Origin of the sequence: Mangrovimonas sp. DI 80, assembly GCF_001975575.1 — a bacterium.
GTDB classification, from domain to species: Bacteria; Bacteroidota; Bacteroidia; order Flavobacteriales; family Flavobacteriaceae; genus Mangrovimonas_A; species Mangrovimonas_A xylaniphaga.
The window spans coordinates 115343-173013 of sequence record NZ_MSDT01000008.1 but is presented as its reverse complement, the minus strand read 5'-3'; the positions used below and the strand labels follow the sequence as shown (position 1 = coordinate 173013).

Below are 57671 nucleotides of genomic sequence, written 5' to 3'. Positions count from 1 at the left end.
CAAATTTTGTGACTTTAAATATTTTTCCTGTTCAGCACTATCTGGGTAAGGAAGTAATTCAAACCTGTCTGTTTTTGTTGAATCTGAATTATTTTCAGGCGTATCTTTACAACTACTGCTAACCAATATTAATATAATTAAAAATCCGATTTTCATTGTGAGGTTAAATGTTGTACAACAGTGTTATAAATATAACTAATTGAAATGAAAATAATTTGTACTTATTTGTCCCTTAGTATTGTAGTTTGAATGGCGCTGTGCTTAATTTTATCAGGGAAAAGCAAACTACCCATTACCAGGCTTACGCAACTTATGGCCGTTCCGTAGATGGTAGCGTCTATTCTGGTTTCATACATAAAACAGAAGAACCATGTAAGACCTCCAATGATTATGGCAGCCCAGGCTCCTGACACAGAGGCTTTCTTCCAAAATAAACCAAAGGTAAAAGGCGCAAAAAGACAGACCAAAATAAGACTTAGAGAGGCTGCTACCAAACCGACAATATCGGAGTCATCAAACGCAAAATAGCAAGATATGACTGCCACTAAAACAACGCTGAGCCTAGTGTATAGCAGTAACTGTTTGTCTGAAAGCTTTTTTATGTAAGGTTTGATCAAGTTTTCTCCTATCACTGTTGCCGGTGCTAACATTGCCCCACTTGAAGTACTTAAAATGGCCGATATCATCGCTCCATAAAAGAGGACCTGTACAGGAACACTTGTCATTATTTTTACCAAGGAGGGGATGATGTCTTGGCTATTGCCATTGTTCGTTAATTCGGGATATAAGTAAACACCTCCTAAACCAATGATCAGTGGAATGCTGGGGATGACCACCATTAGTACGGCGCCTAAGAAGAGTCCCTTACGTGCCGCATTTTCATTTTTAGCAGAAAACACGCGTTGATAGATTTCTTGAACAGGAATGGCTCCGGCAATAAATGCCAACAGAAGTGCAATATATTCAGACCATGCATCTAGGCCTCCTTTCGGAGTTAATTTAAAGAAATCGCTTGGCTGGTTTTCGAAAATTGGTGCAATACCTCCTGTGTTGTGTAATATTTGAAATAGCAGTATAAACAAGCCTAAAAGAATCATGATACTTTGGACCATGTCTGTATAGGCTACGGCCCACATGCCGCCTATGTATGTGTAAAACACAACAATTGAAGCGCCTATCAAAATTCCATAATTAAATGGGATATCCATGACCGCATTGAACAAATAGGCCAAGGCAACAAATTGTGCCGCGATCCAGTGAGGGTAGGAGAACACCATTAAAAGAGAAGAGGCGGCTTCAAGATGTTTGTTATACCTTCTTCCGAAGAAATCATTTATGGTAACAATATTCATTCGGTACAGTTTTCGGGCGTAGAACTGTCCAACAATAAACAAACAAATCCCACCTGATAGGGTTAGCGTGATGTATGAAGAAAAGCCATCTACAATGAAATAACCGGGATTTCCCATAATTTGACTACTCCCAAACCATGTCGCAAATAAGGTGACGCCAACAAGTGAGGTGGAAAGGCTTTTCCCAGCAAGGGCAAAATCTCCAGAAGTTTTTATTTTTCGGGAAGCCCAAAATCCAATTCCAAGCGTGATTAATAAGTACCCTATTATGAACAAACTTACCATTGGTGGATTTTGGATTGGTTAGAATTGATTTATGCCATTGAAGCAGTTTGTGTAATACGGCGGTTGGGGACTTATGTTGCTTAAAGATAGGGAAATCCAAAGAAATGAACTATTCCTTTTGCTGTGAGTAGTTATTTTTTAGTTTATAATATTGAGAGTATTTAAGAACTTTCTGTTTTTATGAGCCCGCACGAATAGGCAATTCCGTTTTGGAATTATCAAAATCTGCTAAATCAGAAGTGAATTCTGGCTTGTTTTAGAATCTGTCTATGGAAATATGGAATATTTTCTACTTTAATTTTTTGATGACTATTGTTTACAAAAGTTCCGATTATTAATGGTATGTTAAAAGCTATGATAATTATGTGATAAAAAAATATCACATAAAAATAACTTGCTGGTACTTTCTTGAAAAATAAACACAAATAGCCAGTATTTAAAGAGCTTTTAGGTATAAAAGTAAAGTAGTAAGTATTGTTGTAGTGTTATTAAAACTATTAATACGGTGTTTATTGTTACCTCAAGTAACGACCATTTTATTTGTAGTGAGGCATCTTCTGTTATTGCAGGAAAGAACGATACAAAACAATGGAAAGCCCTGCCATAAAAATAGCGGTGAATATGTACTTGTTATATTTTGCAAGCCAGTTTGGGAGGAAAATGTCAAAATTGTCCTTGGTAGAGTCTGAATACTTTCTGGCTAGCAAGGTAAGGGGACAGAACATTCTGAAGATTAAAAGCGTTAATCCTTCAACTAGAACCAAAGCAATACAGGTCCAGGTGTAAAAATTAATATTATTGGTTATTCCACAATACAGAATATAGAAAATTATTGTAGCAAAAAACACCCAGATTATGGTATGGAATAGCTTGATGGTTAAGAGTTTTTCTTCGGGTGTCAAATTTATAGTGTTACTAGGCCTTTTTACCTCCCTTAAATTTATAAAAGCGAATGTTTAAAGGTTATTTTTTCTCAAATTAATTATTATAAAAGCTTGCTGGTTGACTATGGATTCTAGGTCATAATTTTACAAATACAACGGAGCCGTAGCTTTTATTATTAAATGATTTATTCTAACATTAAAAAATCTTTAAAATAGCCTATTCCAGTCTAAGTAATAAATTAATTTAATGGCCAATTGATTTGTTTGGTTGCTTTTCCAAGTATTGTTTAAGTTCCCAAAATAATTATGATCAATCTCGTTTGAATAATTACTAATTCCATTTTTCCAAATTAAACTGAGATAACTTCCAGGGGCAAATTGCCAGTTAAATACGAAATCTATATTAAAGACATTATAATTTATATCATTGTAAGCGATATCGTTTGGGATATCATTATTCATGGTTCCATCCTCGTTAAGTAGATAAAATTGTTTGTAATTAATTGGAGCCCAATAGTGTCGAGAGCGTAGAGAAAGCGAAATGTATTCGTTGAATAGATGGCTGAATTCTAGTGTGTTGGTGATATATTTGGCATCATATCTTCCGAAATAAATATCAGAATCACTTGTATTGCCAACGTATGTGTAGCCATTTTTCAAAAAGGTAACAGCTGAGGTTAGTTCAAGTTTCATTTTGCTGTTAATTCTAAATAAAGGACTTAACGATAGGTTAGACGCCATTTTATTCTGTTCAAACGTTCCCCAATAATCTGCAGCTACAGAAATGGATAGGGCTCTTCTTTGATCTGTTTGTATATTGAATCCGGTATAGGCAGCAGTTGGTTCCATGAATTTTTTACCTTCGACCCTAGGTTCGTTATAATCGTATTTATTTACGGGAGTTCCTCCAATGTAAAGACTTGTTTTCCAGTTGCTTTTAAATAATATTGTACTTTGAGCGTCAATCTCAAACGAAGCAAATTTTGTTGGATTGTATAAATAATTATTAGAAAAAGTAATATTGTTATACATGCTCAATATATGCCCGAAGGGCTCATAAATGTTATATTCAAACACAAAACTATTCACAATTTTGTTGTTATTATCCAAGTATCCTAAGTAGTTTGGATTGTACTCATCGTCAATGATTTTATGGGTAAGCGCATATCTGAAATTCCCTTTTATCTTATTGAATGATAGATTGTAATAGTATCCTAAAGAGATTTCACCCTCATCGACATAGCTCATTGCAGCTTTTCCGAAAATGGCATGAGAATTAGGTTTATTTGTGAAAGTAAAATCGGTTCCAAAAACATCCGAAACTATGTCAGAGTCGGTCTCATAATAATTCGTATTGATGAAACTTATTGTATTGGTGTTTTTTAACGACTTATCAATGACCATAACATTGTAATTTGTTAAACCTTGCGTTTTGAATTTTCTTGAATCGCCACTAATTGTATCTTTTATGCTTGCATTGGTATTTGCAGTAATTGCATTTAGAAAACCAATGGCCAATCCTTTTTTGTTTCGCCCCGATATTTTTGTTGCATTCATAATTTGAGTTTCATCAGGGTTTTCTGAGACAATTTCATTTTCATCCAAATTCGAATAGACATCACTGTATTTAATTGGAGTGGTTCCAATTCGCCTTGAATAAAAAACATTTGCTTTTCCAAAAAGCTCTGATCCTTCAGTAAAGAATGCTCGTTTTTCGTCGTAATAAGTTTCTACACTCGAAAGGTTTAAGATTTCATCATCAGATTGAACTTGTCCAAAATCGGGCACTAATATCATATCCAAAGTATGGCTTTTACTTAAACCTAATTTTAAATCCATGCCGCCTTTAAATTCTGAATCCCAATTATTTGTATTTCCATTATGCGTTTCGGAAAAAGAAACATAAGGCATAAATGAAAGCCTGAGCGGCGGATTTATATCCGAAATTCCCGAAAGCAACCCTGCTTGGTGAACGGTGCTTTCTTCTTTTTGGTTAACATAATTCCAAGAAACCCACTCTTCGTTTCGTTTTATACAGCGATACAAATGCATACCCCACACTTGATTTTCTGCTTTTGGAATTCGCAAAGACGAAAATGGAATTTTTATCTCTGCCGACCAACCATTCTCCGAAATAGTTACATTGCTATACCAAATAGCATCCCAAGTTTTGTCCCAATTAGAGTAGGTTACCTTTTCGTCGATTTGCACATTTGAAGCCGAAAGTTTAAAGGCGTAAAGCAATTGGTTGTCGTTGTGCGGATTCAGTTCAATGATAAATAAATCCGAATTTATGTCATCATCTTCAGAGTCTCGTTCCCCTAAATCGTGTTTAATCCCGCTAGGGTTGTCATCAAAAAGCATTGCTCCAACATAAATAGCGTCATCGTCATAACAAATTTTCACTTCCGTTTTTTGACTTGCCTTTCTTCCATTGTGCGGAATGGTTTGCGTGAAATTGGTCGCAATCATATTGGTTTGCCATGCGTCGTCGTCTAGAATTCCATCAATTTTCGGAGGGTTACTTATTCTATAAGAGGTGTAATTCTTTTTTTGTGGAACAATGCTCTGTTGTGCATATAAAAAACTATGCAACAATATAAAGAATGAGACCAGAATCGGGGTTTTCATTTTGAATTTTACCCAAATGAACTCCAGAAAATTCAGTTAAAAAAATAAGTTTCCTAAATGGAATTTTAATTGCATAGAAAACATATTGGCTTGTGTTTATGCTATTTGTGCACAATATATGTTGTTGGTGAAAATCATATTCATATTTAGATATTTTGTATTAAACTTGTGGAATATGCTAAATACATATTCAATATCGGATAGAATTAAGCAAAAAACCGGGATTCCGAAGTGGTTGCAACACGTGATTTATTGGTTTTTATGGTGCGCATTTTGGGCTTTAATGTGGGGGACTTACGATAATGATTATATTAAAACATCCTATAATCAGATAATTGAATTGCCGTTTAAACTCGCTTTGGTTTACCCTGTTATTTATTGGTTAATGCCGAAATATTTTGCTAAGTCTCAATATATTTTGTTTACAATCAGTTATTTAGTTTTATTGGTTGTGGTTGGAGTAGTAACCAAATATGTTACTTATATTACTGTAGATCCGTTTTATTTTAAAGAACATTTGCAAAACGGCCCGTTTAAGTTTACAGATTTGTTGAATATGATACTTACGCTCAACACTTCCGTAATCATTCCATTTAGTGTTAAAGTGGTTGAATATTGGTTGCAACAGCAGCAAAAAAGCTCGGAGCTTGAACGCGAAAAATTGCAAGCGGAACTCAAATTTTTAAGAACTCAGATAAATCCACATTTTTTGTTCAATGCTTTAAATGGATTGTATGCCATGTCGCTAAAAAACTTAGCGCAGACTTCTGATGGTATAGTTCAGCTGGCTGATATAATGAGGTATATAATTTATGAGGCAAATGAGTCTAAAATAATTATCGATAAGGAATTACAATTTTTATCGAATTACATTGCTTTTGAAAAATCTAGAGGTTTGAGTGAGGTAGACATAAGTTTTACGGTAAATAACCAACGTTCGGGTTATATCCCACCATTGCTTTTCATTCCTTTGGTTGAGAATTCGTTTAAACATGTGAAAGCTTTTGGGAGTGATAATCCTTGGATTTCTATTCAGTTTTTTGCGGATTCAGAAGAGATTAAATTGTTGGTAGAGAATAGTATTGGAACAGAAAAAATTAATGAGCAAAAAGGAATTGGAATCGAGAATTTAAAACGGCGATTAGAAATATTATTTCCCGATAAACATCGGCTAGATATAACCCAAACAGACTATTCATTTTTAACTATATTGAAAATATTTGATAGGAATGAGTGAACTAAAAAAAATATCATGTTTAATCGTGGATGACGAACCATTGGCTCGCGAGATTATTGATGATTATTGTTCTAAAATTGATTTTTTACATATAGTTGGAACCTGTAGAAACGCGATTGAAGCTCAGAAATTCATGCTGAACAATCAAATTGATTTGCTGTTTTTAGATATAAATATGCCACATATTTCTGGTATAGAATATCTGAAGCAGTTGAATCCAAAACCAATGGTAATTTTTACAACGGCATATTCTGAGTACGCTCTAGAAAGTTATGATTTGGATGCGATTGATTATTTGGTAAAACCAATAACATTCCAACGATTTTTTAAATCTGTACATAAGGCGGCCAAATGGTTTGGTGTGTTAGAAGAAACTTCACAAATCATGGCAAAAGAAGAAAATCAAAATGATTTTCAAGAAGCGTTTATGTATTGTAAAACGAACGATAAGGTTGTTAAAATCATGATGAACGATATTTATGTTGTTGAAAGTTATGGGCATTACGTGAAAATTCATACAGATGAAAAACGATTTGTAATCCATCAAAGTATAAGTCAGACAGAGGAACGATTATCGAAAAATTTTATTAGGGTTCATCGTTCATTTATTGTGAATTCAGATAAGATTCTGGCATACAATCACAGTGAGATTGAAACTGAAATAATGAGAATCCCGATAGGTAGAAGTTATAAAAAGCTTTTTTATCAGAAATTAAATAATTAACTTAATTTTCAAGGTTCTGTCTCATCTATTTAGTGAATTAATTGAAACAAAGACAATGTTTTAAAGGCTACAATTTTCGGTTCTATCGCATCTAATTTAATAAAAAAAGGAATGTTGTATTTTTTAAACAAAACAATGTTCAAATAAAAATACCCAAGTGATATAAGAATTATTCCGAGCACTCTACCTCAATGGTCTTTAGGTTCGAAATGGCCAAAGAGGTTTAGTGTTTTACGAATTAAGAAACAAAAATAGCACTCCCAATGCCATACCTATTGTTAATAATGCCACACCGACCATAACTGCAAATCGTTTTCTTTTTTGTTCTGTTGCTGTTAACGGGCGTATTTTTCCCTCTTGCTTATATTTGTTTTCTATGGATTGTCCAACGGCTAAACCAACAGCTACACCCAATCCAGGCCATATTCCGATAAAAGATGTGTTTGAAGTAGCGATACTTAGGGGGATTCCTGCTCCTGTAAAGATTGCAATAAATATTCCCATCCACAGTCCAACAAAGTGCCCTTCGGGATATTTATCTTCTTTAGTTTCCATAATTTTTTTGAATTAAACTAAGAGCTTATAAAATTTTCTGATAGCGTACATTTTACTACTAACACTATCATTATGACCTTGTAGGTTTAAAGATAGCCAAAGAAAATTGACTTGCATGTTTTGCGAGGTATTTTTAAAGCAAAATCAAAATAATGTGTATACTGAGGAATTGTCATTGGTTTGGACTAGAGAGGGAAGGTATTGCCCTTAATGTTTCAAACTTATTTATTCTAATTTCATCTAATTTAGATGCTTCTGAACAAGATGTCAAGACCATTAGCGAAAAAATAAAGGAGTATATGTTTAAACTCATTCTTGTTTTTTTATTTACAATCTAGGTTATTTAAGATTTAGAATAAATTACGGGCATTTGCCCTTTCCATGTATTCCAAAGCGCATCGTTATTGATCAATTCGGACATAAAATGCCCTACATTTATTCGGCTTATGGTTCCTGCATCAAAGATGGCACTTCTTATTGGTGAAGGAAAGGCCTCATATGCTGAAACCTCCTCTTCATTTATTAAGCCATCCGGTCTAACAGTAACCCATTCAATGTACTTATTTTTCTGAGCAATTTGTGTTCTTAAATAATCGGCTGCTTTCTCGTTATCCACATGGGGCGGCAATAACAATCTAAGAAGTGCAATAACACATTGTTGAGCAAATGAAATGGGTTCGTCCAAATCCCGATTACTGTTTCCAGAACTATTCATTAAAACAAACTTGACAGGGCTTTGAGGCTGATTGGAGTTGATAGCATTACAAAGTCGTTCCGTGGTGTCTCTTACAAGTTGCCTCGGTTGGCCATACATCCCTTTGAAAGTCATGTTGTGTCCTAGGCAAGATGCAACGGCATTGCAATCTTTGGTGTACTCACTCATTTCATGGTCACTTAATTCTAAGATGCTTGCAGTAATCATCTCCAAATTTTCATTGTCGTGCCAGGATTTAGGTAAACCCTCTTTGGAGCGCACAACAACTTTAACTTTATTTCCCTGTAATAAAAGCTGATTTACCAGCTGTCTTCCTGTGGCACCACTTGCACCGACTACCAATACTGTCATTTTATTTCTGTTTCTTTAAAATTTTATAAATTCTATTATTAATGATTTCTGATAAGTTCCAATTGTACAGTTTGGAGTCGGTTGTGTTGTAGAATTCAACAATAACAGCATCAATATCTTTATGGTATTTTGCAAAACTCTGGTAACCTGGGACCCAACCGGAATGTTCAAATTTATAAATGGAAGCATATATTTCCTGTTCTCCCGGTTTAAATAATGATCCATCATTCAATGCTCTTAGGAAAGTACCTACGTCTTCTGCGGTGGCTAGCATACCATGTTCGTCTGCCTTTAAATCATGGGGATGGTCCACATGGTAACCACTCATTACGTTGTCTATATTTACTTCACTCAAGGAACCAAAAGTGCTGTTTAGATGCAAGGGGGATAAAATTTCTTCCTGTATGAACTGAAAGTTGCTATAGCCAAGTGCATCATCCATAATCTTATTGATTAAAAGATAATTTGTGTTGCAATATTCATAGTCTTCACCAGGTTCAAAATTTGCAGGTTTGTCTAGAATCAGTGCAAGGCTTTCTTCATAGGATTGAGTGGGGGCTGCCCAGAAATTTGGAGCGTCTGTAAAATTTGGGATGCCACTTCTATGCTGTATCATTAGTTTAAGAGTAATGTTCTCGGCATTTTCAATTCTTCCTACAAGTTCAGGTAAATAATCAGCGATGGTTTTATCCAAAGAAAGACGTCCATCTTTAACCAGTTTGGTGACTGCCACAGCATCATAAAGCTTACTGATGCTGGCAATTTTAAAGAGCGCTTGAGGTTTGGCAGGTATCTTGGAGTCCCGATTATGCCAGCCTGCAGTATAATATTGGGGTGGTTTGCCCGCTTGGTCTATATAGACAATCATTCCGTCAAACCCATGATCGATGACTTCCTCTGCTTGTTCTTGAATTGTATCGGGTAGCGGCAGTATCCATGCTTTTACTAATAGCCATGGAACAAAATAAAGTGAAATTAAGGTTCCAACTAGCAGCAAAGTACGCACAGTCCATTTGGCTTTTTTGTTTTTTATCATTTTTCTTATTTAGAAGCTTTAATTACTTTCATTATAGTATTCAATTGGACTTTGAATAGTATTTTTTTTCGATTGAGAGAAAGCCTCAGGGGATACCATAAGAGTTGAAATGAAAATACCAATAATGAATATTGAGTAAGTTTTTATTTTGAACATTTTTATATCTTTTTTTAATGTCCCATTTAACAGTTAGTTGCGGTTATATAGTGTTGGCACTTGTTTTATTTCTTCTCACAAATTTAATTCCAAGTATAATTAGTATTGTTATTAGTGCAATAAAGAAAACACTTGTCAAAATACTTTTTATTAGAGAGAAGGAACTAGTTGTTTTTACGGCAACCTCTGTTAATTCTGGATAGTTTTTAAGCATTGCAATAATTCCGAAATTTTCAAAATAATCTGCTATTCCAGCAATTATCGGTATATAGCATATATAAAAAAGTGAGGTGTTGAGTTTGTTTAATTTTTTTAGGAAAAATGCTAAAAGCAAACAATAGGTAAGTCCGAAAAGTAGAGGGTAAATCATATCCACAGGTATCTGATTGGTTAGATAAACCTTCTGTCCATTTTCCCCGAGCGATTTGAATAATTCACTAACATAATTCAAATCATATCCCATTGGCATCATATCCAATAATTTCATTCCATTTGAGAATTCCATTGTTTTAGGTATCGTAACAGTGAGCATAAAAACGTATACCGCATTGGTTAATATGAAAAGTCCTAAAACTTTTTTGCCCGAATTTTTTCCGTTTATGAATTTAGTTAAGCTGTTCATTTTTTTTCTAATACTTAAATCCCCATATAAGCTCTATAAATGTAGTCTATAAAATTTATACAATGTTGGATCAGTTTTTAATTACTAGCGTATTTGATAGTCTATCATGAAGTCCCTTTTTTGAAAATAGATAGTAAAAAATGTCGATTGGGATTAATCTTGATATTGTTCTTTTAAAGATTGTTAAGAATGTAATCTCGCCGCCATCTCTATCAACAACTTTGGTTCTACTTAAATACTTTCCTAAGGTTCTATGAAAATAAAACTCTAGTGTGCCATAGTAGACCAAATAGAGAATTAAGCCTAAAGAAATACTGTAGATATAATTGACTACATATGAGTTAAATCTAACAAAATAACGGTCAAAAATATAAGCGATCGAAAAGTATAGAATTAACCAGACAATGGTGTCAACAATATAATTAATTAGTCGAATAATTGAATGCACTGAACTTTCTGATAAATCATTTTCATTCTGTAGATTAGTGATGTGTTTGTTCATTTTATATCATTTTTTTTACAAATTTTCTTTAATTGCTTTTCTCCAAAAGTAAATGCCAAAAGCACAGGTAACCATTGCGAACATAATCCCGTTTTCGCCAAGCCAATGTTCCGTTCCTTCTATTTTCATTGTGAGAGGAGGCAATATTTTTTGAATATACACATTGCTTACTGCGTGAAAAATTACCGCGGGCCATAAACTTTTAGACTTAAAAGTATAGTAGGTCATCATAAATGACATTGAAATAATTACAACATAAAATGTTATCAATTCCAGGATTACATTGTTGCCATAATATACTATCACAGGCCAATGCCAAGTTGCCCAGATCATGCCACTGAACAGTGACACTCCAGTGAATGAAAGGACTTTTCTTAATTCATAAATGAAAAAACCTCGCCATCCAATCTCTTCTCCTAAAGTTGTTGCTGCAGACCTGATGACTTCAACAGTTCCCAATAAGATGATAGCTATAAATATTATGGGTGTTGGACTCAATGTTCCTATGCCAACCAAGCCAAGTTGGTTTGCCCAATCTAGAATAGCTTCTGTATTCACTAAGGTTCCAAAACCTAAAACCCAGATGAGTGCGTAAGTAATGATGCTATATAAGGCAGGAATAAAATAGGAAAGTCGAATATATTTCCAATCGCCCCAATTCCAATTTAGGGAAGAAATGGGACGTTTCTTTATTTTTAATGTAATGATTGCAGCTATAGCAGGACACCACATTATAGCTCCAACATATATCCGAGAAGGATATAAATTTACTAGAGCATAATGGAAAGGTGAAGTAAGTGCAACAACAAGAACAAGAAATAGAAAGATTGTTTTCCAAGCTTCTCTGCGTTCCGATAAATTTTTAAGCATTTGGTTTTTGAGGTTGGTCTCTGTTATTAAGACGAAGTGGTATGTGTTTTGTTACATTGCTTTAGGTTGACGGTACAATTCTTAGGGAATTTCGGAGCTTCTTTGTCATAAAAGTGTAATACTTTTTGATAAGAGAACCAAGGCTAAAGGTGCTTTGATACAGGTGTTTTATAATTAGTTTTTGGGATATGTTCTCTTAAAATGAGCGTCTCGCTTTTTCCCGAGGGAGTCCAGTAGTTGAATGAAAATCTCATTTCCGGGATTATAATTCACGTAATCACAAAAGCCATTCCCATTTTCAAAGTCTAGACTATCAATTTTTAAAACCTTCATATTGGGTCTTACACCATGTTTATAGGCATTTGATTCTTCTATTACAGACAATATATAAATCCCCGTTTCCTCTGAAGTACCTAATCTAAACCCTAGTAAACCATTTCTTTCTATCTCTTTTTCAGGTTTCGTCAAGTACAGATTTTTATTGGTCCAATCAATGGTAACTTTAAATCTTGACAAGAATTGATTCCCAGTAGAGGTTGTTTCTCCAGTATTGATCAACACATTTTTAAGTTCCAGTTCATTTATTTTAACAGCATCCGAATAGGTTAGCTCTCTTCTGAGGTCAACAGGGCTTCCTAGCATTCCACTTTGTTTGATGCCTGTTTCCAAAAATTTAGTTTCAAAAACATTTCTGTTTTTCAGTGTTGTAAATATGTCATTGCTCAGAGCGACAGAACCATTGGAGCCGTAATCTACCAAGATATTCTTCACTCTAGATGGGCCAAAATCTATATCAACGAACATATTGTATTGGTAATCAGTTTTAAATGGAACAGTGATGCACTCTTCAAAATCTTCTTTTTTTATGGAGCTGAACAAGGATAAAGTCCTTTGTTCTTGATCAATTGTCCAATTACTATGCCTTATTAAATTGGAACCTATAATACCGTCAATGTCCAAACATGTAATGATAGGGTTGGCAGCAAAGTCGCCAACAAAAGCAGTTTGCCCTTGAAAGGTAACGTTGCCAATAAGAATGGAATCCACTTGAGCCCAATTAACTTTTGTTCTGTTATGATCGCTATCGACAATATTTCCCTTGCTGATAATTTTGAAATTATGTTCCCTAAGAAGTTTATGGGATATACTGAAGGGTGCCCCCGTATCGAATAAGAAACGATATTCTTTTCCATCTATAGTAACCGGGACGATGATAAGTTTGCTATGAATTTCGATATCGACACTTTCCTTGAATTCTTTAGTAACAACATTTCCATAGCTTATGGCATCAGTCCATTTAATGGAGCAACCAAAGGTGACCGAAATTAAAATGCCCGCAAGAAGTAATGATTTAAAATTGGTTCTCATTCATAGAAATAATTAACTCCAAGGAATTGTGGTGTACCATGTTTGCGGGAAATCGTCCTGGATCTGGTAGTCTGAATTGTAACAGATTAAAGATAATATTTTGAAATAGGGCAGAGTGATGAAATGGGCTATAGTTCTTATTTTCCAGTCTTTTCAATAATTTATTTAATACGTTGTAGTCATATCGCTATCCACACAAATAATGAAATCAGCTTTACCATAATTTGTTTTAAGTAATTTATCTACTTCATCCTGTGAAACAGTGGAGATGGTTACATATTTAAAATCCTCTTTTTCTTTTTTGAGGTACCACAAAATTCCCTCATAGTAATCAGAATGATAAGCACCGTTGTAATGTAAAAACAAGGAGCCTTTTTTGTAATTGTTCAAAATAAAATGTGCCATTGTTGCATCTTTCATGGCTTGTGCCTTAACTAATTCAGGACTACCATGATCTCCCATTTCTTCTAGTATTTTCTTATAAGTTGGTAATTCACTATCAAAAGAAATTGGTAAAGGAGCTATCCATTCTTTATCTTTTGTAGAAAGAGAATCAAGTGAGTTAAAGCCCTTTTTGTAAACCAAGTTGGCATATCTTCTGGGAATATTAGTCGCTATAAATTGAAGTTGATGTGCTTTTGCAAAATCAACCAAAGGGGCATAATCTGTTTTGTAATTAGACCATAACCTTGCCAATGAATCTAATTCTGGATAGGAAATATTTTTAGTTACGTAATCATTTAAAAATTCTTGATTGTCGGCCTCAAACATTTCGGCTCCCAAAATAAGCTTACGGGTTTTATGTAAATCTGAGGTAACTTCATATTGAAGCCAATGGGAAATAGGATTGTTATGAAGTTCACCAAATAAGATTATGTCTTGTTTTTGAAGTGTTTTCTTCATTTTTTGATAACTGACCTTTTTACCTTTTGAGTTATAAATTACGTATGGTTTTTTTTGACTGAAGGTTGAATTAGCTATTATTAAAAGACTTAAAAGTAAAATTATTTTTTTCATCTATTCTTTTTATTATGTAAACTCTGTAATTGTGGTGTGGCTTAAAGATAGGCAAAGAAAATCGACTTTTATGTTTGCACGTGATTTTCCGTGAGGAAAGGCGGAAGCAACGTGTGTTACACGTCGTTGTACAACATTTTTTATTCATCACAACGCATTTTTCTTGGTCTTTCTTCAAAATGCTTTATAACAATTCCGCTAACTGGATTTATATTTAATATCCCTTCGTTCGAAAAGCACTTTCTATTTAAAGTGTGTTGAATACAATTCAGTAATATCCGCTAGTTCAAGTATTATATTTCAAACGTTTTGAGATTGGCTCAACTGTTTTTTGTAAATTCTGTAATTTAATAATACTATCTAACTTGCTTTCAGCTAGCCAGTCAGATTTATATGTTGTTTAAATGGCATCCGATTGTTTTTATAATCAAGCTATTTGGAGATAAAAAAGAAGATCCTTAGTCGGTAATTAAATGTTTGTACTCGTTTGTACATGGTTTTTGCGTGATAGAACAGGTGTGCCTGTCCAAAAAAACTCGCAATCTATGTATCGGGATTCCTGTTTAGAGACAAATCGTATGCAGTTTCGTATTCACTTTGGTTTGAAAGCTTCATGCCATGTTATTAAGTAACATAAAAAAAAGCGGTTTGATAAAGTCTAAATCGCTCGTTTGTGGATGATTGATTGTTGTGGTGAGACCGATATTTGAACTCGGGACATCTGGGTTATGAAGGAATTTTTATATTCCCGAAACGCCCGTTTTACGGGGTTTTCAGCCCATTGTATGAGAAATCGTGTTCCAAAAACGTGTTCAGTTTCTGTTCACTTTTTTGTTAATAGTTTACTGATATAAAACTAGTTAAAAAAGTGAAAAATCCAAGCCTTATCCATAAAAAAAATGAACACGTTGAAGTAGGTGTAAAATGAAAAGAAAATGGGTTTTCATAAGCAATAAAAAAGTGCCTTATGAGGCACTTTTTTATGAATAGATTTCTAACTGCTTATATCTTGTTTCGAGCAAAGTTTTATAGGCTTCTTTCATTGTTTCTGATAGGAATGAGTTTTCTATCCATTTAAAAGCTTTTGGTTTGTTTTTGTGCATGCGTTTGAAGGAACCGCTAATTTGTTTTTCGGTTAATCCCAACCCTTTGCCTAACAAATCAAAATGTTCCCGTTTTAGCTTCTTTTTCTTTCCAGAAAGGGTGAGTGCCAATTCTTCGGTATCTTCAGGAAACAGGATGGTTACATTCAAAAGGTCGTAAGCGGGAGCCAATACCCATCCAGAAGGGCTTTCCATCATTGAAAAATTCTTTAAGTGCATATCATTGTTTCCTGTTAGGAAAACAAACAAAGCCAGTTCAAAATAAAAGATTTTGTCAAGCAGTGTGTTTTCTGAATAGGAGTCAAGGGCCTTTCCAACTCTTTCCATGGAGCTTTTATATTTGTCGAAAGCCTCGGTGATCTGGAACATATCGATCATGTGGAGTTTGTCGCCTGTTTCGGTTCTGTCAATTCGTTTGGTGATATAGGATAGTTCCCCTGAAGCCAATCGAATTAATGAGGACGGAACCACACGAATTCCAAAAGCTTCCGCAATACGCATGGTGACATGTTCATTTTCGGGCATTTCAGGAAACTTATCGGAAGGAGGCTTAAAAATGTATTGCCCACCCAAAGCTCCAACAACCGTTAGCCGTGTATCGGTATGGTCTTGGGCTTCTTTTATCAGGGACATGGATAATTTCGCCTGAACACCTGGGACAGCAACACTTCGTTCCACAATGTTTTTTGCCAGTTGATCCATTTGATCAAGTGAAAAATCAATTTTTGGAGGTGTAGGACTGGCAAAAAATTCCAAGGAACATTTTTTATGGAAGTCCGTATTGGGGTCTGTTGGCTTATAGCAGTATAAACATTTGTTTTCCATGTAGCTATTCTTTAGGTAAAACACTTACGGCTCCAATGCAATTGGCACAACAGGCCAATAGAAGTCCCATGCGGTCATTTCGGTTGATCTTCCAATTTTTGGAGGCAATATCCAGTAACCAACCTTCAGGAATGAGGCCTTCAAAAAAAGGGAAAAGGCGTTTTTCCGTATAAGGCTTTGAGCTTACGGGCATGGTAAAAGTGATGAATTTGTCTGGATAGTCTTTGACGTATTCTGGAACATATTGAAATACGTATTCGCCATCGTCGGTTTCAGTTAATACACCGGCGAGAATCTCCTTGTAATATACGTTTCCCTGTCTCATTTATTCAGTTCTTTACTGTTAACAGGAGCCAATTCATGACCAAACATGGCAAGGACCAAATTCACTTTGTCCATGTTTAGATTGGTTTTGCCCTGTTCTATTTTTCGTATCACCGTTAAAGCCACGCCTGTACGGTCAGCAAATTCTTCCTGTGTAAGGTTGACTTCTTTTCTACGTTCCTTAACAAATTCAGATAATCTTTTCATTATATGCAATTGAATATAATATAGTGTAAATATAGTAAATTATATGTAATTGAATATAATTTAAGGTGTTTTTAGTGTTTTATATGTAAAAGCATATAGGTTTAGGATGTGGAAATAAAAAACGGTTTAGTATTTTGCTAAACCGTTTTTTATGTGATATAGGAAATAGAAAGTCCCCTATTACGTTTATTAGCTTTTTACTTGATTGGCTTTGAATTCAATCAAATTTGATAATAAACTAGTATTAAAGACATCAACAACACTTCTCATGGTAAGGCCAATACCATTAATGGATTTTAAATATTCTGTAAGAAGTTCTGCGTTGTTAAAAGGTAGGCAGAGATATTCACTTCTATCGCTTTTTAATTTTGTAACAATAATGGATAAGGCTTTTTTCTCTTGACTTTCAGTATGAATAAGGTATTGATACTTTAACTTAAAGCCATTGTATTCAAAATCTTTAATCGTTTTGAATTCATAGCCTTCTTTTATACCAAGTCCTAATTCTATTGCTTGAGGATACCCTTTAGTTAGATAATTATATTCCTCTTGAGAGGTAATCACTCCTTTATTTGCAGTTTCTTGAGGTTCTTGTGTGGCCTCTTGTGAAAAGGTGGAAAAGGACATTGTGAAAAGCATTAAGCAAAAAGCAATTTTTTTCATGTGTAATTTTTGTTGGTTCTTAATTTGTTTTGATGTTTTTCGTTATTGACGGAATTCATTAGAATGAATAACCAATTCTAAGTGCTCCACGGTGTTGCCAGTTGTCAACGTATTTATTGTCAATAAATCCTTGACCTTTAATCTCAATATTCCACGCTGTACCAATAATTGGCTCAACAATGAAGTTTCCAAACTTAAATTTGTAACCTAACTCAGGGCTAAAAAGTGATACGTAACTAAAGCGTCCGTCTACACCGTTTTCATCAAACCATACGGCTCCAAAGTTGAAATTATTGCCAATATAGAATCCTTTGGCGTTTTCTTTGTTGAAATATGTTTTACTTCCAAGCCAAAACGTGTATCCATTACCTGTAGCAGATCCAACAGGAGTAGAGTAGTCCATCATGCTGTAACCTAAAAATGCAGTTGCAGTTTTAATTGGTTTGTCCGAATCTTCATTGTTGGGAATGATTTCGAGTTCTACACCTACATTTTGAAAATCTTGTGTAAACATAAATTCTCCCGATAGATCAAATTGAAATTTCTTGTCTTTGTCTCCTTCTTCTTGGGAAAAACCTAGAGTAGAAACCAAAAGGGCAATTGCTAATGTCTTGAATGTTTTTTTCATAAAATTTGGGTTTATTGGTTAGTAAACAATTGGTTGATTTAATCCAGAAACTAGGATTAAAGGACGACGAAAATAGGTAAAATGATCTATAAAATTAACAAGAAATTACATGTTAACTTTAACTTGCATGATACTAGATTCTTAGAAGGTATAATGTTTTTTGTAAGAAAATAAAGAGAAATTGAATTCGTTATTCACTAATAATTTGGGCAGATATATTTACGTATCATATACTTTGTAATAGGCTTGAGTGTTTTGCCTGTTTTTGGATGTTTGCCTAGAGCTGTATAAAGCTCTAGATTCCCTTCTGAAGTTTTCCAATACCATACTTTTGCGCTACCGTCATTATTAAAAAAGGAAGTATTGCAATTTGCAGAATCTAATTTTTTAAAGTTTTCAATACGTTCCTCTTTATATAGCTTTAGTATGCCGTCTGTTAAAAGTTTGGTGTCAAAAGAGGCCTCAATGTAATGATCATTATCCCAAACCATCCAACGTTGTTTGTTAGAGGAAAGAGATTCGTAAGAATAGAAACCTATAATAAACAAGATTCCAATAATACTAGTTGTTAACAGTTTTTTCTGTTGAAGGAACTTGAAGTTATCGTTAGTGACTTTTGGTTTGGTTTCGCAAAGGGAATTATTAAATTCCGAATAATCACTATACCCGATATAGGAACATAGGCCGTTAATGACAGCAAGTTGGTTGATGGAAATATCGGCTTCTGAATTCTCTAGTTCCTGAGCTTCATTATAGTAATTCCTTAAGCTTTTTTCTCCAAAGGGGAATTGGCATTCATCTTCTAAATACAAGGATAATTCTTTTGAAATAGCAACCTTGGAAGGGCTTTTTGTGCCATTTACAATCATTTGCTCCTTAGCTTTTTCAAATGCCTGTACGATGAGTGTTTTATGCATTCTGGTTGGTTTTGGTGGCTTAAAATTAAGGAATATTGGTGGAAATTCAAGGGAAATGGATTTCCATAAATCTTCTAAGTAATTTCCTGAATCTTTCCAATACTTCCAATTTTCCAATCCTTCATTTGTATCAAAATTGATTAGTGCCTTATCGCAGAGGCTTGCGAAAATCAATTTTAGGGAAAGGGCAGCGCGATATGATATGAGAAGTAATCATAGAACGCTGTCTACATCCCATACTTCTCAATAGGGAAAAGACGTCTTCCCGAACGCTTAAATGATCCAAGATCAGGTCTTCTCAATAGGGTAGGCCTGGAATGAGATTCCTATTGTCAAATTTCAAAATTTAATACAAATGAAAAAAGCATACTTCATACTGTTTTTGGTAGTGTTGAACATTACAATGTCATGCACTCCGCAAAGTTTATCTGATCAGACTAATGTGCCTCAAGCTTGTTGTGATGAGGATGGGGAAATCTTACCTCAGTTGCCTCCTCCAGGTGGTGGTGATTAAATTAAGGGAAGGGGGCAGTAGCTCCCTTTTTTATTTTACAGGTTACGGATTTCCGTAAAATTCATTTAGCCATTCTTAATATGTTTATTGGCAATTAACCAATAACTAATCAATTATGATTTCAACTGAACTTAAAGGACATTTTTTGCGACTTTATCAAATGGCATTTTCAGATGATGACTTTAACATCTTGGAAATGCAGATGCTTTATAAGTTTGCCGAAGAAAGAGGTGTTACAAAAGAGCAGCTTAATGAAGTGCTTTTAAATCCTTCTCATGATACTCGGATTCCTGAAAGCCTTGAAGAAAAAGTAGAATATCTATATGACTTAGCCCTTATGATTTGGGTGGATGATGTAGTGACTATTGATGAAAAAAATGCACTCAAAAAATACTGTAAAAAGTTTGGGTTTATGGAGGAAAATATAGAAGAATTATCCGAGTTTCTCTTGGATAAAGCTAAAGTTAAACTGCCTAAAAAGGAATTAATTGATCAAATCTTAAGTTAATATGAGTGCATTGAAAAAATTATTTGCTTTAAAGCCGGAGAGCAGGGAAGTAAATTTAAAACCAATAGAGGATTCGGAAAATAAAAAGGATATTAAGTTAACTTTTTTTGAAAGTGGGTATGGTGCTTCAAAGCAATGTGAGGGGAATCATCTTGTGTTCAAAGCTTGTTTGGAAGATGTTTACATGGATTATAAAGGGAAATGTAGAGAGAATGAAAAGCTTCAGAAGGAATTAAAAGGGCCCTATTTAGATGAGAAGGGTAAACAGGAAATTGAACTTAAAAAAAGAAAAACGGCGCAAGCTTTAATAGAGGAGTCAATGCTTCAAAACGAAGCTAAAATAGAAGAGTATAAAGACGACATTGTAGAGGTAAGAAGGAATCCTGAAAAATATGGACTGGATGTAGACAAAAGACCCAAAGCTCAGTTTTATTTGGGACTAATAGTATTAATTCCTATAACTTTCTATTTGTTGGTTTTTTATATGTCGGCTTCTTTCTCGGCCTTTTTTAAAAATTTTGAAACGGCTGAACTATCAACTGCCATTTTTGATGGAAAAGCTTTGTCGAAAGCTATGGAAGGAGGTTGGTTGGAAGGAGTGTTTATTGCTACTATTCCTTTTGCTTTTATGGGGTTAGGATATTTGATACATATGTTTCAAAAGGATAAAAACTGGTTGTCATATCTCAAGATAACAACTCTATTCATTGTGACATTTATTTTCGACGCCATTTTAGCGTATCAAATAGAGAAGAAGATTTATGAAATAATGAAGACTCCTGATTCTCCTCCCTTTAATCTTAAAATTGCGTTTTCTTCAGCTGAATTTTGGGGTATCATATTTGCTGGTTTTGTGGTTTACATTATTTGGGGGCTGGTGTTTGACTTTATAATGAAAGAATATGAGAACTTTGATAAGATAAAGGTCTTCATACAAACCAAAAAGGATGACATTAAGAACTGTCTGCAAAATTTGCAAGAATTACAGGAAAAGTTAAATCCTATAAAGGAAGAAATAAGTTCGATTAATGCCAAAATTGAAGAGTTGCAGCGTACAATTGACGGCTTTATTTTCTCAAATAAGCACTATCTCACTTATCACGCAGAATATGTGAAAGGTTGGTTCCTTTCAATTACAGATAACTTTGATGGACTTAAACGCAGAGAAGAGCTGTTGACTAATTGCCTGGAAATTGAGAAGGCTCATTTAATCGCTCATGAAATTTCAGATGAGGATTTTGAAAGAAGATTGTATAAATTAACTAGATAACTATCATGATAAAAAAGATATTCTTAATTTCTCTTATTTTTCCCGTAATGCTATCCTGTAAGGAAGATAATTCTAAAGAGATTAGTGATGAAATGGCGGAAGTTGAAGTTTCAAATGAGTCTGTAACGCATAATATTTCAGCAGATAGACCTGATTTGAATATTAGTATTTTGATGGATTTATCCGATAGGATAGATCCTAAATTGCACCCAAATAGTACAATGGAGTATTATCAAAGGGATGTTGGTTATATTAAGTCTATTGTGGACAATTTTGAAAATCACTTGAGAAATAAGAGGAGCATCAAAATGAACGATTTCATTCAGCTTTATATTGATCCAGAACCTTCGGACAAAGAATTAAACTCGAAACTGAATGAACTCAAATTGGAGTTTGATAGACATAATGCGACCAAGGACTATATTTTAAGTGCTTCAGATTTATATGGTTCTATTAGCAATGATATTTATTTGAAGGCAATTGAGGATGATAATTACGTAGGTTCCGACATTTGGAGGTTTTTTAAAGGAAAGGTACATGACTATTGTATAAAACCCGATTTTAAAAATGTCCTAGTTATTTTAACGGATGGCTATATTTATCATGAAGACACGAAGATAAAGGATGGGAATTTATCTACTTACCTGACTCCAAAAGTTGTAAATGCTTCAAAATTAAACACCATTAAATGGAAGGAAATAATGGAAAAGGAACATTATGGGTATATTCCAGCAACAGATGGACTTCAGAATTTAAATGTCTTGGTTTTGGGTATAAATGCTAATAAACAAAATCCTTTTGAAGAAGATATAGTTAAGAAATATTGGTCGGACTGGTTAGGATCCATGGGAGTGGAAAATTATGAAATTAAAACAGCTGAATTACCCTCGAATATGGAATCTATTATTGAAAAATTTATTTTAAATTAGCAAATAGTTGTAAAAAAAGAGAGCTTTTTTAAAGCTCTCTTTTTTTAATAGAAAATATGCAGAAATACATTTTTTATACCAGTTTATTCATTTTTTTTATTTGTCCTAAACTTTTCTCCCAGAACATTACTGGACATGTTGTTGGAATTACGGATGGAGACACATTTAAACTCCTGACAAAGGATTCCTTATTGATTAAAGTTCGTTTGGCGAATGTAGATTGCCCAGAACGGAAACAACCTTTTTCTCAAAAAGCCAAACAATTTACATCCGATGCTGTTTTTGATCAATATATTACAATAGTAGAGCTTAAAAAGGACCGATATGGAAGATCTATTGCCAATGTATTCTATGGAGACTCATTGAACCTTGGTCATGAGTTGGTTAGAAATGGTTTGGCTTGGCATTATATAAAATACTCAAATGATCCTGTTCTTCAAGAATTGGAAGATAAGGCTAAGAATGATAAATTAGGGTTATGGCAGGATCCTACTTCAATTGCGCCCTGGGAATGGAGGAAGCGTAAAAGGGAATAAATTAATAGTATGACCTATCTAATTTTGGATAAATGTTTTCAGTGTATAATTTTCGGAGAAACTTTATAGGAAAAAGTTGTTGGATGAGAGAAATTACTACATATTGCGCCAAAAAATAAGTGTTAAGCTTTCCGAGGTAAATTTATTTTAATGTTCAAATTAAAATTGGATGGACATATCCTTGTTATAAACTATGATTACAAATAAATACTGGTATTCAATAATTATTTTTTGTTTAGTCCTAGGCACTACAATAGCTTACAATAATACCTCCAATTTGGAAAAATGGACGAGTCCAAATTTTATTAACCCAACGATTGATTTTTCATTTGACAAAAATGAAGTTTGCTCAGGTACATCAATATCTTTTGCATCTGATGTTAGTGGGAATGGGCCATTTGAGTATTTGTGGGATTTTGGAGATGGCCAAACTTCTATTCAAGCAAATCCAAAACATTCATTTCAAGCTTTGGGCTGTGACACTGCTACCTTAAAAGTTAAGCTAACCGTTACCGATTCAAAAGGTGATGTAAGTACTGTTTCTCATGATATAAAAGTAAAGCAAAAACCCAATATTAATTTTTCAGATTTAAACCAAAGTTATTCAGATCCTTTCGATAATTGTAATTCTGCAAGTCAGTCATATACAGTTAATGTGGGTAATGAATCACCATCCGCTAATTGTGTGTTGTCCTATGATATCAATTGGGGAGATGGTACTTCTGAAACTAATATTTCTTTTCCTCTGTCCCATACTTATACTCAATTAGGGGCTTTCGATATGGTGATTACGGCTTTTGGAGAAAATGGTTGTAATAATTCAAAGAAATATTTAGTGAAAAATTCTACAAACCCAATTGGAGCTATTGAAATTCCAGGAAATACGGTTAATTTATGTCTTCCTGTTGACCCGATTAATTTTGCGATTGGTTCTTGGGGAACCAATCCTCCTGATACAGTATATAATGTTGATTATGGTGATGGGGTAGTTGAGCAATATACACAGGATGATTTAGAGGCCTCATCTTATTATAATTCATCTAATCCAAGTGCATCCCAAAATTTTCCAATTCCTCATATTTACACTGAATCTAATTGTCCTAATAATGATTTTACAGTTTACTTGACGATTACAACATCTTGCGATCAATCTTTATTGACTGCAGGGCCAATAAAAATATTGAAAAAGCCTGAGGTTGATTTTGAGGTTGATGACATTGCTTGTGTGAATACACCTGTTCAATTTACTAATACCACAATTGATGGTTATAATCCAAATTGTACTACAAACGCTAACTTTTTTTGGGATTTTGGAGATGGTAGCACTTCAACAAGTCAAAGTCCATCACATATTTATACTGCTCCTGGGAATTATACTATTAGTCTATATGCTGAAAATTATTGTGGCACCACAGATCCCGTAACTCAAACTATATGTATAGAATCAGAAATAGAGCCGAGCTTTAGTTTAGACACAAATAATGGCTGTTCAGACCTAAATGTTGTAATATCCAATACAACTGATACCTCCCAAAGTTGCTCTACTATAGGGTATTTATGGACTGTAACTTACTCACCCGATTTTTGTGGAACGACTTCGGAATGGAGTTTTGTTAATGGGACTGACGAAACATCGATGAATCCTTCTATAACCTTTGAGGTAGCAGGTAGCTATAATCTTTCCCTTTCGGTTACTAACTCATGTGGGACAAATACGATTTCCGAAATTATTAGTGTGAAGCAACCGCCTACAGTATCTATCGAATCCATTCCAGATTATTGTGGTAGTGTTTTATTAGAGCCAACTGCAATAGTGAGTACTTGTACTCCTTTATCTGATACAGTAAGCTACAGTTGGAGTTTTCCAGGAGGAATACCTTCTAGTTCTGACCAATTGGATCCAGGAATAATTAATTATGAAGTAAATGGAGATTACGAAATTCAGTTTAGTGCTACTAACAGTTGTGGTACAGTTACAGTAACAGAGAATTTCTCTATCAATGAAACACCAACAATAACAAATTCCGAAACAACTCAAACGTTATGTTCTGGTACTGAATCTGAAATGATTAACCTAACATCGGAGAATATCAATACCATATATACTTGGACGTCTAACAGTCCAACAGGGTTAACGGGGTATCAGGCATCTGGAACTTCAGATGTCATCCCATCCCAGACATTAATAAATACGACAAATGCAGCAGTAACTTTGGTTTATACAGTGATTCCTCAGATAGGGGATTGTACTGGGGCTCCAGTAAATTTTGAAATTGTTGTGGAGCCAGCTCCTGTTATTGTAAATCAACCATTGTCAAATGCTGTCTGTCTTAGCGGAGAGGTTGATGATTTGTATGTGGATATTCAGGGAACTGGAACTGTAAGTTATCAATGGTTTGAAAATACAGTCAATGATACTTCCTCAGGAACCGCAATTGCGGGGGAGGCCTCTTCTACGTTTAGCCCTCCTACAAATGAAATTGGTTCTACATATTATTATGTTGTGATTTCTTTTTCGTCTGGAGGCTGCAGTGAGATAATTTCAGACACAGCATTAATAGAAGTCACAAATTCATCTGCTATAGATGCCCAGCCTTTAAGTACACAATCAATTTGTGTTGGAGGGCAATCGGAAGAGCTTGCTGTAAATGTTGTTGGGGGAACAGGCACCATTTCTTATCAATGGTATAACAGTATAACGAATAGCTCAACAGGGGGGACATTGATTGCAGGAGCCAACTCAGCCAACTATACACCTCCAACTTTCGTAAACACAGGAACATTTTATTATTATGTAGAGATTAGTGCTAGTGGCAGTGGATGTTCGGCATTGACAAGTGAAGTTGCGGAGATTGTTGTTGTAGATGATCCTGTGATAATTCAACAGCCCTTGGTTTTCCAAAGCTTATGTCAAAATGTTGAGCCAGAAGATTTAGAAGTTGCCATTTCTGATGGTTTAGGGAATGTATCATACCAATGGTATGTTAATACCGTAAATGATAATAGTGGAGGAACATTGATTGCTGGAGCAAACATGACAACATATACTCCAAGCGCAGATACGGTAGGAACATTTTATTATTATTGTGTGATTTCTCAAGACGTATCGGGTTGTGAGGTTACTAGTGATATTGCGGAAGTTGAGGTAAGTGCAGGTGCTCAATTTGAAATTCAACCTGTTTCTAGCGAGTTGTGTTTAGGGGAAACCACAAATGCACTGTCGGTGTCGTATACTAATGGTTCAGATATTGCAAACTACCAATGGTTTCAGAGCTCTGTAAATGAACCATATGACTGGGTTGAAATTTTAGGGGAGACTTCGGCTTCTTATATGCCAGATGTAAGTGTTGTAGGGACTTCATATTATTACTGTATCATTACATTTAATACAGGAGGATGTTCGGAAATCGCTTCTGACGTAGCTGAAATCGTAGTCAATGAAACACCAAATGTTAGCGATGAGAGTTTAATTATTTGTAGTGGTAATAGCTTCGAATATATTCCAAATAATCTTAGTGGAGACATTGTTCCCTTAAATACAATGTATTCTTGGGGTACACCTCAAGTTAACCCGATAGGGAGTATCACAGGAGCGACCTCCCAGTTAACACCGATAGCATCTATTTCGCAGTTTTTGGAAAATACTACTACTAATCCTGCTATTGTCACTTATGTAGTGACTCCAATTTCAGGGGATTGTATGGGAGAAAATTTTGAGGTTATTGTAACTGTGAATCCATCAATATCAATTGTTTCCAATTTAACTGATAATAGCTGTTATCAATCTAACGATGGATCAATTGAAATCACAGTGGTAGGTGGTGTTCCTTTTCAAACAGGAGCTCCATATCAGATTACTTGGTCAGGACCAAATGGATTTTTCAGTAATGATGAAGATATTTTTGGCTTAGAACAAGGGACCTATCTTTTAACTATAGAGGATAATGGAGGCTGTCCGTTTACAGAATCATTTATAATTACTGAACCAGAAGAATTAGACTTTAATGGTTTTGATTTTGATCCAAATACAATTTCATGTTACCAAGCCAATGATGGTGAGATTGGAGTAAATGTAGTTGGAGGAACCCAACCTTATACTATTAATTGGACAAAGGATGGTGTGCCATTTTCATCAGATGAGGATTTAATGGATCTGGGACCAGGAAATTATGAGGTGTCCGTTACAGATGCCAATAGTTGTGGTCCTATTGAACAAAGTTTTATGGTTGAGGAACCTGATCCCCTTGAAATTACTTTGGAAAGGAAAACAGATGTGCTTTGTTATGGGGATAATACTGGAGGAATTTTTATTAATGTTTCAGGGGGAAGACCCGAATATTCTTATGCATGGACAGGTCCCAATGGGTTTGTGAGTACGGATGAAAATATTGAAGGTTTATTTGCAGGAATCTATAATTTAAATATCACTGATATTTCAGGATGTATAGATACCTTGGAGGTAGAGATAATTCAGAATGAGGCGATTGATATTTCTATAACCACTACTGAAATTGAATGCTATGGAGACAATAATGCGTCTATAGTAATTGAAAATATTACAGGAGGTATACCTCCTTATGATATTGCTTGGAGCAATTTTGGTTTAGGTAATAGTCAGTACAATTTATCTGCGGGAACATATATTATCACAATTACAGATGCAGTGAGCTGTGAAAAACAATTCCCTGTAGTGATAGAGGAAGCTCCAATTTTCTTAATAGAACCAATGGTTACTCAAATGTCCTGTGCAGGCGAAAATGATGCTAGTATTGTTCTGAATTTTCAAGGCGGGATAGATCCAGTCACTGTAGTTTGGGATGATGATTCAACTGTAGGTGTAGAAAGAAATAATTTGGCTCCAGGAACTTATACAGTTACAATTACGGATGGAACACCCTGTGTGATACAAGATAGTTTTACAATTTATAATATTGATCCCCTGTTAATTTCAGCGAACATTGTTGATGCTTTGGACTGTGATGATACCAATAGTGGGGCCATTAATTTATTGATTCAAGGAGGGACACCACCGTATAGTGTTGTTTGGTCTAATGGAGTTTTAAGCGAGGATTTAATCAATATTCCTCCTAACACTTATTTTGTAGAAGTCACCGATGCAAATGGTTGTGAAATACAAGGCGAATGGAGTGTCAATAGATTTGATCCATTAGTTTTAAATGTGGAGACGGAATCTGAGGTTGATTGTGAGGAACATTCGGTTAGCCAAACTTTTTCCGCTGTTGCCTCAGGAGGGGTACCCCCATTTCAATACAACTGGTCAAGTGGTATTGTTAGTGGGAATAATGGTGAATTTATGACAACAGAAGAGAATGGTTTGGTAATGTTGGAAGTGGTGGATAGTTATGGTTGTATTGCTAATTATAGTTTAAATGTAGATATACCTGTTCTTGGAGAGCCCGATTTCACAACAAGCTCTTTTGGATATTTAAATTATGGAGTATTTGCAATACAAGATCCTATTCAATTTACAAATACTGCAACGGGAGATTTCGTTAGTGTTTTATGGGATTTTGGTGATGGCAATTTTTCTTCAGAAATAAATCCTATCCACACTTATGTTGAGGTTGGAAATTATGTAGTTGTGCAGACTGTAACCTATCCATTTGGCTGTGTCTATACAAATATAGTGACCCTTATCGTGGAGAAAGGGTACAAGTTAGAAATGCCAGATGCCTTTACTCCTAATGATGATGGGTTGAATGATTTCTTTGGGCCTGTTTATAGGGGGCTTCACGGTTTTGAACTTAAGGTTTATGACACTTGGGGCAGTGTTGTTTATTCGGAAACAGGAGATGATATCAGGGGATGGGATGGTAAAGTAAAAGATGAAGAAGCCGAAAATGGCAATTATTATTATACCATTTCAGCTAAAACGTTTTATGGAGATGAGATTGTGAAACAGAATGCCTTTGTATTTATAAAATAATAGACCCTATAATGAAATCAAAACAGTTAATTTTAATATTATTCATTTTAGTGGGGTATAAGGTACAGGCACAAGATCCCATATTTACACAATCTTTTTTTATCCAGGAAACTGTTAATCCAGGATTTATTGGCTTTGAGGATAGTGGAAGGACGTATTCAGGAATTTTACATCGAACCCAATGGCCAAATTTGGGATTGAAAATTAACAGCCAGTACTTTTTTTGGAATAAGTCCTTTGATTATGACACGGCTTTTGGATTTGGAATCAGTGCTCTACGACAACATGAATCCTTTACAAATTACAGTCATAATCAAATTAATGCTAGTTATGCCCATAAGGTAAATTTGGATGGAGGTTGGTATTTTAGGCCAGCTATAGAAGTAGGTATGGGGTTTAAGGATTTTCAATTTAATACACTCACTTTAGCAGATCAAATAAATTTGGATACAGGTGTAAATAATTCAAGCTCTGTGGATCCTTTGGCGTTAAACAATGACAATGTATTTTTTTTGGATATATCATCAGGATTTGTTTTTGAGAAAGAAGAACGAAACGGAGTAGCTTATTGGTTCGGAATTTCTGCAAAACATCTTAACCGTCCAAACATATCGTTTGTCCAAGGAGAAAATTTAAAATTGGATATTTTTTACTCCTTAAATGCAAACTACCGCTTCCCCTTTTTGTTGGATAAAAGTATCATGATGGTAGTTAATTATATGCAACAGGGAAAATACAATAGGTTGGATATTGGTCCTTTATTTCAAGTTAACGACTTTTTACTTGGGGTCACAGCGGTAACCAATCCAGCGAAGAACGGTGCCAATAGTCATATATTGACTTCGGTCAACAGTTTTTTAGGGCTTGAATATTCGGATTTTAGATTTGGATTTTCTTATGACTTTAATACTTCCAGTATTGGAAACACCAATGGTGTTTATGAGCTTTCAGTGACCTATCTTTCTAGATGCCGAAGCTGTAATATTGATAGAAGTAGAAAGAGGTAGAAATTTACTAGAGGTCGATTTAATGAAATGAACTTCAAAAGTCATCAAATACGGATTTCCGTAAAGAAGATTGGTGTGTACAAGTTAGTTTTACTGTCAAATATTAAGCTAAACTAACATTATACTTTATGAAAACAATCAGCATTTCATTATTACTAATTCTTACATTTTCATTAACTGCCTTTTCTCAAGATATCCTTGTAAAGCATGATGGGAGTGAATTGAAGACTAAAGTTAAAGAAATATCAGAAACAACTATTTCATATTTGTTGTTCGATATGCAGGATGGACCTATAAGGACGATTGATAAAACCGATGTTTTTATGATTTTATACGAGAATGGCACAAGGGAAACAATTACCATAAAAAATGAATTGGCTATGCCTTCTGAAAAGGTTGAAACTTCAAGAGGAGGCAATGAATACGACGGTAAGTATTTCATGCTTGGTGTTGGCTACGGAAATAGTTATGGAGGGTCAGGGGTTAGAGCCCAATTTAGAACTGGAGGTATAGTTGGTTTTGGAGCTCATATTGGAGCAGGGTATTTTCCTGAAGCGCCCGTTTTGGCCTCTGCAGGTTTAAAGTTCTTTTATTATAAAGGGTTGTATCTAAACACCCAATTTGGGCTTGTGGGCTGGAAAGATGATTATTATGATTACTATAGCTCTTCAAACAAAGAATTGACTTATGGGCCTTCAGCCCTATTAGGAGCGGATTTCGCATGGGGTAAAAAGGTTGGATTTGGTTTCAATGTTGGAGCAGGAACAACCTATGTCATTAATGGATATGGGACAGAATTTGATGTAGCTTTGGATTTAGGCTTTGTTGTTAGATTATAAAAAAGGAGGATATGAAAAACATTAATAAGCTGAACATTCAATTTTACAAGTGCTTTTTTACAATACTATTTGTCATGGGAGTCAACTTATACTCTTTCGGACAAGATGTTATTGTAAAGCTTGATGGCGAAGAAATCGAGTCAAAGGTGTTGGAAATTACTCCAGAATCGATCAAATATAAGTTGTTCGATTTTCAGGATGGTCCATTGAGAAATATTAGTAAGGAACAGGTAGCTTTGATCATATATGAAAATGGAACTAGAGAAAATTTTTCAAAGATAGAGGTCTCTAATGAACTGAAAAATATTTCTCTAGAGGAAACAAAAGCTTTTATAGTAGAATACATAAATAAGTATGGGTATGAAGAAGATACTTTTAAAAGGCCATATAAGGCCACTTTTGAGGGAAATTATCTTAGATTGGTTGTCCTGAGACGAAATGGAGTGGACCCTGTTAACGATGGGTTGCTATACGATTTTTCCAATGTGTATAAGTTTCAAAGGGTATCCAAGCGTTCAGATAAATTAGCTTTTATTAATATTTTCGTTTCCATTTTGAAGAATGATCGAAAAGATAAATGGGATAAGCATAAATTAGTTATGCGGGTAAGTGGTATACCTGAAGCCGAGTCAATAGTAAATGCATTGAAACATTTAAATTCATTGCTTCTGGAAAAGGACGCTGTTGATGCTAAGTTTTAATTCTGGTTTTGCAAATGAATTTTTTTAAAAAAGATTAATTGAAAACATTATTACTTTTATTTTTTGTCCCTTTTTTATGCTTTGCACAAAATACCATTTCTGGAGAGGTGGTTTCAGTAACTGATGGAGACACCTTCAAATTATTGACAAAAGACTCGACAATTGTCAAAGTTCGCCTAGCCAATATCGATTGTCCAGAGAGAAAACAACCTTTTTCTCAAAAGGCAAAGCAATTTACATCCGATGCCATTTTTGGTAAATACATTACGATAGAAGAGCTTAAAAGGGATAGATATGGAAGATCTATTGCAAATGTATTTTATGGAGATTCATTAAATCTTAGCCATGAGTTGGTAAGAAATGGTTTGGCTTGGCACTATGTGAAATACTCCAATGAACCTATTCTTCAAGAATTGGAAGATAAAGCAAAGAATGATAAAATAGGGTTATGGCAAGATGCTGCTTCCATAGCTCCTTCGGAATGGAGGAAACGGAAAAGGAAGTAAAACAAAAATATCGAGAGCTTTTGACCCTCGATATTTTTAAACTTTACACACTCAGTGAGATACTACCTTCTGTCATAATCAACTTTTCTTATCTCTTAACATAACCCTTATTGATTGAACAGCTTTTTCTGCTTTACTTGTCATAGTAGAACTTGTTTTTAAACTAGCATCATTTGTAATTACAGTAACTTCATCACCCATAAGCTTTAATTGAAATGCCTCTGAATGAACCATTTGTTGTCCATCTTTTAGTGTATGAGCAGAAGAAATGGTATCTGTCTTTACAGAAACTACATCTTTGTAAAAGAACTCGTTAGTTGATTCATTAATGTATGTGTTTTTAAGCCAATTGTAATCACATTTATAACTACATAAATAGTTTTCTGTAAACATAAATAGCTGGACTGTCCAAGCCGTAAATCTGTTGAAACCGTCTTTACCTTCTTTTGCTAATATATCGTTCTGGTCAAAACCATTTACATACCAATATATTGGCCCCACTACTAACATTGATTCAGCAACTAAATCTTCTTTAGAAATTCCTAATTTATTAAATGGTCTGTCTTTTATAATTGCTTGTATATCTTCATCGAGCCAATTATCAAGCTGTGATTCTGTAGGTAACGTGTTTTTTCTTGAATAATTATAAAAAATAAAAGCAGGTACACCAGCAAATATTATTAATCCAACAAGTATTCCAAAACTGAAATTTCCGCTTAATAATGCGAATAGACCAAAAAGCGCAAATATTGCCATAATTCCAGCGAGTATTAACATTCCAATAGATGTTTCTGAATAATAAAACCAGTTTTTAATTTGTTCTCTTTTGTTCATTTTTATAATATTTGATTGGTTATTATTTTATTAAATATTTCATTTTTCGGTATTTCAATAATATTTTTTAAGTATTCTAAATCGTCATTTTCTAAATTAAATTCTTTTACTTTTAGAAGTAAAAAATTATAATTAGGTTCAGGCAAAAGCATTCCATTTTCCTGAAAAAAATCATAATTAATAATAGCTGCTAAAAAATAGAATTTTGAAGTTTCGTTTAATTCAATTGCAGTATTTAAATAATTTTTTATTTTTTTTATTATACTAAAAGGTAACGATTTTATTCGTTTTCCATTTGTTAAGGACAAAGCACAATAATAATAAGCATCTGCATTTATTGGATTATTTTCAATTTCTTTTTCAAGTAGTTTAGTTGCAATTGGATAATTTTTTAAATTCAAATGCAGTAATGCACAATTAAAAGTGTCTTTTGATAATTCTGTGCTACTCAAATATTGTTTCGATAATATTGAGTTTAGTTTAAATGGACTTGTTTCTTTGGATATAACATTTATGTTATCACAAAAATCACATTTCATAGCGTTTGGTGATAACGATGCTCCACAGGATGAACAAGAAAGTATTTTTATTTTGCTCATTTTATTTCATTCCCATTCTTTTCATTAAATCATCTATAGCTTCTTTCCACTCCTGCGTACCTACTTTAGAAGCACATTCTATTATAACTTTCATTTGTTCGTTTTCATCAAGACTTGATAAAATACTTTGAATTTCTTTTGTTTTATCTTCCATATTTATTTTTTTTCACTTATAGATTTTATGTTTGTCGCAACTCCATATAAAATTATTTCGATGGTTAAGATTGTTATGAAACCAATTAGATAATAGTTGTCTTTATATTCCTCTTCACTTAAAACAGCTAATACAACTGAAACTAAACCTAAAATAGGAAGTATGAATGACAAACTTATTTTATATCCATCACTCATTGTTTGATTCATTGAAAGTAGATAAAGTAGCAGTGTGTTTATAAATAATACTACATCTACAGAAATCCAATTGAAAGAAAGGTAGTTTGAAAGCAATAAACCAATAATTGTATTAGTAATAATTAATAAAGTACCTAGTAATAATATAATTTTAGTCATATCTAAATTTTTGGAGGTGGTGGAGGTGTGCTTTTAAATAGTTTAGACAACTCAACTACTTCAGTTATTAATGTCCAATCTTCTAAACTGCTTTCCCAAACCAATGATTGTTTATTTATTTTACCTGCATTAATTAATTGATTTAACTGAACAATATTGTATGGTCCAGATTGTTCATTGTTAATCAATACATAATACAAAGTAGGTGGAAATGGAGGATTGTTTTTTGTGTTAAGGTTACCTGAAATATTTCCCATTTGACTACCAACACCAGCTCCCAAACCTAACCCTAAACCTGCACCCATTAAATCCCCTGCAACGCCACCTTCATTTTTTGCAGCGTTATCTAAAATATCTAAACTTCTATCCATTTGATAAAGTTCCTTACCTGTAATTTTTACTTTTGCAGTAAGATCTTTTGCCTCTTTGAGTTTAACAACACTAGGGTCGTCAAGAGGGACATTTATGGACATAAAATAAAAATTAACAATTTCTAATCCGTATTTTTTGAATTCATCAGTTATTTTTTCTTGACAAAAAGTTGATAGTTCATCTAAAAAGAGGTTTATTTCAAGAATAGAAATATTTTCTTTGATTAATTTTTTTGAAATCAAACTTGTTAACGCAGAAATTATTTTTCCTTTAAAGTATTCTTGAATTTTACTGGCAGAAAATGAAGATAAATTTCCAATCAAACTTTCTAGAAATGTTCTTGGATGAGAAACTTTAAAACCATATTGTCCAAAAGCCCTAACAGGAATAATAATTCCATATTTTGGGTCTTCTAATAATATGGGAGTTATTGTTCCCCATTTGTTGTCCAATTTGGTTAGCAAGTTAACATACCAAATTTCTGCTTGGAAAGGAGAGTTTCCTCCAAAAGGTAAATTGATAATTTTATTAAGCAACGGAATATTTTCGGTCTTAACTGTATGAGTTCCAGTTTCAAATTCGTCTAATACTTTACCTCCCTTTATGAAAAAAGCGTGCTGAACAGGATTAACAACAACTTGAGTTCCAATCTTTAAATCATTGGAAGGGAATTTCCAAACAAACTCATTTTCCTCTGCTTGGTATTTAACTACATCAATTAATGCCATAATTTGTGAATGAATTTTTTATTCAATTTCTAGTTTTATCCATTTGTGGGTTCCTTGTGTAATTGTTTAAATCTAAAATTGGTCTAGTAAGGAAATTGTTGAATTGCGTAAAATTCTGAGTCTGTCATGTTGTAAAAATGGAAAAACAACATCTTGAATTGTGAGTAGATCATAGGTTGGATTTTTTGGTTGGTGGTCTAAAATAATAAAAAATGCTTACAAACAGATGATGTTTTCCGTAATACTACAGTTAGCTTTTTGAAAGTAAACCTTAGGTGTATTATTTAAAATTTTTGAATTGTTTTAAGTGGTCCCTAAAAAAAATTAACTAAATAGTGTGTAGGCAATTATAATAACCCCAAAAAGGTTTATAGTGAAATCGGAGATAAATATTTTTTTTAGATTTTTTTGCTTTAAGATAAAGATGGAGCTAACGATTCTAGATAGCCAAAAAGTGAAAAGAAATAGAAAAAAATACAATGAAAATCCATTGATTAGGTTTTTAAAATTTAACCTAATAATAGATTTAAAATCTCTTGTTAAACCACATGTTTTACAAAGCACGTTATAATGCTCTTTATAATAGCAAACTATATGCTGTTGGCTAAAGAATAAATAGGCTAGGCCTAAAAAAAATATTAGAATAAAAGTAACATTTATAATGAGGTAAGTTCTTTGGTTATTCAATTTTTAAAGAATTACTGATACCGTTCACGTAAACTTCTATAACGTTTAATTTATAGGCCAAATCTGCTCCCTTAAAACCAGTGATGTCCTTTAGTTTTACGTTTTTATTATAGAAGGTTAAATAACCTTCACTTAAAGGCAGATAAGTCCAATGCCATTTTTCCATATTGTAACCTTTTCTTCCATTTGTTTTAGAAGTATATACTTGGTGGAAACCGTAAGTATGAGCATGGTTTATGAGCCAATTATATTCTTTTTCTCCTCTTCCAGTTTCAAAGTAAGAATTGTTAAGGTTGTTCAAATCAACATCAGTACCCCAATGATGTCTAGAAGTGGAGGGCATTGAACTATATTCTAATATTTTAAGTGCTCTATCTATTGAATCTAAACTACTGTATTTTTCCCACTTTCGCTCCCAAATAGCTTTTTGTTCGTAAAAGTTTCTTGTGCCAGAAATTATTTTCAAATCAATGTTGTCGGCCTTTGCATGGTTATACATGTTAATAAATGCCTCATAAACCTCTTTTTTTATATAGAGAGTTTTAGAAGAATGGACGTCACTTACTTTAGTGAAAGTACTGTCTTTTTTGTAGTTGAATTTGCCTAGCAAAAAATCAGTACCGTAAATATATTCTATTGGTTTTTGTTTTTTTTCTTCTTCCATGGTCTTAGAAGGAACAGAAACATCAGCAATGATGTTTCTGTTTTCGGCAACTGGCTTTTCTTCTTTACATGAGTAAATTAGTATAAAAAGTATAAATAATTTCTTCATTTTATTTTAATCATATGTTTGAGTAAAGCAACATCCGTGTATCCAACCAATATTCCCTGAAGGTGTTTTTATTTTATACCAATAAGCAGAAATTTTCTCTCCTTTTATTTCGACTTCCGTTTCTTCGTTAGAACGCATCCCTAAGTATTCAACTTCAGTATTAATCTCTAGGTTTTCAATTTTTTCAGCTGTTAGAGAAGGAGAAACTCTTGCACGTAAATTATCAACAGTTATTGTGATACTCATTAATGGATCTATTTCATTCTTTTTTGTTTCCACTGGTGGCTCAATAACTTTCTCTGTTGTATTAGGTTTTTGGTCAATTTCATTCATTTTTTTTATGAATTCCTCATCTGTTTCTTTCATTTCTTGAATGAATTTTTTATCAATTTCATCCTGCTCTTTCATCAATTCATCAACTTCTTTTTTAAACTGTTCAGATCTTTTTTCTAAGTCTTTTTGTAATTGCTCAGTACTCTTATCTAAATCATTTTTGAAATCTTCAATTGCGTCTTGCATTCTTATTTTTTGCCAATATGCTATTGAACAGCTGAGAAGAGAAGTTAATAATGCTGCAATTATTAAACCTTTAGGATAGTTGTTTTTAGAAGCTAAAATAAATGTAATTAAAGAAACGATGAGTCCTATTACTCCAATGAGAATTGCGTAAACTCCAAAGCAAGGGATAAAAGAAACTACTAATGCTAAAATTCCTAGAACTAATCCTGTAATTGCTAATCCATTTGTTAGTGACTCATTTTTTTTCTCCAGAGTATTTTTTGTTTTCATAAATGGTTGTTTTTAATGTTAGTTTATTAATAATTTTATAATTGGTATAAACAAACTATCTTGCTTATCACCATAAAATTTATCATGTATGTTTTTTGAGAAGTTGGGTGTCGGTACATACGTATGGTATGAAAAAACACTTTGAACAGGGTGCTGTGGTACATTGGTTGGTTGGGTTGGTCCGCCAAAAGTAATAAAAAAATACTTACATTTTGTTGCGGTTTTCCGTAAGATTTTTTAGAGATGAAAAAATGCTTTCCAAGTTATTTATTTTTAATCGTTTGGAGTTTTTCTTATTTGTCCAATGAAAAGTTTGTGGAGAAGTTACGTACAAATGAAATTTTTTGTAAAAACTATATTTTGCCAATTCTATCCTAGAAAATGGTGTCATTTGTAACCAAAACAACTATCGTTGCAACGTTTGAAAGCCCATTTTGCAACGGTTCAGATTGGATGAGCAACGATCGTTGCAACGTTTAGAATAGTGTATTTTGATAATCAGAGATGGGGGTTTACTAAAAAATAAGATTTACACTTTTAAGGGTGGAGTCATTATAGTTCCATATCGCTTCCATTTTCCTGTCTTTTGAGAATGTATGGCAAAGTAACTTCTTCATAAAATTTACGATATGGACCTGATAAAGCGGCTTTCCAGTTTTGGTGTTGTTCTTCTGTAAATTGAGGTATCCAGAATCTGTCGGGAATCGGGGGAGTTGATTCTTTAACTTTGCCCATTTTGATATCTCCCCAAATTATACCTTCGCCATCTTTATAGGATAGCTTCTTAATGACTTTACCGTAACCATCAACAATCTTTGCTTCTCCCAAAAAATACATGGTAGAATTTATTGGTTCGTCTTCCCAGGTATAGTTTTCGCTTACTTTCCCTACATGATTTGCATGTACTACGGGAACCCCAAGCAGAGTTGCGAAATCGGCAGGGGCATTTTGCAATAGGGCAAGGTGATTTTCATCAACTGATTGTTCGGGATCTTCAAACGCTGGCCAGCAAGAGCCTCCAATAACAAGATCTACCTTATCCAACATTCTTTTGGCTGTATCAGTGCGGAGATATTCCCAACATAAAGACACCCCAATAGTTCCAATTTCAGTCTCAAAAACGCCATCATCATCTCCTCCTGAGTAAAAACAATTTTCATGGTAGGTTGGGTAATCTTTATTGTGTACAAAATATTGACCGTCGGGGAAGACAAGTACAAAACTATTATGGATTTCTTCTCCATGAAAGGCTAGAAAAGATCCTCCAATAATTCCATTATATTCTTTTGAGAGCGACTTGAGAAGTTTTAATGATTTTCCTTCAAAAGGTTCTATGTCCTCCACTACCTTTTTATTGTAAGGAAAACCAAACCCAGGGGAGGTGAAAAACTCAGGGATAAGTACAAGGTCTGCGTCATTTTCAAAGGCTTTTCGTATGTACTTTTCGGCATTGGCAAGGTTGGCATCAAATTGCCCCACCTTAACATTAAGTTGGATTGCAGCGACCCGAATATTCTTTTTATTGCTACAACTCATTGTTAGTATTAATAGCATTGACATAAAAAGGCTAAGGCTCATACTTTTTAATCGTCTATTCATTTTAGTTGGTTTTTATCTGCTTTATAATTAGATCGGAAAGAGTTATCTCTTACAATATAAGTAATATCGAAAAAACATCTAAAGGAAATTAATCCCATCATATAATGAGTATGCATTTTCTAAGTCATGTTTTTACGTCAATCTTGTATGAAAATGACTTTGTTTTTTTAGGGAAGTAGGGAGTCGGTTGAATAGGTCTCTCTAGGTTAATAAAAAAAGCCAAATCATTACTTGGCTTTTGGAGATATAATAGAAGTTTTTCTAAGAAAGAGCTTAAGAATTAAATCAATTTTTCAACCAAGGAGAAGGAAGCTTATAAACGATCTCTTGGGGTTCCATATAGTACGGTTTTTTTCCATCTGGTGAGTAAGAGGCATTTTTGATGGGTGGTACCTTCCTTTAAAGGGGTACAGGTAAAGCTAGATTTTTTGTCCTGCTATTTTTTTTAAAGTTTTGACTAGTTCAGAATATTATCCAAATGCCACTGTTGTCCTTTTCGTTTATCTACTATCGAAATGTTTATTTCAGGTCTGTTATTCTTAATATATTTAAGTTCTTTCTTATAATAACTTTTTTCGTTTAGTCCTAATTCAATGAAATCCAAAGATGGAGCATTAAGTAGAGAAGATATATCCATAAGTGGATAATTATAGTGGCTAATATTTAGTTGTTTGTGAATACTAATTTTTCTTAATGTTTTCAACTTCGAAAAATCACCAGATATGTATTTTATTTTAGAACCATTTAAATGTAATTCCTCAAGGGAATCCAATTCGGCAATCTTTGATGATAATGTTTCTGTAAAGTACAGACTAAGTTTCTTGAGTTTTTTCAGATTTACAATTGAGTCATCAATTTGTGTGGCATCTATTTCCAACGATTCTAAATTTGGTAGTTCGTAAATCTCTTCAATGTTATTACGATGGTATTTTGGTGAAATCTTTAATGACCTTAAGTTTATTAAGTTGGAAAATCCTTTAGGGATACTTTTTGGACCATAACCACATGTGAACTCAGATAAATGAGTTAGGTTTCCAAATTTTGTTGGTAAAGAGTCTATTCCCCCAAGATATAAATATTCCAAATTTCTAAGTTTGTCAATCTCTTCAGGAAGTCCAATATTGGAAAGAGATGGATTAATTATTAGGAATTTTAGTTTTTTTAGCTCTAATATTTCTTCAGGAAAAGACTCAAGCTTGCAATCATAATATATCGTTAGGTGTTCTATATTTCTATGATATTTGAGAAAAGGTAATTGATTGTTGTTTCGAACAATAAGCTTTTTTATATTAAATTTTTCAATGTATAATTCGGCCTCTTTTTTTAATGTGCTTTTTGGATGTTTAACTAAAAACTCTTCTAAATACTCAATTTTATTTGTTTCCAAAGCAAATTCAAATTCTTCCTTTTCGGTGTTTATTGCTTCATTTACTCTTTTTACCTCATTATTTTTTAAGGAAGCCTTATTTTGAGCAAGTTTGGACTCTATTTTAGATATTTCTTTGTTGAACACTTCGTTTTGAATTTTAGAATGCAATTCAAGACTTGTATTTTGCTCATTTTTTAAAGATGTTTTTTTACCTGTAATTTTTTCGTTTCTAATGTTATCAGCATATTTCAGCATTTCATCAACCATGTAATCTGCGGCTTTATACTCAAAAAATGCTTGAAGTGATTTTTCTGCCATGTCAAATTCTTTCAATTCGAAATAACATTTTACTTTAAGATATTCTAGGACTGCATTCGATCTTCCTAAATTACTTTCAATTGTTGCTACAGTTTTGATAGCATCATTATATCTTTTATTTTGATAATGCTCTGTAGCCGTATAAAAAAGTTCTTTTGGGCTTTGAGGATATAGTTTGGTATTTAGGAAGAATAAAAGTAGTATGGCTATGATTAAAGTTCTTAACGTTTTCATTATGTTTCTTAAGGATTAATTGTTTTCAATATGTAACCTTGTTCACTGTATATCGTTCTAAATATCTGGACTGTTATAAGGATATCGAATTTCATATTAACGAAGTCATCATTGTATTTACCACTCATATGATCTTCATACTTGTACAGTTTTCGATGATTAATATTACTCTGGCTATATAAAAAATTATGGTTGTTCAGATAGTAGCTTTTAAAATCGTTTTTCCTTGAATCATTTTGAACAAATTTGTAAATGCTTATTAATTCATTGTAAATTGTATTAGTTTCAAAAAACTCAGGATTCGATTTGGTTATTGTTGAGCGGTTGACAGAAGCTAAACTGTGATCAGTTAAACGTAGTGCAAGTTCTTCGAAATATAGCTTTATGGTTTCAGATCCATCCTGGCTTTTGTCCCATAAGCTGTGAAGTGAGGTTGATCCAACATTTGTTCTACGATGTGGCACCTCGTTATATATCCTAAACACACCATTAGCGTCACTCTCTGATATAGTGAATCCAGATTCCTCTAATAATGTGTTTATTGAATTGTATTTTGATATTATTGCACTGAAATTTTTATACCATATCGTATTGTTATGACTTAATAGGTTTTCAAAATCATTGGTGTTTGTTTCAGGAGGAAATAATCCCATTATTACCCAGTTGGAAAAATCAGTAGAAGAAATGTAGAAACAGAAGTATTCAAACCTGTTCAAATCGTACATAGTATTGTTAATCTTGACTTCCCCAGTTTTGTTATAATCTCCAATCACCCAAAAATCTTCATTGGTATGTTTAGGAGCCATATTTAATGTAATAATTTTATTCTCAGGTTTTATTAGATAAAATTCGGTTATGGGCTTACACAGGGCTCGGTTACTTTCAATATTGGTTGGTTTTAACCATTCGTCGTACCTTTTAAGTACATCATTATAGGTGTCTTCGAACAAGGGAATAATTGGCAGTCCCATAGATTTTTGGTAGGAAATATATTTGGTGTGTGCTCTTCCCATCAATTCTCTAGCTTCTTTTAATTTTTTAATGGCTAGATTAATCTGGGTTTCATCTTTGTTAGCTATTGCACTATTAATAAGCCTAAAATATTCATCCTCCAAATCCCGTGCAGTATTATAATCAATATTAATGGCATTATAATGCTCCTTTTGTTGGGTTAAGGCATCAACTTCTTTTTTAAGCTCTTCACTAGTTTTAGTTTGACCTTCGTAATAGACAGTATTGCTTTGTCCCCAAGTGCCAAAGGTCATAAGTGAAACCATAAAGCTGATTGTAAATTTCATTGAATGAAAGGTTTTAATCAAACTTATTCTTCTAATGTGTGCTAACATATGTTTGAATGCTATTGAGTTTAATTTTGATATAGGTGCTATGAATGTTTTGTTTTGGCTGAAGTGAACAGTTTTTGCAGGCATGGTATGCGAAAAATGTATGGTGTTCTGTAGTGCATTGTGGGTTTGGTTGGAGTCACTAATGTAATAAAAAAGCTTACAAAATTTTGAGACTTTTCATAAAGTCTTTTGAATATCCAAAGATATTGGATGATATTAAATTTAATGTTTCAACCAAGGAGCAGGAGCCCAATAAACAATTTCTTGTGTTTCCATATCGTAAAATGGTTTTTTGCCATCGGGTAGGGAAGGATGATTTTTTATTGGGTGGTATCTTCCTTTGATTCGTGTTACCAATGTGTTTAAATCTTCTTTTGTAACGTTTTTTTTAAGTTCGGGAGTTAGGAAGCTTTTTATGAGTTCGACAATGGCTGTACCAGTTGCAGCATTTCCAACTCCCGCAATACTCATGGATTCTACAGTCTGCTTTTTCTCCTCCTTCGGTTCGGTTACGATGACCTCAGTTGTCGGTTTTGATCCTTTTGCGTGATGGGCTTTTGAACGACAAGAATTACTGCAAAACTTTTGTGCGCGTCTTCTTTTTGGGGTATATTCCTTTTGGCAATAGTGGCAGATATAAAATTCGTTTTCCAATGAGTTAAGCGTTAAATGAACGTTCGTTTGCCGTATATTTTTTGTTTTTTCAGTTTGAACTGTTGATGCTGACTACATTTGTAGTCTATTTTAAACCTTTATTTATGATAACAATTGTAGTCATTTTTAATAGAGTACATTAAAAACAGTTTCCAACAACATCTTATCGACTTCTTCATCAGTGATCAATTCTTTTTTCTTTTTTCGAGGCTCGGGACTCTTCTTGATAGGAGGTGTTGGAGCCAGTAAAATTGGAACGGTCACCTTAAAATTAGGAGAGTCCATTTGTTTCTCCATGCGTTCTTTGAACAGTCTTATGCGTTCATTTGATATTGGATTCCCATATTTTTCAATAACAAGGTTTCGATGGTTCTCAAAAAGCTGTTTTTGGATAGCAAAAAGTTCTACAATGGATTCACTAGGTAAATGAATACACTCATGTATGTTATCGTGCATCCATTGTGATAGAGTTGTATAGGAGTCCAAATGTTCCCAATACTTTTTTAATAAATGTTCAAATTGGGCCTTACTTAGCGTTTCTTTGGCATCCAAAAGAGCGAAGATGTTTTCCTCGAATATGGAACTCTTTTCAAGGAGTGTATATTTTTGAAATCTTGCCGGGGCAACAGAGGTTTTTCTGTCTCTGTCCATAAAAGCAACTGTGTTTATGTCTTGTTTTGGAACAATATCTCTGTAAATGGAATCCTGTATAAAATCATAAAGGATTTCTGGTACATAGAAGATAAAAAGCCTTGTGATGTTATTTTTTATGGTTTCAAAAATACTATTGGTCATTTGCCTTTTGTAACAAGTGTGAATAGTCATTAGGTAGGGAAGCATCAATATCCCTTAAATATTTTTCCAAAGCATCCATGGTCGTGTGTCCCGTGATCTCCATCAAGGCACTTTTTGCTGCAAACGGAGTAGAATCCTTAACCAGTGCTCTGTAGAGTTGCGTAATAAATGTATGTCTGAAACTATATAGACCATAATTGCTGTCCAATCCAAAATGTCTTTTAACAGCCTTAAAACGTTTGGAGAAATTATCTCTTCTGTTGGTTTCCGAAGCATCCCATTCTGCCCCTATGGCATCGGGAGTGAACAAATAGTGTTCTGGATCCATATTAGATAGGTCTGGGAGATCTGCGATCAAAATTTCAGGAATCAACTTGGTTTTGAAGACTTTATTTTTTGCTTCAAATTGGAGTGTTTTACTTTTTAGGTTGATGTCCTTAATTTTTAATCGATTTACCTCAATAGGCCTTAAAAAGTTATAGGATACAAATTTGATGTACAATAGTAATATAGGATCGTATTTCTCCAAATACTCAAAAATTGCTTCCTGCTTTTCTTTGGTATAGGTCTTGTTTCGGTTGGGCTTGGTTTTCATCACAGGAATTTTCTTCATTGGATTGGAAACAATGATGTCGTTGTCTTCCAAAAGCTGCATGATGCTGCTAAGATTTAACCTGTAATTGTTTCGGTTTCTCGAACTGGACGTTAAAAGGATATGGTTTAAAAAGTCCATAGCCACTTTTTTGTTGACCTGATCAATGGTTTTGATCTTTGGGCGGTTTTCCTCAATCCAATTGATAAAAATGTTGACAGAGTAGGAGTAGCCCTGTAAGGTGGCAGGTTTCACAATCTTCCCTTTTAGTTCCATCCCAAAATTGAGGGCTTCCTTTACGGTCATTACCTTTTCTTCTTTCTCAATGGTTTCATTCGGAGCTTCAACATGAACAACAGGAACTGTTACTTTAGGTTCTGCTGTTGGCTGTGGAATTACCTCTATTTTTTCTTCTTTTTCCAATTTTGGAGTGGTTTCAGGAAGGATGGGTTGAGCCACTGGCTGTATTTCTTCAACTAGTTTTGGTTGAGCAGGAGCATTCAGAACCTTTACGCCTGGATTTTTGGACTGAAATAATGCCGTGTTATCAGCAAAAGGATTGTATCCCTGTCTTAAAAGTTTCAAAAGTCTTATCCTGTATTTTGATAGTACCGCCAGTCGGTCTTCCTTGGTCTTGTAGAGATGGGCAGTTCCATAAATGTTTTTCATTCTTTGGAGTTTGCCCGTTTCTGGATTTCGATACGAAAAATAGACATACCACCTTTTCTTGAGGTCGCCTTTTGCATCGTAGATTTTTGGGGTGGAAAAATTGGTTTTGTGTGCCAAATTGTGTTCTAAATCGTGTGCGAAATTGTGTTCACTTTCGTGTTCAAATGTAAGGATTTCATTTAATGTGGACATAAAAAAAACGGTTTAGAGTGAACTAAACCGTTTGTTTATGGGGGATTTCTCCTTGTAGCGAGACCGAGATTTGAACTCGGGACCTCTGGGTTATGAATCCAACGCTCTAACCAACTGAGCTATCTCGCCATCTTTTTTGCTTTCGCGGGTGCAAATATATAAACAAATTTAGTTTCCGCAAATATAAATGCATTAAATTATTTTTTATTTTTTTGTTTTAAACTAACCAATTAATGTATATATTGAGCGAGATAATAATGTTATATATGGAAGAAAAAATTAAGTTAGAAATAGAATTTCCTATCCACGCCTCGCCTCAATTGTTATACCAATATATATCAACACCTTCAGGTTTGTCCGAGTGGTTTGCAGACAATGTGAATTCCAGAGGGGAAATCTTTACCTTTATTTGGGACGATAGTGAGGAGAAAGCAAAAATGCTGAGCAAAAAAAGCGGGGAGCGTATAAAATTTAGATGGCTCAATGACGATGCAGTTGATGCCTCTTATTTTTTTGAGATTAAAATACAGGTAGATGAAATTACTAAGGATGTATCCTTAATCATTACAGATTTTATAGATGAGGATGAAATGGATGAGGCCAAAATGCTTTGGGAGAACCAAATTTCAGATTTGAAACATGTTTTAGGCTCTGCCTAGACTAACAGTAATATAAGTTATATATTTGTCCCGATTTTTAATCGGGACTTTTTTTATGATCAATTTAAACGGAACACTTCAGGAAGAAACGCAGTTTAATCTGTCAATCAAAAATAGAGGCTACCAATTTGGTGATGCGCTTTTTGAGACCTTTAAAGTTGTACATGGCAAGATTCTATTTTTGGAAGACCACTATTTTAGGTTAATGGCTTCTATGCGTATTTTACGAATGGAAATTCCAATGGAGTTTACCATGGAATTTCTTCAGGAAGAAGTTTTAAAAACAGTTCAGGCAAACAATTTATCCAATGGTACTGCTAGAGTCAGGTTTACTGTAGATAGGGGAGAAGGTGGGAAATACACTCCTTTGCATAAAAACATTAATTATAATGTCGTAGCAGAGCCCTTATTGACTCCGTTTTATAGCATCGATCGGGATAAATCCTATGAAGTAGATTTGTTTAAAGATTATTATGTAGCTCCAGGTTTGTTGAGCACTTTAAAGACCAATAACAAGGTCATTAACGTATTGGGAAGCATCTATGCCCAAGAAAACCAATTGCAAAACTGTCTGTTGATGAATACGGAAAAACAGGTGGTAGAAGCTCTAAACGGAAACTTGTTTTTGGTGAAGGGAGACAAAATAAAATCTCCACCATTACAAGATGGCTGTCTAAAGGGTGTGATGAGAAAACAAATTATAGAATTGCTATTGAATATGGGTGACTATGAGTTCTCCGAAGCGTCCATTTCTCCTTTTGAACTGCAAAAGGCAGACGAACTATTTGTGACCAATGTTATCACAGGTATCCAGCCTATAACAAAGTATAGGAAGAAAACCTTTGGAACTACCATAGCGAGTCTTTTGGTTGAAAAGCTGAATGTGAAAATCAGGCTCTCTTAATTGTAGCTTGGATTTTCTGGGGCGTTGGACCATATGCAGTACTCGCCTCCAAATTCTAGCATTTTTTCCTTCCAAAAACTGTCTCCGCTTTTTCTGATAAGCTCATTTCTATAAATATTCTCAGAAACCACCCATGAATTGGAATGTAGTTCTCGGTCCAATTGGTTGGGTTCCCAACCAGAATAGCCCAGGAAAAACCTGATATCCGAATTTGCCAGCTGTCCGCTGTTCAGAAGTCCCAATGCAACTTCAAAGTTGCCTCCCCAATATATTCCATTAGATATTTCTATACTGTCCGGAATCAGTTCCGGGACCTTATGGATAAAGTACAGGTTGTCCTGCTCTACAGGCCCGCCGTTGAATACCTTAATGTTGGCGTCGGTTTCTGTAATGAGGTCACCTAGTGTGTAAGGGAGTGGCTTGTTCAATATAAAGCCAATGGAGCCTTCATCAGAATGGTCGGCTAGTAAAATCACAGACCTATTGAAAGACATATCTCCAATAATCGATGGTTCTGCCACTAACAAGTGGCCTTTTTTGGGTTGAAGTGTAATCATAGCAGTATGATTTATCATAAATCTAAAACTATTTTTTTTAAAAACCAACAAAAATGATTGACTATCAATATACCCGTAAAAAAAAACTCACTTTGAAAGTGAGTTTTTTAAGTATAAGTTATAAAAGGACTAAAAGAAATTTTCTTTAGTTCTTAATTTTTTAGTTAATAGCGTCCGATAAATCAGATCCAGCTTTAAACTTCACAACGTTTTTAGCTTTAATTTGGATAGTTTTACCTGTTTGTGGATTTCTTCCTTCTCTTGCAGATCTTTTAGAAACTGACCAAGTACCAAATCCTACCAAAGAAACTCTATTTCCTTTTTGTAAAGCTCCTTCGATATCAATTAATAATGAATCTAATGCTTTTTTGGCAGCTGCTTTAGAAATTCCTGCGTTTTCTGCCATTCCATTGATTAAATCTGTTTTGTTCATAAATTTAAATTTTTAATTATTAAATAATAGTTGGGTTAAACGTTTTATGTTAAATCCTCTTACAAATTTATACGGATAATCCATTCACGCAAGTAATAGCAAGGGAAATGCAAATATTTGTTGATAACTTTAACGATTTGTTAATAAAGGATGTGTATTTCGTCGATGTTTTCAATTTTTTCAGTAATAGCAAGGGTTTAGAGCATTTTTGCCCCCTCTGAAAACTGAAATCCGTTCAAAAGTGATTTGACGTCCATTTTGCGCTTTCCAGGAAGCTGAATTTCTTTAATAAGAAGGTAACCATCTTTGACCGAAACTTTTAAATGGTCTTTTGCTACTTGAATGGAACCAACAATATCATTAGGCGAACTTTCCTCTTTGTCGATGGCAAAAATCTTTACCGCTAACGTTTCTCCATTATTTTCCAAATAGCACCAAGCCGATGGAAATGGATTCAAGCCTCTAATTTTATTGTAAATGCTATCCAAAGGTTGGTTCCAATCTATTTTGCAATTGTCTTTGTCTAGTTTGTAGGCTGTTTTTAAATCGTCATTTTGGGGCTGAATAGTAGTAGTCACATTTTCTGCAGCGATAAGATCAACAGTTTCTATAATAAGTTCACTTCCCATATGCATCAGTCGATCGTGAAGCATCCCTACGGTTTCGTCTGGAGAGATATCTGTTTCCTTTTGAAGAATAACCGCACCGGTGTCAATTTTTTCATCTATAAAGAATGAGGTTACACCCGTTTTGGTTTCACCATTAATAATAGCCCAATGTATGGGGGCCGCGCCTCTGTAATCTGGTAACAAGGAGGCGTGCAAGTTGAAAGTGCCATATTTTGGCATGTCCCAAACCACTTTTGGCAGCATTCTAAAAGCAACCACGATTTGCAAATCGGCTTCCAAAGCTTTTAATTCTTCAATAAATTCTTCCGATTTTAGATTGGTTGGCTGTAAAACATTCAGGCCTTTGGAAAGGGCATAGGTCTTTACGGCCGATTGGTTGAGCTTTCTACCGCGACCCGCTGGTTTGTCTGGAGCCGTGATAACGCCCACAATATTATAACCCTTAGTAACTAGGGCGTCAAGGTTGGCAACAGCAAAATCTGGTGTGCCCATAAATACTATACGAGGAGAATTTTTCATGTGTGTGTTAATTTATAGGTGTTTGTGGGTGTAATATTAATTATATGGTGTTCCAACATGAGCTTTAAAACATTTAAAAGCTCATGCTCTTCGTAGGGAAGCAGGTTGGCTAAATCCCTAGAGGATAAAGGTTCGTTTTCCAACGCGGTAATAATGGCATTTTTAATGCTTTTAAGGTCTGAATTTGCTGGCTTTTTTTGTTTTTCTTTGGAAATACATACCGAACAAATGCCACAGTCCTTCACATCGTCTTCTCCAAAATATTTGAGCAATTGGACGCTTTTGCAAATGCTGTCATTATTGGTATAGTTAATAACCGAAGTGATTTGATCTTGCCTTAATTTGTGTTGTTGCAAGATGATTTTTGAAATTCGGTTGATGGTTTTGTCATCTTCACGTGGTTGTAAAAACGTGAGTTCGGAATCGGTGTTGGAATGTTGAAAGGTGATGATTTCATCTTTTTGCAGTTGTTCCAGAGCTTTAATAATGACATCTTCTGGCAAACTTGCTTTATTGGCAACCAGTTTCGTATTTATTTTCAGTAAATGTTCAAAGATCCCTCCGTAGGTTCTGAGGATGGATTTTACGATAATGGCCAAGTCACTATGAGTGTCCAAATAATGAAAAAGTGCTTGGTTGCTAATTATGAATTGCACCTTGCTTTGTTGGTTGAATTGTTGTGATAGATATATCACGCTGTTTCGGTCCAACAACTGCAACACATTATAGGCAAGTGTGGTGTTGAACTCATAGGCTTTACAAAAATCTATAAAATTGAATTGATACACACTGTTCACACCTTCACCATAGGATACTTGAAAGTAATTGCAAAGCTTTCTGTAAACCAATTTGATGAAGTCCATACTCGGTAAGGTCTTTAAAAATTGGTTGTGTAGCTGTTGCTCGTCTGCTTTACTTTTTAAGATGACGGCAAAGGCCTTTTTTTCATTTCTACCCGCTCTACCGGCTTCCTGGTAATAGCTTTCCAAACTTTCGGGCAAGTTGATGTGAATCACCGTTTTTACATCCGATTTGTCAATCCCCATACCAAAAGCTGTGGTGGCCACCATAATGGGTGTTTGGTTGTGGGTCCAGGCATATAAGCGGTCTTGTTTTTCATCGCTGTTAAGCCCACCATGGAAAAACGTACTGGAAAAGCCCTTTTGAGACAGATACTGACTTATTTCAATCGTAGACTTTCTATTTCTGGCGTAGATAATAGAAGCGCCCTGATGCTTTTTTAGTATTTGTTCCAGTTTATAAAGCTTGTCCTCGGCCTCAACCACAATATAGGCAATGTTGGGTCTGTAAAAGGAGGCTCGGAATACCTTAGGTGAAATAAAGTCGAGCTCCTTCATGATATCCTCTACCACATCGGGTTTGGCCGTTGCGGTAAGTGCAATCATGTTCACGGTAGGGTGCAGACGTCTTAAAACATTAATGTTTTTATAGGCGGGTCTAAAGTCGTTTCCCCATTGCGAAATACAATGGGCTTCATCTACCGCGATAAGATTGACATTCATTTGTTGAATCCTGTCCTGAACCAAACTTTGCTGAAGCCGTTCCGGAGAGAGGTACAGGAATTTATAATTCCCGTAAATGCAATTGTCCAAAAGTGTATCTAATCGTTCAGCACTAAGGCCGCTTGTGATGGCCATGGCTTTGATGCCTTTTTCATTTAGGTTATTGACCTGATCCTTCATAAGGGCCACCAAGGGAGACACTACAATACAGATTCCTTTTTTGATAATAGCTGGAATTTGAAAGCATACCGATTTCCCTCCTCCAGTTGGCAATAGGGCAAAGGTGTCTTCATTTTCGAGCACCGCATTGATGATTTCCTCCTGAAGTGGTCTAAAGGAGGTATGGTTGTAATACCGTTCTAAAACTTGTATAGGGTGCATGTCTAAAGATTTAATAACCCTAGGATAAAATCGGTTCTATTGGAGACGGAGGCAAACGGGACATCGTGCAATTGGTAGCCATATCTAGAATAAGTCGCCACCAAATGTTTATGAATGTTAACCGCTTGGTCAAAATTTTCATAGCGTTCGCTGTCGCTTTGGAAAATCTCTTGCCAAGGTGCCAATACAAACACATGGTTGTAGGTATGACTTTCGCACATATCAACAAAAGAAACAGGATATTGGTCGCCAATATAATCCATGTAGGCCAGGACATCTGGGATGCCACGGTCATAAAACACAGCCTTTTCTTCTTGGTGCTTTGCATCCAAGAACTGTTTTACCCGACCTTCCAAAAGCATTTCACTAAACTTAAGAGGTTCGGTCAAAAACAGTTGTTCAATACCATTTTTGCGGGCATCCAAAGTTACTTGACGTGAAATTTCATCAAAACAATTGTAGCCGCGTTGTTTCAGTTCATCTATAATGGACGATTTTCCTGTACCGGGACCTCCTGTTATTACGATTCTTTTAGTGTTCAATGCACGGAATTTATGCCGTAAAATTCGGAATTTAAATAATGATTACCAATTATAGGCCTAAATTCCCATTTAGGGAATAAGGTTTCCAGTCAACAAATATCGGTGTTAATGAAAGAATAGGGTGTGATTAATACAAAGGAAACCGTATATTTGCCTATTAAAAATTGACGATGAGCATACAAGGAAATCCAGAAGAATTCTATAAGAAACTAAGATCTCAATTATACGATACGGCATCTTGGCCTTCTATTTATCTATATAAATTTATCGTTCCTAGTGATGCTTCAAAAATAGCCACCATCGAATCTTTGTTTAACAATATGGGGGCTGTGATCAACACTACCGAATCCAAAAACGGAAAATATACCAGTGTTTCCGTAAATGTGAACATGCAAGATCCGGACGCCGTAATTGCAAAGTATAAAGAGGTGGCTGCCAAGGTAGAGGGGGTTATCAGTTTATAGGAAGTTCATTAAAGTTTGTTCACAGTAGCGAGACTAATTCGTTCAAAATAGTTGTACAAGCTTGCTTGAAGTGATACAGAGGAAATTTCCCCTTGTTTAATTTCGTGGACTAATCAATTTTTTTGTATTTTGCGCAAGAGTGCGACCAAACTACGTGCACTATTGTAAATACCTCAATAATTTATTTTGATAGACGATTTAGAATACAATACAGAGCGTGAACATTTAATCATTCCCGAATATGGGAGGCACTTGCAAAAAATGATTAATTACGCAAAAGCTATCCCAGAAAAGGAAGAACGCAATAAAGTGGCCAAGGCCATAATTTCGGTGATGGGGAACTTGCAACCTCATTTAAGAGACGTGCCGGATTTTCAACATAAACTTTGGGACCAATTGTTCATCATGGCCAATTTCGACCTTGATGTAGACTCTCCTTATGAAAAACCTTCTAGGGAAGAATTGCAGTCGCGTCCAGAACCTTTGGAATATCCCCAAAACCATCCAAAATACAGGTTTTATGGGAACAATATCAAAACCATGATAGATGTGGCCAATACTTGGGAAGATGGGGAGCTTAAGGAAGCTTTGATCTATACCATTGCAAACCACATGAAAAAGTGTTTCTTGAATTGGAACAAGGATACGGTTGAAGACGATGTTATTTTTGGTCATCTCTACGAATTGTCTGGAGGTAAAATCAACCTAAGGGAAAGTGATGAAGATTTATCAGATTCTACAAGTTTGATGCGCAGTAAAAAGAAATTTGCATCAAGCAGTAAAAAAACACATCACAAAAAGAGTAATAACAATTCCAACCGAAACAGAAAACGTTACTAAACTTAATGAGTACATTTGTAATTGAAGGAGGCCACCAGTTAAAAGGTAAAATTCAGCCTCAGGGAGCGAAAAACGAAGCTTTACAAATTCTATGCGCAGTATTGCTTACTGCAGAAGAAATCACCATACATAACATTCCGGATATTGTAGACGTCAACAAACTTATTGATTTGTTGGGGAAACTTGGGGTGAAAATCAATAAAATAGGAAAAGGATCCTACACTTTTAAAGCTGATGAGGTGAATATGGCCTATTTGGAGTCTGCCGAATTTAAGGAAGACGGAAAAGGCTTAAGAGGATCAATCATGATTGTAGGGCCGCTTTTGGCAAGATTTGGGAAAGGATATATTCCAAAGCCAGGAGGAGACAAAATTGGTCGTCGTAGATTGGATACGCACTTTGAAGGGTTTATCAATCTTGGAGCTAAATTCCGTTATAACCGTGAGGACCATTTTTATGGGGTTGAAGCTGAAAAGTTGAAAGGTACTTATATGCTTTTGGATGAAGCTTCGGTAACGGGAACTGCCAATATTGTTATGGCTGCGGTTTTGGCCGAAGGCACAACCACTATCTATAATGCCGCCTGTGAACCTTATTTGCAACAACTCTGCAAGATGTTGAATAGAATGGGGGCAAAGATTACAGGAGTTGGTTCCAACATGCTTACCATTGAAGGGGTGGACCAATTGGGGGGTACCGAACATAGAATGCTTCCGGATATGATTGAAATTGGGAGCTGGATAGGTTTGGCAGCCATGACCAAAAGTGAATTGACCATTACCAATGTAAGTTGGGATGATTTGGGATTGATCCCAAATGTATTCCGCAAACTGGGTATTACTGTAGAGCGTCAAGGCGACGATATCCATATACCAAAGCATGAGGATGGGTATGAAATCCAGAATTATATTGATGGATCTATCTTAACGGTTTCCGATGCACCTTGGCCTGGATTTACTCCAGATTTATTGAGTATTATTTTGGTAGTGGCTACCCAAGCACGCGGCAGTGTATTGATTCACCAGAAAATGTTTGAAAGCCGTTTATTCTTCGTGGATAAATTAATCGATATGGGAGCTAAGATCATTCTTTGCGATCCGCACAGAGCAACCGTAATCGGGCATGATTTTAAATCGACCTTAAAAGCCACAACCATGACGTCTCCAGATATTAGAGCAGGGGTATCTTTATTGATTGCGGCTTTATCGGCCAAAGGAACGTCTACCATACACAATATCGAACAGATTGATAGAGGTTATGAAAACATCGATGAACGTTTAAGGGCTATCGGCGCGAAGATTGAGCGTGTAAGTGGTAACTAAAAAGCATTTAATTAAATAAAACAAAACCTGTAAGGAGAGTTTCTTTACAGGTTTTTTTATGCCAAATAAGTTTTACTTCAATCTTATTAAAGAAAAAAAATAGGATTAATTCAATGCAGCCTTATAAGTGTTTAAACAACGCTCTCTGGCCTCTTTGTGATCCACCATGGGCTGTGGATAGGTGAGTTCTTGAAAATCTGGGGCCCATTTGGAAATGTATTTTAAGTCCTTGTCAAATTTTTCAATTTGTGTTGTGGGATTGAAAATTCTAAAATAAGGAGCGGCATCCACACCACAGCCTGCTACCCATTGCCAATTGCCAATATTGCTGGCCATTTCGTAATCATGAAGTTTTTCAGCAAAATAAGCCTCTCCCCATCGCCAATCTATCAAAAGGTGTTTGCACAAAAAACTTCCAACCAACATGCGCACTCTGTTATGCATAAACCCAGTGGCGTTCAATTGGCGCATACCTGCATCTACTAGGGGATAGCCCGTATTGCCATCACACCACTTTTTAAATTCTTCTTCATTGTTTCGCCATACAATATTGTCGTATTTAGGTTTGAAACTTTGTGTAGCCGTATGTGGAAAATGCCAAAGAATCTGCATAAAAAACTCTCTCCAAATCAATTCCTGTAAAAACACTTCATTCGATTCGGCTGCTGCTTGTTTTACAATGTCTCGAATACTCACGGTACCAAAACGTAAATGAGGCCCTATACGGGAAGTGCTGTCCTTGGCGGGATAATTTCGGGTGGCTTCATAGTTTTGGATGCTTTCTGAAGACAGCTTGTAAGGCACAATTTCTTGTGAAGAGACTTTAAACCCTAAATCTTCCAGAGTAAAATTTTTGGTTGGAGTATGCTTATATAGATTATCGAAATTGGCTTCAGGTGTTGTTTCCTCAAGGGATAGACTTTTAAAACGGGCCTTCCATGCTTTCATATAAGGCGTATAGACCACATAGGGTGTGCCGTCCTGTTTTACAATCTCATCCTTTTCAAAAATGACTTGGTCTTTAAAAGTGTTGAATATGATATCTTTTGAGGAAAGGAATTGTTCTATCTCTTTGTCCCGTTGTTTCGCATAAGGTTCATAATCGTGGTTGGTGTATACAGCATTGATATGATAGTCTTGAGTAAGTTGTTTAAAAGCTTCTAAAGGCGTTTTATGATAAGTGGCTAACAAACTACCGTAATTTGTTTCAAGTGTCTTCTTAAGGTCTTGAATGGTTTGATATATAAAGGTGACACGAGCATCATTCTTGGGGAGTTCCTCTAAAATAGAAGTGTCGAAAATAAAAATAGGCAGTATGGGATAATCTCCTTTTAGAGAATGATACAGCCCAATGTTATCATTTAGCCTAAGGTCTCTTCGGAACCAGAATATATTGATGGTTTGTTTCATGAGGAATATTTGCCAAAGATGGCTTCTAATTTTTCGTATCTGTATTGAAAGATTTCTTCCAATTTTGGTCGCACTAAAAATGGGTGTACCATTTGGCCAAAAATGCCAAAAGGCAATTTATAATCAATGACATCCTCCATTTGTACGCCTCCTTCAATGGGTTTGATAAAATGTTTATGGTGCCAAAGTGCATAAGGACCAAACCGTTGTTCGTCTACAAAATATTTATGGTTTTCAACATGCGTAATTTCTGTAACCCATTTGGTTTTTATGCCCAAAATAGGAGAGACCCAATACTGCACAATTTGCCCCGGAAACATGGATTTTTCTGCACCAGAAATAATATGGAAGCCCATATAATCTGGTGTGATAGTTTTTAAATTCTTTGGATTGGAAAGAAACTGCCATGCCTCTTCTACGGAAATTGGCAGATTCTGAATTCTATGTAAGGTATAAATCTGCATTAATTGTAAAGAAAAATATAAGCATTCAAGGACGAGGCCACAACCAACCAAATGATGTAGGGTAGGAGCAGGAGTCGCATTTCCCGAACATTTTCAATTCGGTATTTGAAAAAGAAATAGATTACAACCAAGGTTAAAAGTATGATGATGAACAAGGCCGGAAGCACGAGGTGTTGTTTGAAAAACACATAATTCCAGGATACATTCAAAATAAACTGAACTGTAAAAAGCGTCCAGATATATTTAGAACCCAAATCTCGAATCAAATAGGCCATGTATATGGAAAAACAGAGCATGATGGTAAACCAAGCAGCCCCAAAAGCCCATCCGGGGGGAGTCCAAGGCGCTTTGTTGAGGTTGAGGTACCAATCGGAATGTGGACCGTTGTCCATAAACCAGGTTCCCAGGGCCAAGGCTCCAAAATTGAGAATCAAAAAAACAAGAATGAGTTTGAATAGTTTCATTGTAGGTGTTTTGTGATTTTCTTGCTTAGTGGTTTGGTGATAGAATAGTAATAGTCTACTAAGTATCCATTTTCATCCACTAGATATTTTTGGAAATTCCATTTCACACCAGAACTTGAAACACCATTAATGTCTTTGTTCGTGAGCCATTGGTACAGCGGATGTTGCTGGTCTCCCTTCACATCAATCTTTTCGGTGATTAAAAAGGTCACACCATAATTTCTTTCACAAAATGTTTTGATTTCATCAGCGTTACCTGGTTCCTGACCTCCAAATTGGTTACATGGAAGTCCGATGATCATCAATTGGTCTTTGTAAGTTTTATAGAGTTCTTCCAACTCTTCATATTGAGGTGTAAATCCACATTCGGAAGCGACATTAACAAATAGGATTTTTTTGCCTTTGTAATCAGATAGGTCAATTGGGGTATTGTCAATACTGTTTATTTTGATGTCGTAAATAGACTGTTTTGGTGCTGTTTGGGAAGATGTTTTAAACATTGAAAACATAGTTACTATGAGTATTAAGGTTCGCATGAATTTTAAATTTTAAAGGATGTGATACCACAGTCCATTTGGAAGATTTGGCCAGAAATTGAAGCAGATTTCTCTGATAATAAAAATACGGCTAAATCGGCAACTTCTTGTGGATTTAAGAATTTTTTAAGGGGATGCCTTTCAACAATATTGGCAATCATTTTGTCATTTCGCAATAGTTTGGAGGCTAATTCTGTATCTGTAACAGTTGGGGCAATGGCATTGATTCTGATACTAGGGGCAAGTTCGGCTCCAAGGGATTTTACCAAACCTTCAACTCCTGATTTTGCAGTCGCAATACTGGAATGAAAAGGCATGCCCAATTTGGAAGCTACGGTACTAAACAACAAAATGGACGGAGCTTCACTGTTTTTTAAAATAGGTAAATATTGTTGTATTGATTTTACAGCTCCTAGAACGTTTATTTCAAAATCGGATTTAAAATCATCCAAGGTTAATCTAGGAAAGGGTTTTAGATTGATACTCCCTGGGCAATATACCAAAGCATCGGCCTGTTCAATATTGGGTAATTCATCGGTTAAAATATCGCAAGTGTAGTGTGTTAAGTTTTGATGTGTCCCTTGCGGGGCACTTCTACTAATATTGATGACCTGATGGGTTTCCAACAAAGTATTCAGGATGGCATTGCCAATACCTTTGCTTCCACCTATAATAATTACAGTTTTCATGATTGTTTTATTTCTGTCTTCTTATCAAAATCATTTAAAATAGATACACGGGTTCTAGGCAGGCTATTTGGAAAGTTTTGTTGTATAAACTTAATCAAGCCTTCTCTAACGTACACGCGTAAATCCCAAGCTTCTGGAGAGTTTTTGGCACTCATAAGGGCACGTATTTCAACGCTGAATTCTTTGGAATCCGTCACCTGCAATACATTTACCTTTTGATCCCATAAAGGCGTGTTTTCCAATAGACGGGTAAGTTCCTTTCTGAGGGCGTCAAAATCGATATTGTAATCGGTGTATATAAATACGGTTCCTAAGATTTCGGCGGTGGTTCTGGTCCAGTTTTGGAAGGGCTTTTCAATAAAATAGGTAGTTGGCAACACCAGTCTACGTTTATCCCAAATTCTTACTACCACAAAGGTTAGGGTAATTTCTTCTACCCAGCCCCATTCGCCTTCCACCACCAATACATCGTCCAAACGGATGGGTTGTGAAATGGCAATTTGCATCCCTGCTAGAATAGTTGCTAAGGCTTTTTGGGCTGCAAACC

General features: G+C 34.8%; 57 protein-coding genes and 1 tRNA gene (2 of these 58 running past the window's edge). 16 read left to right on the top strand and 42 right to left on the bottom strand.

Annotated elements, in window-relative coordinates; translation table 11 throughout:
- From BKM32_RS15350 to BKM32_RS15335, 3 genes are all read right to left on the bottom strand, one after another.
- On the bottom strand, positions 1 to 156 hold the 5' portion of the coding sequence (locus BKM32_RS15350; protein ID WP_076664968.1) for a hypothetical protein. It extends 483 nt beyond the left edge of the window; the window shows 156 of its 639 coding nt (coding positions 1–156); it begins with the start codon at positions 154 to 156; the stop codon falls past the left edge of the window.
- A gap of 65 nt (positions 157 to 221) precedes the next feature.
- On the bottom strand, positions 222 to 1637 hold the full coding sequence (locus BKM32_RS15345) for a sodium:solute symporter family protein (protein WP_076664965.1): 1416 nt from the start codon (positions 1635 to 1637) through the stop codon (positions 222 to 224).
- Positions 1638 to 2728: 1091 nt separating this feature from the next.
- Positions 2729 to 5152: a DUF5916 domain-containing protein gene (locus BKM32_RS15335; protein WP_076664960.1), complete on the bottom strand. Its 2424-nt coding sequence runs from the start codon at positions 5150 to 5152 to the stop codon at positions 2729 to 2731.
- A gap of 175 nt (positions 5153 to 5327) precedes the next feature.
- Between BKM32_RS15335 and BKM32_RS15330 the strand changes: the two genes are divergently transcribed.
- Both BKM32_RS15330 and BKM32_RS15325 read left to right on the top strand, forming a co-directional pair.
- Positions 5328 to 6389, top strand: coding sequence for a sensor histidine kinase (locus BKM32_RS15330; RefSeq protein ID WP_171971886.1), 1062 nt, complete (start codon positions 5328 to 5330; stop codon positions 6387 to 6389).
- The gene (locus tag BKM32_RS15325) at positions 6382 to 7113 is read left to right on the top strand and encodes a LytTR family DNA-binding domain-containing protein (RefSeq protein ID WP_053978569.1); all 732 of its coding nucleotides are present in this window, start codon (positions 6382 to 6384) and stop codon (positions 7111 to 7113) included. Before BKM32_RS15330 ends, BKM32_RS15325 begins: the two co-directional genes overlap by 8 nt.
- A 231-nt stretch (positions 7114 to 7344) precedes the next feature.
- On the opposite strand, the gene BKM32_RS15320 is transcribed toward BKM32_RS15325, so the two are convergent.
- The 14 genes from BKM32_RS15320 to BKM32_RS15250 form a co-directional block, all read right to left on the bottom strand.
- Positions 7345 to 7668 (bottom strand): hypothetical protein, encoded by a 324-nt coding sequence (locus tag BKM32_RS15320; protein WP_076664955.1) that lies wholly within the window; start codon positions 7666 to 7668, stop codon positions 7345 to 7347.
- Positions 7669 to 8011: 343 nt separating this feature from the next.
- The gene (locus tag BKM32_RS15310; RefSeq protein ID WP_076664949.1) at positions 8012 to 8734 is read right to left on the bottom strand and encodes an NAD(P)-dependent oxidoreductase; all 723 of its coding nucleotides are present in this window, start codon (positions 8732 to 8734) and stop codon (positions 8012 to 8014) included.
- Between the two features lies 1 nt (position 8735).
- Positions 8736 to 9770, bottom strand: a complete 1035-nt coding sequence (locus BKM32_RS15305; protein ID WP_076664947.1) for a serine hydrolase — start codon at positions 9768 to 9770, stop codon at positions 8736 to 8738.
- Between the two features lie 199 nt (positions 9771 to 9969).
- On the bottom strand, positions 9970 to 10548 hold the full coding sequence (locus BKM32_RS15300) for a hypothetical protein (protein WP_076664944.1): 579 nt from the start codon (positions 10546 to 10548) through the stop codon (positions 9970 to 9972).
- Between the two features lie 70 nt (positions 10549 to 10618).
- Positions 10619 to 11050 (bottom strand): RDD family protein, encoded by a 432-nt coding sequence (locus BKM32_RS16680; protein WP_076664942.1) that lies wholly within the window; start codon positions 11048 to 11050, stop codon positions 10619 to 10621.
- A 15-nt stretch (positions 11051 to 11065) separates the two neighbouring features.
- On the bottom strand, positions 11066 to 11920 hold the full coding sequence (locus tag BKM32_RS15290; protein ID WP_076664939.1) for a CPBP family intramembrane glutamic endopeptidase: 855 nt from the start codon (positions 11918 to 11920) through the stop codon (positions 11066 to 11068).
- A gap of 174 nt (positions 11921 to 12094) precedes the next feature.
- The gene (locus BKM32_RS15285) at positions 12095 to 13288 is read right to left on the bottom strand and encodes an aspartyl protease family protein (protein WP_076664936.1); all 1194 of its coding nucleotides are present in this window, start codon (positions 13286 to 13288) and stop codon (positions 12095 to 12097) included.
- A gap of 165 nt (positions 13289 to 13453) precedes the next feature.
- The gene (locus tag BKM32_RS15280) at positions 13454 to 14305 is read right to left on the bottom strand and encodes a ChaN family lipoprotein (RefSeq protein WP_076664934.1); all 852 of its coding nucleotides are present in this window, start codon (positions 14303 to 14305) and stop codon (positions 13454 to 13456) included.
- A gap of 980 nt (positions 14306 to 15285) precedes the next feature.
- Positions 15286 to 16233, bottom strand: a complete 948-nt coding sequence (locus BKM32_RS15275; RefSeq protein WP_076664931.1) for a HipA domain-containing protein — start codon at positions 16231 to 16233, stop codon at positions 15286 to 15288.
- Between the two features lie 4 nt (positions 16234 to 16237).
- On the bottom strand, positions 16238 to 16558 hold the full coding sequence (locus BKM32_RS15270; protein ID WP_053993051.1) for a HipA N-terminal domain-containing protein: 321 nt from the start codon (positions 16556 to 16558) through the stop codon (positions 16238 to 16240).
- The gene (locus tag BKM32_RS15265) at positions 16555 to 16764 is read right to left on the bottom strand and encodes a helix-turn-helix domain-containing protein (protein WP_053993052.1); all 210 of its coding nucleotides are present in this window, start codon (positions 16762 to 16764) and stop codon (positions 16555 to 16557) included. The genes BKM32_RS15270 and BKM32_RS15265 overlap by 4 nt, the downstream gene beginning before the upstream one ends.
- A 189-nt stretch (positions 16765 to 16953) precedes the next feature.
- On the bottom strand, positions 16954 to 17427 hold the full coding sequence (locus BKM32_RS15260; protein WP_123812142.1) for a hypothetical protein: 474 nt from the start codon (positions 17425 to 17427) through the stop codon (positions 16954 to 16956).
- A gap of 58 nt (positions 17428 to 17485) precedes the next feature.
- Positions 17486 to 18055, bottom strand: a complete 570-nt coding sequence (locus BKM32_RS15255; RefSeq protein ID WP_076664925.1) for a hypothetical protein — start codon at positions 18053 to 18055, stop codon at positions 17486 to 17488.
- 197 nt (positions 18056 to 18252) lie between these two features.
- Positions 18253 to 18972, bottom strand: coding sequence for a hypothetical protein (locus tag BKM32_RS15250; RefSeq protein WP_123812141.1), 720 nt, complete (start codon positions 18970 to 18972; stop codon positions 18253 to 18255).
- A gap of 629 nt (positions 18973 to 19601) precedes the next feature.
- Between BKM32_RS15250 and BKM32_RS15245 the strand changes: the two genes are divergently transcribed.
- From BKM32_RS15245 to BKM32_RS15205, 9 genes are all read left to right on the top strand, one after another.
- The gene (locus BKM32_RS15245) at positions 19602 to 19994 is read left to right on the top strand and encodes a hypothetical protein (RefSeq protein WP_076664919.1); all 393 of its coding nucleotides are present in this window, start codon (positions 19602 to 19604) and stop codon (positions 19992 to 19994) included.
- A 1-nt stretch (position 19995) separates the two neighbouring features.
- On the top strand, positions 19996 to 21264 hold the full coding sequence (locus BKM32_RS15240; RefSeq protein WP_076664917.1) for a hypothetical protein: 1269 nt from the start codon (positions 19996 to 19998) through the stop codon (positions 21262 to 21264).
- Between the two features lie 5 nt (positions 21265 to 21269).
- Positions 21270 to 22193 (top strand): hypothetical protein, encoded by a 924-nt coding sequence (locus tag BKM32_RS15235; RefSeq protein WP_123812139.1) that lies wholly within the window; start codon positions 21270 to 21272, stop codon positions 22191 to 22193.
- Positions 22194 to 22249: 56 nt separating this feature from the next.
- Entirely contained in the window at positions 22250 to 22729 is a 480-nt protein-coding gene (locus BKM32_RS15230; protein WP_076664912.1) for a thermonuclease family protein, read from the top strand.
- 193 nt (positions 22730 to 22922) lie between these two features.
- Complete coding sequence (locus BKM32_RS15225) at positions 22923 to 28676, top strand: PKD domain-containing protein (RefSeq protein ID WP_076664910.1); 5754 nt, start codon at positions 22923 to 22925, stop codon at positions 28674 to 28676.
- An 11-nt stretch (positions 28677 to 28687) separates the two neighbouring features.
- Positions 28688 to 29683: a PorP/SprF family type IX secretion system membrane protein gene (locus tag BKM32_RS15220; RefSeq protein ID WP_076664908.1), complete on the top strand. Its 996-nt coding sequence runs from the start codon at positions 28688 to 28690 to the stop codon at positions 29681 to 29683.
- A gap of 128 nt (positions 29684 to 29811) precedes the next feature.
- Complete coding sequence (locus BKM32_RS15215; protein ID WP_076664905.1) at positions 29812 to 30522, top strand: hypothetical protein; 711 nt, start codon at positions 29812 to 29814, stop codon at positions 30520 to 30522.
- Positions 30523 to 30533: 11 nt separating this feature from the next.
- Positions 30534 to 31223: a hypothetical protein gene (locus BKM32_RS15210; RefSeq protein WP_171971885.1), complete on the top strand. Its 690-nt coding sequence runs from the start codon at positions 30534 to 30536 to the stop codon at positions 31221 to 31223.
- A 38-nt stretch (positions 31224 to 31261) separates the two neighbouring features.
- Entirely contained in the window at positions 31262 to 31729 is a 468-nt protein-coding gene (locus BKM32_RS15205; RefSeq protein WP_076664900.1) for a thermonuclease family protein, read from the top strand.
- Between the two features lie 78 nt (positions 31730 to 31807).
- On the opposite strand, the gene BKM32_RS15200 is transcribed toward BKM32_RS15205, so the two are convergent.
- From BKM32_RS15200 to BKM32_RS15140, 14 genes are all read right to left on the bottom strand, one after another.
- Positions 31808 to 32563 carry a phage holin family protein gene (locus tag BKM32_RS15200; RefSeq protein WP_076664897.1) on the bottom strand — a complete coding sequence of 252 codons (756 nt, stop codon included), beginning with the start codon at positions 32561 to 32563 and terminating at the stop codon, positions 31808 to 31810.
- 2 nt (positions 32564 to 32565) lie between these two features.
- Positions 32566 to 33162: a hypothetical protein gene (locus tag BKM32_RS15195; protein ID WP_123812138.1), complete on the bottom strand. Its 597-nt coding sequence runs from the start codon at positions 33160 to 33162 to the stop codon at positions 32566 to 32568.
- Between the two features lies 1 nt (position 33163).
- On the bottom strand, positions 33164 to 33316 hold the full coding sequence (locus BKM32_RS16525) for a hypothetical protein (protein WP_171971884.1): 153 nt from the start codon (positions 33314 to 33316) through the stop codon (positions 33164 to 33166).
- 2 nt (positions 33317 to 33318) lie between these two features.
- Positions 33319 to 33672: a hypothetical protein gene (locus tag BKM32_RS15190; RefSeq protein WP_076664893.1), complete on the bottom strand. Its 354-nt coding sequence runs from the start codon at positions 33670 to 33672 to the stop codon at positions 33319 to 33321.
- Between the two features lie 2 nt (positions 33673 to 33674).
- Positions 33675 to 34772: an SPFH domain-containing protein gene (locus BKM32_RS15185; protein ID WP_076664891.1), complete on the bottom strand. Its 1098-nt coding sequence runs from the start codon at positions 34770 to 34772 to the stop codon at positions 33675 to 33677.
- A gap of 679 nt (positions 34773 to 35451) precedes the next feature.
- Positions 35452 to 36231: a M15 family metallopeptidase gene (locus BKM32_RS15180; RefSeq protein WP_076664889.1), complete on the bottom strand. Its 780-nt coding sequence runs from the start codon at positions 36229 to 36231 to the stop codon at positions 35452 to 35454.
- Between the two features lie 6 nt (positions 36232 to 36237).
- A complete protein-coding gene (locus BKM32_RS15175; protein WP_076664886.1) occupies positions 36238 to 37020 on the bottom strand; it encodes an SH3 domain-containing protein in 783 nt (260 codons plus the stop codon).
- 552 nt (positions 37021 to 37572) lie between these two features.
- Entirely contained in the window at positions 37573 to 38556 is a 984-nt protein-coding gene (locus BKM32_RS15170) for a carbon-nitrogen hydrolase family protein (RefSeq protein ID WP_076664884.1), read from the bottom strand.
- A gap of 520 nt (positions 38557 to 39076) precedes the next feature.
- Positions 39077 to 40540 carry a CDC27 family protein gene (locus BKM32_RS15165; RefSeq protein ID WP_076664882.1) on the bottom strand — a complete coding sequence of 488 codons (1464 nt, stop codon included), beginning with the start codon at positions 40538 to 40540 and terminating at the stop codon, positions 39077 to 39079.
- An 8-nt stretch (positions 40541 to 40548) separates the two neighbouring features.
- Positions 40549 to 41838 (bottom strand): hypothetical protein, encoded by a 1290-nt coding sequence (locus tag BKM32_RS15160; RefSeq protein ID WP_123812137.1) that lies wholly within the window; start codon positions 41836 to 41838, stop codon positions 40549 to 40551.
- Positions 41839 to 42108: 270 nt separating this feature from the next.
- Positions 42109 to 42540 (bottom strand): hypothetical protein, encoded by a 432-nt coding sequence (locus BKM32_RS15155; RefSeq protein ID WP_076664876.1) that lies wholly within the window; start codon positions 42538 to 42540, stop codon positions 42109 to 42111.
- Positions 42541 to 42666: 126 nt separating this feature from the next.
- Positions 42667 to 43335, bottom strand: coding sequence for a hypothetical protein (locus BKM32_RS15150; protein WP_076664874.1), 669 nt, complete (start codon positions 43333 to 43335; stop codon positions 42667 to 42669).
- Positions 43325 to 44788 carry a tyrosine-type recombinase/integrase gene (locus BKM32_RS15145; protein WP_083702210.1) on the bottom strand — a complete coding sequence of 488 codons (1464 nt, stop codon included), beginning with the start codon at positions 44786 to 44788 and terminating at the stop codon, positions 43325 to 43327. The genes BKM32_RS15150 and BKM32_RS15145 overlap by 11 nt, the downstream gene beginning before the upstream one ends.
- Positions 44789 to 44843: 55 nt before the next feature.
- Positions 44844 to 44917: transfer RNA gene (locus BKM32_RS15140), tRNA-Met, on the bottom strand.
- A gap of 137 nt (positions 44918 to 45054) precedes the next feature.
- Between BKM32_RS15140 and BKM32_RS15135 the strand changes: the two genes are divergently transcribed.
- Both BKM32_RS15135 and BKM32_RS15130 read left to right on the top strand, forming a co-directional pair.
- Entirely contained in the window at positions 45055 to 45447 is a 393-nt protein-coding gene (locus tag BKM32_RS15135; protein WP_053977300.1) for an START-like domain-containing protein, read from the top strand.
- A 55-nt stretch (positions 45448 to 45502) separates the two neighbouring features.
- Positions 45503 to 46351, top strand: coding sequence for an aminotransferase class IV (locus BKM32_RS15130; RefSeq protein WP_076664871.1), 849 nt, complete (start codon positions 45503 to 45505; stop codon positions 46349 to 46351).
- Here BKM32_RS15130 and BKM32_RS15125 read toward each other — a convergent pair.
- From BKM32_RS15125 to BKM32_RS15105, 5 genes are all read right to left on the bottom strand, one after another.
- Positions 46348 to 46908 carry a YqgE/AlgH family protein gene (locus tag BKM32_RS15125; protein WP_053977315.1) on the bottom strand — a complete coding sequence of 187 codons (561 nt, stop codon included), beginning with the start codon at positions 46906 to 46908 and terminating at the stop codon, positions 46348 to 46350. The two genes, BKM32_RS15130 and BKM32_RS15125, sit on opposite strands and share 4 nt — an antisense overlap.
- Positions 46909 to 47068: 160 nt before the next feature.
- Positions 47069 to 47341, bottom strand: a complete 273-nt coding sequence (locus BKM32_RS15120) for an HU family DNA-binding protein (protein WP_053977298.1) — start codon at positions 47339 to 47341, stop codon at positions 47069 to 47071.
- 197 nt (positions 47342 to 47538) lie between these two features.
- Complete coding sequence (fmt, locus tag BKM32_RS15115; protein ID WP_076664868.1) at positions 47539 to 48489, bottom strand: methionyl-tRNA formyltransferase; 951 nt, start codon at positions 48487 to 48489, stop codon at positions 47539 to 47541.
- Positions 48486 to 50393, bottom strand: coding sequence for an ATP-dependent DNA helicase RecQ (locus BKM32_RS15110; protein ID WP_076664866.1), 1908 nt, complete (start codon positions 50391 to 50393; stop codon positions 48486 to 48488). The genes fmt and BKM32_RS15110 overlap by 4 nt, the downstream gene beginning before the upstream one ends.
- Positions 50394 to 50395: 2 nt before the next feature.
- Positions 50396 to 50935 (bottom strand): AAA family ATPase, encoded by a 540-nt coding sequence (locus tag BKM32_RS15105; RefSeq protein ID WP_076664863.1) that lies wholly within the window; start codon positions 50933 to 50935, stop codon positions 50396 to 50398.
- 170 nt (positions 50936 to 51105) lie between these two features.
- Between BKM32_RS15105 and BKM32_RS15100 the strand changes: the two genes are divergently transcribed.
- From BKM32_RS15100 to murA, 3 genes are all read left to right on the top strand, one after another.
- Positions 51106 to 51399, top strand: coding sequence for a DUF493 family protein (locus BKM32_RS15100; protein WP_053977294.1), 294 nt, complete (start codon positions 51106 to 51108; stop codon positions 51397 to 51399).
- Between the two features lie 186 nt (positions 51400 to 51585).
- Positions 51586 to 52239 (top strand): DUF4290 domain-containing protein, encoded by a 654-nt coding sequence (locus tag BKM32_RS15095; protein ID WP_053977293.1) that lies wholly within the window; start codon positions 51586 to 51588, stop codon positions 52237 to 52239.
- 5 nt (positions 52240 to 52244) lie between these two features.
- Positions 52245 to 53561 (top strand): UDP-N-acetylglucosamine 1-carboxyvinyltransferase, encoded by a 1317-nt coding sequence (gene murA, locus BKM32_RS15090; protein WP_053977292.1) that lies wholly within the window; start codon positions 52245 to 52247, stop codon positions 53559 to 53561.
- A 105-nt stretch (positions 53562 to 53666) separates the two neighbouring features.
- Here the strand turns inward: murA and BKM32_RS15085 are convergent, their stop codons facing one another.
- The 6 genes in view from BKM32_RS15085 to BKM32_RS15060 are tightly spaced (at most 32 nt apart) and all read right to left on the bottom strand, a layout consistent with a single transcriptional unit that may run on beyond the window.
- Positions 53667 to 54971 (bottom strand): deoxyribodipyrimidine photo-lyase, encoded by a 1305-nt coding sequence (locus BKM32_RS15085; RefSeq protein ID WP_076664860.1) that lies wholly within the window; start codon positions 54969 to 54971, stop codon positions 53667 to 53669.
- Complete coding sequence (locus BKM32_RS15080) at positions 54968 to 55435, bottom strand: SRPBCC family protein (protein ID WP_076664857.1); 468 nt, start codon at positions 55433 to 55435, stop codon at positions 54968 to 54970. The genes BKM32_RS15085 and BKM32_RS15080 overlap by 4 nt, the downstream gene beginning before the upstream one ends.
- Positions 55435 to 55899, bottom strand: a complete 465-nt coding sequence (locus tag BKM32_RS15075; protein ID WP_076664855.1) for a TspO/MBR family protein — start codon at positions 55897 to 55899, stop codon at positions 55435 to 55437. Before BKM32_RS15075 ends, BKM32_RS15080 begins: the two co-directional genes overlap by 1 nt.
- Positions 55896 to 56408 (bottom strand): glutathione peroxidase, encoded by a 513-nt coding sequence (locus BKM32_RS15070; RefSeq protein WP_076664853.1) that lies wholly within the window; start codon positions 56406 to 56408, stop codon positions 55896 to 55898. The genes BKM32_RS15075 and BKM32_RS15070 overlap by 4 nt, the downstream gene beginning before the upstream one ends.
- Before the next feature lie 32 nt (positions 56409 to 56440).
- Complete coding sequence (locus BKM32_RS15065) at positions 56441 to 57124, bottom strand: SDR family NAD(P)-dependent oxidoreductase (RefSeq protein ID WP_076664850.1); 684 nt, start codon at positions 57122 to 57124, stop codon at positions 56441 to 56443.
- Positions 57121 to 57671: the 3' portion of a mechanosensitive ion channel family protein gene (locus BKM32_RS15060; protein ID WP_076664848.1), read on the bottom strand. Its footprint extends 391 nt past the window's final position; only the last 551 of its 942 coding nucleotides appear in the window; its start codon lies off the right edge, out of view; it ends in the stop codon at positions 57121 to 57123. Before BKM32_RS15060 ends, BKM32_RS15065 begins: the two co-directional genes overlap by 4 nt.

What these genes read in the sequence shown, in the direction of transcription:
- BKM32_RS15180 (WP_076664889.1), bottom strand. Translation starts at nt 36,231, where the DNA reads ATGAAGAAATTATTTATACTTTTTATACTAATTTACTCATGTAAAGAA.
- BKM32_RS15280 (WP_076664934.1), bottom strand. Translation starts at nt 14,305, where the DNA reads ATGAAAAAAATAATTTTACTTTTAAGTCTTTTAATAATAGCTAATTCA.
- fmt (WP_076664868.1), bottom strand. Translation starts at nt 48,489, where the DNA reads ATGAAAAATTCTCCTCGTATAGTATTTATGGGCACACCAGATTTTGCT.
- BKM32_RS15165 (WP_076664882.1), bottom strand. Translation starts at nt 40,540, where the DNA reads ATGAAAACGTTAAGAACTTTAATCATAGCCATACTACTTTTATTCTTC.
- BKM32_RS16525 (WP_171971884.1), bottom strand. Translation starts at nt 33,316, where the DNA reads ATGGAAGATAAAACAAAAGAAATTCAAAGTATTTTATCAAGTCTTGAT.
- BKM32_RS15130 (WP_076664871.1), top strand. Translation starts at nt 45,503, where the DNA reads ATGATCAATTTAAACGGAACACTTCAGGAAGAAACGCAGTTTAATCTG.
- BKM32_RS15110 (WP_076664866.1), bottom strand. Translation starts at nt 50,393, where the DNA reads ATGCACCCTATACAAGTTTTAGAACGGTATTACAACCATACCTCCTTT.
- BKM32_RS15185 (WP_076664891.1), bottom strand. Translation starts at nt 34,772, where the DNA reads ATGGCATTAATTGATGTAGTTAAATACCAAGCAGAGGAAAATGAGTTT.
- BKM32_RS15335 (WP_076664960.1), bottom strand. Translation starts at nt 5,152, where the DNA reads ATGAAAACCCCGATTCTGGTCTCATTCTTTATATTGTTGCATAGTTTT.
- BKM32_RS15120 (WP_053977298.1), bottom strand. Translation starts at nt 47,341, where the DNA reads ATGAACAAAACAGATTTAATCAATGGAATGGCAGAAAACGCAGGAATT.
- BKM32_RS15070 (WP_076664853.1), bottom strand. Translation starts at nt 56,408, where the DNA reads ATGTTTTCAATGTTTAAAACATCTTCCCAAACAGCACCAAAACAGTCT.
- BKM32_RS15145 (WP_083702210.1), bottom strand. Translation starts at nt 44,788, where the DNA reads ATGTCCACATTAAATGAAATCCTTACATTTGAACACGAAAGTGAACAC.
- BKM32_RS15065 (WP_076664850.1), bottom strand. Translation starts at nt 57,124, where the DNA reads ATGAAAACTGTAATTATTATAGGTGGAAGCAAAGGTATTGGCAATGCC.
- BKM32_RS15305 (WP_076664947.1), bottom strand. Translation starts at nt 9,770, where the DNA reads ATGATAAAAAACAAAAAAGCCAAATGGACTGTGCGTACTTTGCTGCTA.
- BKM32_RS15135 (WP_053977300.1), top strand. Translation starts at nt 45,055, where the DNA reads ATGGAAGAAAAAATTAAGTTAGAAATAGAATTTCCTATCCACGCCTCG.
- BKM32_RS15310 (WP_076664949.1), bottom strand. Translation starts at nt 8,734, where the DNA reads ATGACAGTATTGGTAGTCGGTGCAAGTGGTGCCACAGGAAGACAGCTG.
- BKM32_RS15160 (WP_123812137.1), bottom strand. Translation starts at nt 41,838, where the DNA reads ATGAAATTTACAATCAGCTTTATGGTTTCACTTATGACCTTTGGCACT.
- BKM32_RS15275 (WP_076664931.1), bottom strand. Translation starts at nt 16,233, where the DNA reads ATGGAAAACAAATGTTTATACTGCTATAAGCCAACAGACCCCAATACG.
- BKM32_RS15240 (WP_076664917.1), top strand. Translation starts at nt 19,996, where the DNA reads ATGAGTGCATTGAAAAAATTATTTGCTTTAAAGCCGGAGAGCAGGGAA.
- BKM32_RS15250 (WP_123812141.1), bottom strand. Translation starts at nt 18,972, where the DNA reads ATGCATAAAACACTCATCGTACAGGCATTTGAAAAAGCTAAGGAGCAA.
- BKM32_RS15300 (WP_076664944.1), bottom strand. Translation starts at nt 10,548, where the DNA reads ATGAACAGCTTAACTAAATTCATAAACGGAAAAAATTCGGGCAAAAAA.
- BKM32_RS15210 (WP_171971885.1), top strand. Translation starts at nt 30,534, where the DNA reads ATGAAAAACATTAATAAGCTGAACATTCAATTTTACAAGTGCTTTTTT.
- BKM32_RS15255 (WP_076664925.1), bottom strand. Translation starts at nt 18,055, where the DNA reads ATGAAAAAAACATTCAAGACATTAGCAATTGCCCTTTTGGTTTCTACT.
- BKM32_RS15195 (WP_123812138.1), bottom strand. Translation starts at nt 33,162, where the DNA reads ATGAGCAAAATAAAAATACTTTCTTGTTCATCCTGTGGAGCATCGTTA.
- BKM32_RS15265 (WP_053993052.1), bottom strand. Translation starts at nt 16,764, where the DNA reads ATGAAAAGATTATCTGAATTTGTTAAGGAACGTAGAAAAGAAGTCAAC.
- BKM32_RS15170 (WP_076664884.1), bottom strand. Translation starts at nt 38,556, where the DNA reads ATGAGTTGTAGCAATAAAAAGAATATTCGGGTCGCTGCAATCCAACTT.
- BKM32_RS15270 (WP_053993051.1), bottom strand. Translation starts at nt 16,558, where the DNA reads ATGAGACAGGGAAACGTATATTACAAGGAGATTCTCGCCGGTGTATTA.
- BKM32_RS15100 (WP_053977294.1), top strand. Translation starts at nt 51,106, where the DNA reads ATGAGCATACAAGGAAATCCAGAAGAATTCTATAAGAAACTAAGATCT.
- BKM32_RS15290 (WP_076664939.1), bottom strand. Translation starts at nt 11,920, where the DNA reads ATGCTTAAAAATTTATCGGAACGCAGAGAAGCTTGGAAAACAATCTTT.
- BKM32_RS15230 (WP_076664912.1), top strand. Translation starts at nt 22,250, where the DNA reads ATGCAGAAATACATTTTTTATACCAGTTTATTCATTTTTTTTATTTGT.
- BKM32_RS15150 (WP_076664874.1), bottom strand. Translation starts at nt 43,335, where the DNA reads ATGACCAATAGTATTTTTGAAACCATAAAAAATAACATCACAAGGCTT.
- murA (WP_053977292.1), top strand. Translation starts at nt 52,245, where the DNA reads ATGAGTACATTTGTAATTGAAGGAGGCCACCAGTTAAAAGGTAAAATT.
- BKM32_RS15325 (WP_053978569.1), top strand. Translation starts at nt 6,382, where the DNA reads ATGAGTGAACTAAAAAAAATATCATGTTTAATCGTGGATGACGAACCA.
- BKM32_RS15215 (WP_076664905.1), top strand. Translation starts at nt 29,812, where the DNA reads ATGAAAACAATCAGCATTTCATTATTACTAATTCTTACATTTTCATTA.
- BKM32_RS15245 (WP_076664919.1), top strand. Translation starts at nt 19,602, where the DNA reads ATGATTTCAACTGAACTTAAAGGACATTTTTTGCGACTTTATCAAATG.
- BKM32_RS15175 (WP_076664886.1), bottom strand. Translation starts at nt 37,020, where the DNA reads ATGAAAACAAAAAATACTCTGGAGAAAAAAAATGAGTCACTAACAAAT.
- BKM32_RS15330 (WP_171971886.1), top strand. Translation starts at nt 5,328, where the DNA reads ATGCTAAATACATATTCAATATCGGATAGAATTAAGCAAAAAACCGGG.
- BKM32_RS15200 (WP_076664897.1), bottom strand. Translation starts at nt 32,563, where the DNA reads ATGAACAAAAGAGAACAAATTAAAAACTGGTTTTATTATTCAGAAACA.
- BKM32_RS15260 (WP_123812142.1), bottom strand. Translation starts at nt 17,427, where the DNA reads ATGAAAAAAATTGCTTTTTGCTTAATGCTTTTCACAATGTCCTTTTCC.
- BKM32_RS15345 (WP_076664965.1), bottom strand. Translation starts at nt 1,637, where the DNA reads ATGGTAAGTTTGTTCATAATAGGGTACTTATTAATCACGCTTGGAATT.
- BKM32_RS15235 (WP_123812139.1), top strand. Translation starts at nt 21,270, where the DNA reads ATGATAAAAAAGATATTCTTAATTTCTCTTATTTTTCCCGTAATGCTA.
- BKM32_RS15285 (WP_076664936.1), bottom strand. Translation starts at nt 13,288, where the DNA reads ATGAGAACCAATTTTAAATCATTACTTCTTGCGGGCATTTTAATTTCG.
- BKM32_RS16680 (WP_076664942.1), bottom strand. Translation starts at nt 11,050, where the DNA reads ATGAACAAACACATCACTAATCTACAGAATGAAAATGATTTATCAGAA.
- BKM32_RS15080 (WP_076664857.1), bottom strand. Translation starts at nt 55,435, where the DNA reads ATGCAGATTTATACCTTACATAGAATTCAGAATCTGCCAATTTCCGTA.
- BKM32_RS15085 (WP_076664860.1), bottom strand. Translation starts at nt 54,971, where the DNA reads ATGAAACAAACCATCAATATATTCTGGTTCCGAAGAGACCTTAGGCTA.
- BKM32_RS15225 (WP_076664910.1), top strand. Translation starts at nt 22,923, where the DNA reads ATGATTACAAATAAATACTGGTATTCAATAATTATTTTTTGTTTAGTC.
- BKM32_RS15190 (WP_076664893.1), bottom strand. Translation starts at nt 33,672, where the DNA reads ATGACTAAAATTATATTATTACTAGGTACTTTATTAATTATTACTAAT.
- BKM32_RS15075 (WP_076664855.1), bottom strand. Translation starts at nt 55,899, where the DNA reads ATGAAACTATTCAAACTCATTCTTGTTTTTTTGATTCTCAATTTTGGA.
- BKM32_RS15125 (WP_053977315.1), bottom strand. Translation starts at nt 46,908, where the DNA reads ATGATTACACTTCAACCCAAAAAAGGCCACTTGTTAGTGGCAGAACCA.
- BKM32_RS15320 (WP_076664955.1), bottom strand. Translation starts at nt 7,668, where the DNA reads ATGGAAACTAAAGAAGATAAATATCCCGAAGGGCACTTTGTTGGACTG.
- BKM32_RS15220 (WP_076664908.1), top strand. Translation starts at nt 28,688, where the DNA reads ATGAAATCAAAACAGTTAATTTTAATATTATTCATTTTAGTGGGGTAT.